Annotated in this window: 47 protein-coding genes and 1 pseudogene (1 of these 48 running past the window's edge); 24 read left to right on the top strand and 24 right to left on the bottom strand. The window is 61.6% G+C overall.

Going from position 1 to position 50,991, the window contains the following annotated elements; genetic code table 11:
- Positions 1 to 107: 107 nt before the first annotated feature.
- Positions 108 to 464 (bottom strand): 6-carboxytetrahydropterin synthase QueD, encoded by a 357-nt coding sequence (queD, locus tag NPS47_RS12820; protein WP_010226613.1) that lies wholly within the window; start codon positions 462 to 464, stop codon positions 108 to 110.
- Positions 465 to 516: 52 nt separating this feature from the next.
- On the bottom strand, positions 517 to 1,596 hold the full coding sequence (locus NPS47_RS12815) for a patatin-like phospholipase family protein (RefSeq protein WP_274295295.1): 1,080 nt from the start codon (positions 1,594 to 1,596) through the stop codon (positions 517 to 519).
- A 159-nt stretch (positions 1,597 to 1,755) separates the two neighbouring features.
- Here NPS47_RS12815 and NPS47_RS12810 point away from each other — a divergent pair, with 159 nt between their 5' ends.
- The 5 genes from NPS47_RS12810 (at position 1,756) to NPS47_RS12790 (ending at position 5,568) form a co-directional block, all read left to right on the top strand.
- Positions 1,756 to 2,064, top strand: coding sequence for a PepSY domain-containing protein (locus tag NPS47_RS12810; protein ID WP_274295294.1), 309 nt, complete (start codon positions 1,756 to 1,758; stop codon positions 2,062 to 2,064).
- Positions 2,064 to 2,378 (top strand): PepSY domain-containing protein, encoded by a 315-nt coding sequence (locus NPS47_RS12805; protein WP_274295293.1) that lies wholly within the window; start codon positions 2,064 to 2,066, stop codon positions 2,376 to 2,378. The genes NPS47_RS12810 and NPS47_RS12805 overlap by 1 nt, the downstream gene beginning before the upstream one ends.
- Entirely contained in the window at positions 2,378 to 3,046 is a 669-nt protein-coding gene (locus NPS47_RS12800) for a response regulator transcription factor (RefSeq protein ID WP_274295292.1), read from the top strand. Before NPS47_RS12805 ends, NPS47_RS12800 begins: the two co-directional genes overlap by 1 nt.
- The gene (locus NPS47_RS12795) at positions 3,043 to 4,359 is read left to right on the top strand and encodes a sensor histidine kinase (protein WP_274295291.1); all 1,317 of its coding nucleotides are present in this window, start codon (positions 3,043 to 3,045) and stop codon (positions 4,357 to 4,359) included. The genes NPS47_RS12800 and NPS47_RS12795 overlap by 4 nt, the downstream gene beginning before the upstream one ends.
- 108 nt (positions 4,360 to 4,467) lie before the next feature.
- Positions 4,468 to 5,568, top strand: coding sequence for a polyamine ABC transporter substrate-binding protein (locus tag NPS47_RS12790; RefSeq protein WP_274295290.1), 1,101 nt, complete (start codon positions 4,468 to 4,470; stop codon positions 5,566 to 5,568).
- Positions 5,569 to 5,621: 53 nt separating this feature from the next.
- Here NPS47_RS12790 and NPS47_RS12785 read toward each other — a convergent pair whose 3' ends face one another.
- The 4 genes from NPS47_RS12785 to NPS47_RS12770 form a co-directional block, all read right to left on the bottom strand.
- The gene (locus NPS47_RS12785; protein WP_274295289.1) at positions 5,622 to 6,539 is read right to left on the bottom strand and encodes an AEC family transporter; all 918 of its coding nucleotides are present in this window, start codon (positions 6,537 to 6,539) and stop codon (positions 5,622 to 5,624) included.
- A gap of 110 nt (positions 6,540 to 6,649) precedes the next feature.
- Positions 6,650 to 7,516 carry a LysR family transcriptional regulator gene (locus tag NPS47_RS12780; protein WP_274295288.1) on the bottom strand — a complete coding sequence of 289 codons (867 nt, stop codon included), beginning with the start codon at positions 7,514 to 7,516 and terminating at the stop codon, positions 6,650 to 6,652.
- 48 nt (positions 7,517 to 7,564) lie between these two features.
- Complete coding sequence (locus NPS47_RS12775; RefSeq protein WP_274295287.1) at positions 7,565 to 8,431, bottom strand: ABC transporter permease; 867 nt, start codon at positions 8,429 to 8,431, stop codon at positions 7,565 to 7,567.
- A complete protein-coding gene (locus NPS47_RS12770; protein WP_274295286.1) occupies positions 8,428 to 9,435 on the bottom strand; it encodes an ABC transporter substrate-binding protein in 1,008 nt (335 codons plus the stop codon). The genes NPS47_RS12775 and NPS47_RS12770 overlap by 4 nt, the downstream gene beginning before the upstream one ends.
- Positions 9,436 to 9,620: 185 nt before the next feature.
- On the opposite strand from NPS47_RS12770, the gene NPS47_RS12765 reads away from it, so the two are divergent.
- Positions 9,621 to 11,564, top strand: a complete 1,944-nt coding sequence (locus NPS47_RS12765) for a S8 family serine peptidase (RefSeq protein WP_274295285.1) — start codon at positions 9,621 to 9,623, stop codon at positions 11,562 to 11,564.
- A gap of 37 nt (positions 11,565 to 11,601) precedes the next feature.
- Here the strand turns inward: NPS47_RS12765 and NPS47_RS12760 are convergent, their stop codons facing one another.
- Positions 11,602 to 13,749, bottom strand: coding sequence for a methyl-accepting chemotaxis protein (locus NPS47_RS12760; protein ID WP_274295284.1), 2,148 nt, complete (start codon positions 13,747 to 13,749; stop codon positions 11,602 to 11,604).
- 258 nt (positions 13,750 to 14,007) lie between these two features.
- Between NPS47_RS12760 and NPS47_RS12755 the strand changes: the two genes are divergently transcribed.
- Positions 14,008 to 15,327, top strand: coding sequence for a Na+/H+ antiporter family protein (locus tag NPS47_RS12755; protein WP_274295283.1), 1,320 nt, complete (start codon positions 14,008 to 14,010; stop codon positions 15,325 to 15,327).
- Positions 15,328 to 15,357: 30 nt separating this feature from the next.
- Here the strand turns inward: NPS47_RS12755 and NPS47_RS12750 are convergent, their stop codons facing one another.
- The 3 genes from NPS47_RS12750 to NPS47_RS12740 all read right to left on the bottom strand — a co-directional run bounded on the left by NPS47_RS12750 (position 15,358) and on the right by NPS47_RS12740 (position 19,975).
- The gene (locus NPS47_RS12750) at positions 15,358 to 16,365 is read right to left on the bottom strand and encodes a FecR family protein (protein ID WP_274295282.1); all 1,008 of its coding nucleotides are present in this window, start codon (positions 16,363 to 16,365) and stop codon (positions 15,358 to 15,360) included.
- A 191-nt stretch (positions 16,366 to 16,556) separates the two neighbouring features.
- A complete protein-coding gene (locus NPS47_RS12745; RefSeq protein WP_274295281.1) occupies positions 16,557 to 18,326 on the bottom strand; it encodes an acyl-CoA dehydrogenase C-terminal domain-containing protein in 1,770 nt (589 codons plus the stop codon).
- Positions 18,327 to 18,352: 26 nt separating this feature from the next.
- On the bottom strand, positions 18,353 to 19,975 hold the full coding sequence (locus NPS47_RS12740; protein WP_274295280.1) for an acyl-CoA synthetase: 1,623 nt from the start codon (positions 19,973 to 19,975) through the stop codon (positions 18,353 to 18,355).
- A gap of 202 nt (positions 19,976 to 20,177) precedes the next feature.
- Here NPS47_RS12740 and NPS47_RS12735 point away from each other — a divergent pair, with 202 nt between their 5' ends.
- Positions 20,178 to 21,962 (top strand): PAS domain S-box protein, encoded by a 1,785-nt coding sequence (locus NPS47_RS12735; RefSeq protein WP_274295279.1) that lies wholly within the window; start codon positions 20,178 to 20,180, stop codon positions 21,960 to 21,962.
- Positions 21,963 to 21,976: 14 nt separating this feature from the next.
- Positions 21,977 to 22,603, top strand: a complete 627-nt coding sequence (locus NPS47_RS12730) for a response regulator transcription factor (protein ID WP_274295278.1) — start codon at positions 21,977 to 21,979, stop codon at positions 22,601 to 22,603.
- A 109-nt stretch (positions 22,604 to 22,712) separates the two neighbouring features.
- Here NPS47_RS12730 and NPS47_RS12725 read toward each other — a convergent pair whose 3' ends face one another.
- On the bottom strand, positions 22,713 to 23,033 hold the full coding sequence (locus NPS47_RS12725) for a DUF883 family protein (RefSeq protein WP_274295277.1): 321 nt from the start codon (positions 23,031 to 23,033) through the stop codon (positions 22,713 to 22,715).
- A gap of 131 nt (positions 23,034 to 23,164) precedes the next feature.
- Here NPS47_RS12725 and NPS47_RS12720 point away from each other — a divergent pair, with 131 nt between their 5' ends.
- From NPS47_RS12720 to NPS47_RS12705, 4 genes and pseudogenes are all read left to right on the top strand, one after another.
- On the top strand, positions 23,165 to 23,419 hold the full coding sequence (locus NPS47_RS12720; protein WP_038612906.1) for a hypothetical protein: 255 nt from the start codon (positions 23,165 to 23,167) through the stop codon (positions 23,417 to 23,419).
- Between the two features lie 114 nt (positions 23,420 to 23,533).
- Positions 23,534 to 24,040, top strand: a pseudogene (locus tag NPS47_RS12715) (RNA polymerase sigma factor); the annotation flags it as partial.
- Between the two features lie 4 nt (positions 24,041 to 24,044).
- Complete coding sequence (locus NPS47_RS12710; protein WP_337993421.1) at positions 24,045 to 24,923, top strand: FecR family protein; 879 nt, start codon at positions 24,045 to 24,047, stop codon at positions 24,921 to 24,923.
- A gap of 192 nt (positions 24,924 to 25,115) precedes the next feature.
- Positions 25,116 to 27,560: a TonB-dependent siderophore receptor gene (locus NPS47_RS12705; protein ID WP_274295275.1), complete on the top strand. Its 2,445-nt coding sequence runs from the start codon at positions 25,116 to 25,118 to the stop codon at positions 27,558 to 27,560.
- A gap of 1 nt (position 27,561) precedes the next feature.
- Here the strand turns inward: NPS47_RS12705 and NPS47_RS12700 are convergent, their stop codons facing one another.
- A complete protein-coding gene (locus NPS47_RS12700; protein WP_274295274.1) occupies positions 27,562 to 28,452 on the bottom strand; it encodes a LysR family transcriptional regulator in 891 nt (296 codons plus the stop codon).
- 101 nt (positions 28,453 to 28,553) lie between these two features.
- Between NPS47_RS12700 and NPS47_RS12695 the strand changes: the two genes are divergently transcribed.
- The 6 genes from NPS47_RS12695 to NPS47_RS12670 all read left to right on the top strand — a co-directional run bounded on the left by NPS47_RS12695 (position 28,554) and on the right by NPS47_RS12670 (position 34,019).
- A complete protein-coding gene (locus NPS47_RS12695) occupies positions 28,554 to 29,633 on the top strand; it encodes an extracellular solute-binding protein (protein ID WP_274295273.1) in 1,080 nt (359 codons plus the stop codon).
- A gap of 24 nt (positions 29,634 to 29,657) precedes the next feature.
- Positions 29,658 to 30,617, top strand: coding sequence for an agmatinase (speB, locus tag NPS47_RS12690; RefSeq protein ID WP_274295300.1), 960 nt, complete (start codon positions 29,658 to 29,660; stop codon positions 30,615 to 30,617).
- A gap of 111 nt (positions 30,618 to 30,728) precedes the next feature.
- A complete protein-coding gene (locus NPS47_RS12685; RefSeq protein ID WP_274295272.1) occupies positions 30,729 to 31,058 on the top strand; it encodes a hypothetical protein in 330 nt (109 codons plus the stop codon).
- A gap of 19 nt (positions 31,059 to 31,077) precedes the next feature.
- A complete protein-coding gene (locus NPS47_RS12680) occupies positions 31,078 to 32,226 on the top strand; it encodes a PQQ-dependent sugar dehydrogenase (RefSeq protein ID WP_274295271.1) in 1,149 nt (382 codons plus the stop codon).
- An 81-nt stretch (positions 32,227 to 32,307) separates the two neighbouring features.
- Complete coding sequence (gene zapE, locus NPS47_RS12675; RefSeq protein WP_274295270.1) at positions 32,308 to 33,426, top strand: cell division protein ZapE; 1,119 nt, start codon at positions 32,308 to 32,310, stop codon at positions 33,424 to 33,426.
- Between the two features lie 11 nt (positions 33,427 to 33,437).
- Positions 33,438 to 34,019: a DinB family protein gene (locus NPS47_RS12670; protein WP_274295269.1), complete on the top strand. Its 582-nt coding sequence runs from the start codon at positions 33,438 to 33,440 to the stop codon at positions 34,017 to 34,019.
- Here the strand turns inward: NPS47_RS12670 and NPS47_RS12665 are convergent.
- Genes NPS47_RS12665 through NPS47_RS12650 form a run of 4 tightly spaced genes read right to left on the bottom strand, consistent with a single transcriptional unit; the run spans position 34,016 to position 37,533 of the window.
- Positions 34,016 to 34,450 carry a YqaA family protein gene (locus NPS47_RS12665; protein WP_274295268.1) on the bottom strand — a complete coding sequence of 145 codons (435 nt, stop codon included), beginning with the start codon at positions 34,448 to 34,450 and terminating at the stop codon, positions 34,016 to 34,018. The genes NPS47_RS12670 and NPS47_RS12665 overlap by 4 nt on opposite strands.
- A 10-nt stretch (positions 34,451 to 34,460) precedes the next feature.
- Positions 34,461 to 34,889 (bottom strand): DUF411 domain-containing protein, encoded by a 429-nt coding sequence (locus NPS47_RS12660; RefSeq protein WP_274295267.1) that lies wholly within the window; start codon positions 34,887 to 34,889, stop codon positions 34,461 to 34,463.
- 15 nt (positions 34,890 to 34,904) lie between these two features.
- Complete coding sequence (locus tag NPS47_RS12655) at positions 34,905 to 35,831, bottom strand: copper resistance protein B (protein ID WP_274295266.1); 927 nt, start codon at positions 35,829 to 35,831, stop codon at positions 34,905 to 34,907.
- Positions 35,824 to 37,533, bottom strand: coding sequence for a copper resistance system multicopper oxidase (locus NPS47_RS12650; RefSeq protein ID WP_274295265.1), 1,710 nt, complete (start codon positions 37,531 to 37,533; stop codon positions 35,824 to 35,826). The genes NPS47_RS12655 and NPS47_RS12650 overlap by 8 nt, the downstream gene beginning before the upstream one ends.
- Before the next feature lie 129 nt (positions 37,534 to 37,662).
- On the opposite strand from NPS47_RS12650, the gene NPS47_RS12645 reads away from it, so the two are divergent.
- The gene (locus NPS47_RS12645) at positions 37,663 to 38,409 is read left to right on the top strand and encodes an SDR family oxidoreductase (protein WP_274295264.1); all 747 of its coding nucleotides are present in this window, start codon (positions 37,663 to 37,665) and stop codon (positions 38,407 to 38,409) included.
- A 24-nt stretch (positions 38,410 to 38,433) separates the two neighbouring features.
- Here NPS47_RS12645 and mapR read toward each other — a convergent pair whose 3' ends face one another.
- Positions 38,434 to 39,843 (bottom strand): GntR family transcriptional regulator MpaR, encoded by a 1,410-nt coding sequence (gene mapR / locus NPS47_RS12640; protein WP_274295263.1) that lies wholly within the window; start codon positions 39,841 to 39,843, stop codon positions 38,434 to 38,436.
- 40 nt (positions 39,844 to 39,883) lie between these two features.
- Entirely contained in the window at positions 39,884 to 41,296 is a 1,413-nt protein-coding gene (gene ccoG, locus NPS47_RS12635; protein ID WP_274295262.1) for a cytochrome c oxidase accessory protein CcoG, read from the bottom strand.
- Positions 41,297 to 41,591: 295 nt separating this feature from the next.
- On the opposite strand from ccoG, the gene NPS47_RS12630 reads away from it, so the two are divergent.
- The gene (locus tag NPS47_RS12630) at positions 41,592 to 42,116 is read left to right on the top strand and encodes an MgtC/SapB family protein (RefSeq protein ID WP_274295299.1); all 525 of its coding nucleotides are present in this window, start codon (positions 41,592 to 41,594) and stop codon (positions 42,114 to 42,116) included.
- A gap of 537 nt (positions 42,117 to 42,653) precedes the next feature.
- On the opposite strand, the gene NPS47_RS12625 is transcribed toward NPS47_RS12630, so the two are convergent.
- The 3 genes from NPS47_RS12625 to NPS47_RS12615 form a co-directional block, all read right to left on the bottom strand.
- Positions 42,654 to 43,553, bottom strand: a complete 900-nt coding sequence (locus NPS47_RS12625) for a hydroxymethylglutaryl-CoA lyase (RefSeq protein WP_274295261.1) — start codon at positions 43,551 to 43,553, stop codon at positions 42,654 to 42,656.
- Between the two features lie 18 nt (positions 43,554 to 43,571).
- Positions 43,572 to 43,973, bottom strand: a complete 402-nt coding sequence (locus NPS47_RS12620) for a MerR family transcriptional regulator (RefSeq protein ID WP_038612868.1) — start codon at positions 43,971 to 43,973, stop codon at positions 43,572 to 43,574.
- Between the two features lie 68 nt (positions 43,974 to 44,041).
- Complete coding sequence (locus NPS47_RS12615) at positions 44,042 to 44,971, bottom strand: LysR family transcriptional regulator (RefSeq protein WP_191832123.1); 930 nt, start codon at positions 44,969 to 44,971, stop codon at positions 44,042 to 44,044.
- A gap of 138 nt (positions 44,972 to 45,109) precedes the next feature.
- On the opposite strand from NPS47_RS12615, the gene NPS47_RS12610 reads away from it, so the two are divergent.
- Complete coding sequence (locus NPS47_RS12610; RefSeq protein WP_274295260.1) at positions 45,110 to 46,339, top strand: acyl-CoA dehydrogenase; 1,230 nt, start codon at positions 45,110 to 45,112, stop codon at positions 46,337 to 46,339.
- A 42-nt stretch (positions 46,340 to 46,381) separates the two neighbouring features.
- Here the strand turns inward: NPS47_RS12610 and NPS47_RS12605 are convergent, their stop codons facing one another.
- The 3 genes from NPS47_RS12605 to xthA all read right to left on the bottom strand — a co-directional run bounded on the left by NPS47_RS12605 (position 46,382) and on the right by xthA (position 49,828).
- Positions 46,382 to 47,389 (bottom strand): TerC family protein, encoded by a 1,008-nt coding sequence (locus NPS47_RS12605; protein WP_274295259.1) that lies wholly within the window; start codon positions 47,387 to 47,389, stop codon positions 46,382 to 46,384.
- Between the two features lie 156 nt (positions 47,390 to 47,545).
- A complete protein-coding gene (locus tag NPS47_RS12600; RefSeq protein ID WP_274295258.1) occupies positions 47,546 to 48,868 on the bottom strand; it encodes a substrate-binding domain-containing protein in 1,323 nt (440 codons plus the stop codon).
- A 147-nt stretch (positions 48,869 to 49,015) separates the two neighbouring features.
- The gene (gene xthA, locus NPS47_RS12595; RefSeq protein ID WP_274295257.1) at positions 49,016 to 49,828 is read right to left on the bottom strand and encodes an exodeoxyribonuclease III; all 813 of its coding nucleotides are present in this window, start codon (positions 49,826 to 49,828) and stop codon (positions 49,016 to 49,018) included.
- A gap of 162 nt (positions 49,829 to 49,990) precedes the next feature.
- On the opposite strand from xthA, the gene NPS47_RS12590 reads away from it, so the two are divergent.
- Complete coding sequence (locus NPS47_RS12590; RefSeq protein WP_274295256.1) at positions 49,991 to 50,650, top strand: GNAT family N-acetyltransferase; 660 nt, start codon at positions 49,991 to 49,993, stop codon at positions 50,648 to 50,650.
- A gap of 57 nt (positions 50,651 to 50,707) precedes the next feature.
- Positions 50,708 to 50,991 carry the 5' end (the start) of an autotransporter assembly complex protein TamA gene (locus NPS47_RS12585; protein ID WP_274295255.1) on the top strand. It continues 1,459 nt past the right edge of the window, so only the first 284 of its 1,743 coding nucleotides appear in the window; its start codon is at positions 50,708 to 50,710; its stop codon lies off the right edge, out of view.

The following is a 50,991-nucleotide window of genomic DNA, read 5'->3' as shown; positions in this document are numbered from 1 at the left end:
GCGCTGTGACGGTAGGAATGCGATCGCGGGGCAAGCCCGCTCCCACTGAGAATGCCAAGCCAAAAAAAACCACCCCGTAGGGTGGTCTTATTGCATCGAATGCCACGTCAGTCGCCGTAGTACTCGCAACCACTGGTGCAGGTCTCATGAATGCGCACCTTGGACAGTTCCGGCAGCAACGGCTTGACCTGGTCCCAGATCCATTTGGCGATCACTTCGCTGGTAGGGTTTTCCAGGCCAGGAATGTCGTTCAGGTAGTTGTGGTCCAGCTGTTCATACAGCGGCTTGAAGATCGCCTTGATCTCGGAAAAGTCGCGAATCCAGCCAGTATGCGGGTCCAGTGGGCCGGTCAGGTGCAGGGCAACCTTGAACGAGTGGCCGTGCAGGCGACCGCACTTGTGCCCTTCAGGAACGTGCGGCAGACGGTGTGCCGACTCGAAGGTGAACTCTTTGAAAATTTCCACGATGTCTCAACTCTGAAAGCCAATGCTGGTAAGCAGTTTACCAGCATGACCGTTACAGCGGTTGCAGTTGCGCGTGCAGCCTGCCGGTTTCTATCAGTTCAAGCAGCTCGTCGCCCAGACGCTGGCTTTCGGACATTGCCTTGTGCCAGTAGCGCTGGCGGCTGCCCGCATCGCCCATGAAACGCTTGAAGTCGCTGCGGTCTGGCAACTTGCCGTAAGGCAGGCTGGCCAGGTACTGAGCGGAAGGCGCCAGCAGCAGGACATTGCGCAACCGTTGAGCATCGCCACGCCGCCAGGGCAGAGCTTTATCGAACCAGCCTGGGATCACCTTATCGGTAAAGTGCGGATAGAGCACGATGTCGTCGCCTTGGTAAGGCAGGTCCAGATGGTAGTCGAGCAGGCCACCATCGCGGTAAGTGCCATGACCAACGCCAGGAATATCGCGTACACCCTCCATTACCATCGGAATCGACCCAGAAGCCAGCAGGGCATGGCGCAGGTTGGCCACATTCAGCGGCAGGCAACGAGATGGAAAGTCGGTCAGGGGCTGCAGCGGCGGGTTGCTGCGAGCATCGTGCAGGATGATCCGTTCGAAGTGCCGGGCCAGTCGGGGACGGCCGATCAGGTTGTCGGCGATTACCGAAGACAGCCCCATACCCAAGCGTGCGGGATGATCATGCGCCAGCAGTCCATGGCTTTTGACCACCATGATATTCAGGCGGTAATCGGGGCTCTCGAGGATCTGCGCATCGCGTCCTTGCAGCAGCTCGTCGAGCATGCGCTGGCAGCTACGGCTGACCTCGGCCTGGGTGACGCCTTTGGCGAAGTCCTGCTCGGTATAAAGTTGTCCGAGGCGTTGTAGAGCTTGGGCCGGATTGGGCAGGCAGGCACTGGCAAAGCGCCAGGAGCCAATGGATGCGCCGATCAACGCCCGTTCACGGGGTGCACTGGGCAACCAGTGGCCAAACAACGCCAAGTCCAGGCCTTGTATGCCGAGAGCCTTGGGGCCGCCCGCAGCGCCCGGTAGCACACCCACATCGGCAGCCTGTAATCCACGCTCGCGGATGCGCTGCAAGGCGCGACTGCCGGCCTTGAGCGTCAGGGCCGGGTACTTGATATGGATTGCACTCATACGGGCCTCACTGTCTGGAGCCGGCAATTATAAAGAACGGCGGTCCAGTTGTGGGGCAGGGGTGCGCTATCATGTCGCCAGTTGTTTTCAGCTTCAATTAAGTTCGGTTGGTTAATCTAGGCCCCGTAGAAACATTATTGATCTCAACGGAGAGACACCATGAAAACTTTGACTGCCCTGTTCGTGACCGCTGCACTTGCCATGGGTGCCAATGTTGCACTGGCCAAAGATATCCCGATGCATGAAGTCACCAAGCTGGTTCAGGACAAAACCATCCTGTCCCTGGATGACTTGAATGCCAAAGCGCTGGCCAAGCATCCAGGTGCCACGATCAAAGAGTCCGAGCTTGAAGATGTCTACGGCCGTCTGGTCTACAAGATCGACTTGCGCGATGCCCAGAACGTCGAATGGGATGTGGATCTGGACGCCAAGACCGGTGAAATCCTCAAGGATGTCCAGGACAAATAATGAGCGTTTGCACGCGAACAGCACAGACCGTTCTCGTTGCGCTGTTGGCACTTTGTTCGCTGGCATCGGCCCGTGACCTTGATCAGGACGAAGCCCTGCAGTTACGACAGCAGGGCGTCATCCTGCCGCTGGAGCAGTTACTCAATGATGCCCTGGGACGCTATCCCGGGGCGAAGTTGCTGGAGGCGGAGCTGGAGCACAAGCACGGCCGCTACGAGTACGAAGTCGAGTTGCTGACCCCCGAAGGCGTAGTGCGCGAGATCAAACTCAATGCATCCAATGGAGCGTTGCTCAAAGACGAGGAAGATGACTGATGCGCCTGTTACTGGTCGAAGACAACGTGCCGCTGGCAGATGAACTGACCCAGGGCCTGCAGCGCCAGGGCTACGCGGTCGACTGGCTGGCCGATGGCCGTGACGCGGTCTATCAGGGCAGCAGCGAACCCTATGACCTGATCATTCTCGACCTCGGCTTGCCCGGACTGTCCGGGCTTGAAGTACTGGCCCAGTGGCGCGCCAGTGGCTTGGCCACGCCTGTGCTGATTCTGACCGCGCGTAGCTCCTGGGCGGAGCGCATCGAGGGACTGAAGGCCGGTGCCGATGACTACCTGAGCAAGCCCTTTCACCCGGAAGAGCTGATGTTGCGGGTGCAGTCGTTGCTGCGTCGCGCCCGTGGCCTGGCCAATCAGCCAACCCTTGAGGCCGCAGGCCTGCAGCTGGATGAAGGACGCCAGTGCGTGACCCGCGATGGCGTCGATATCCAGCTCACCGCTGCAGAGTTTCGCCTGTTGCGCTACTTCATGCTGCACCCGCAACAGATCCTGTCCAAGAGTCACTTGGCTGAACACCTCTATGACGGTGAAACCGAGCGTGACTCCAATGTGCTGGAAGTTCACGTCAATCACCTGCGCCGCAAGCTTGGCCGCAGCGTCATCGAGACGCGCCGCGGCCAGGGTTACCGTTATGCCGGGAGCGCCGAGTGAAGTCGATCCAGGCGCGTTTGAGTCTTGGCTTGGTTGCGGTGCTGGTGCTGGTAGGTCTGGCCCTGGCGCAGCTGAGCCTGTGGTTGTTCGAAGTGGGTTTGCAGCGCTATCTGGAGACAGGTTTGCGCAAGGAAAGCGAAAACCTGCTGATTGCGCTGGTGCGCGGGCAGTCGGGGCTTGAGCTGGATGAGCGGCGGCTTTCCTCGGCCTACCAGCGGCCGTTCTCCGGCTATTACTTCCGCATCGATTTTGAAGGTGGCAGCTGGCGTTCTCGATCGCTATGGGACCTGGACATGCCTGCACCGGCCAGTAGCGGCCTGCATACCGATCTGCAACTCGGCCCGGAGAACCAGCAATTGCTGGTGTTGCGCAGTGATTACCGGCGCTTTGGCCAGTCTATTTCGATCAGTGTCGCCCAGGACTACACCCCGGTGCGCGATCAGTTTCGGCGCATGCAGCAAATCGGGCTGGGCCTGGGCCTGGTCGCCCTGATACTGGTACTGGTGCTGCAACGCATCACCGTCACCCGCTCATTGCGCCCGCTCGAGCGGGTGCGCGGACAGATCGCGCAGCTGCAACAAGGCAAGCGCTCGCAGCTTGACACCCAGGTGCCGAGCGAGCTCGAGCCCCTGGTCGCACAGATCAACCACCTGTTGGCTCACACCGAAGACAGCCTGCGCCGTTCGCGCAACGCCCTGGGTAATCTCGGGCACGCGCTGAAGACGCCGTTGGCAGTGCTGCTGAGCCTGGCGTCCAGCGAACAATTGAAGGACGCACCGCAGGTCCGCGTACAATTGCGCGAGCAACTGCAACAGATCCAGCAGCGTCTGAGTCGTGAGCTCAATCGCGCCCGGCTGGCGGGTGATGCCTTGCCCGGTGCGCAATTCGACTGCGATGCCGAGCTGCCCGGGCTGCTTTCGACCTTGAGCATGATCCATGGCGAAGGCCTGGAACTCAGCCAGTGTGTGCCGCCCGACTTGTTGTTGCCCTGGGACCGAGAGGACCTGCTCGAACTGCTCGGCAACCTGCTGGATAACGCCTGCAAATGGGCTGACAGCGAAGTGCGGTTGACGATCGAAGAGCAGCCCGAGCGCTATCTGCTGGTGATCGACGACGATGGCCCAGGTATTCCCGAAGCTGATCGCCAGCAAGTGCTAGAGCGCGGTACCCGGTTGGATGAACAGGTCGATGGGCATGGCCTGGGCCTGGGTATCGTGCGGGATATCGTCGAGGTATGGGGTGGGCAGATGACCTTGCAGGACAGCCCTCTTGGCGGATTGCGGGTCAGTATCGCGTTGCCGCGCAGGGGTTAACGCTGTCCACGAAAATTGGCCATTACGATCTCTTTTTGGCCAACCACACACTGTGATCCGCGAAAACCCTCAGCAAGAATCAGAAGGCCAAACTCGGGGGAATAATCCATGGCCACACTGAAACGTATGCTTGCGGTCGGCGTTGGGGCACTGACGCTGTTGGCCGGCGCCGTGCATGCTGAAGTACGAGAGTTGAGGGTGTACAACTGGGCGGATTACATCTTGCCATCGGTGCCCAAGGATTTTGCCGCGCAGTCCGGCATCAAAGTCACCTGGGACACCTTCGACACCAACGAATCCCTGGAAGCCAAGTTGCTCACCGGCAACTCGGGGTATGACCTGGTGGTGCCGTCGAACCAGTTCCTCGATACCCAGATCAAAGCCGGTGTCTTTCAGAAACTGGACAAGAGCAAGTTGCCCAACTGGCGCCATCAGGACCCGGTATTGCTCAAGTTGCTCGACAGCAACGACCCGGGCAACCAGTACGGTGTGCCCTATATGTACGGCACGGTGTTGATCGGCTTCAACCCGGCCAAGGTCAAGGCAGCGCTGGGTGAGCAGGCGCCGGTGGACAGCTGGGACCTGGTGTTCAAGCCCGAGAACATGGAGAAGCTCAAATCCTGCGGCGTGGCCATGCTCGACTCACCTTCGGAAATCCTGCCGCTGGCCTTGCACTACTTGGGCCTGGACCCCAACAGCCAGAACCCTGAGGACTATGAAAAAGCCAAGGCCTTGATGTTGAAGGTTCGTCCCTACGTCACCTACTTCAACTCCGCCAAATACATGACCGACATCGCCAACGGTGACATCTGTGTCGCCATTGGCTATTCCGGCAGCTTTTACCAGTTCGGCAACCGCGCCAAGGAGGCGGGCAATGGTGTAGTGGTTGACTGGCGTCTGCCTAAAGAAGGGGCGCCGATCTGGTTCGACACCTTTGCGATTCCGAAAAGCGCAAAGAATGTTGCTGAAGCCCACGCGTTTCTCAACAACCTGATGGAGCCGAAAGTCATCGCCCCGATCAGTGACTTTCTCGGCTACCCAAACGCCAACAAAGATTCGTTGGCGCTGATCAATCCGGAAATTACCGCTAACCCGAACCTGACCCCGACGCAGGAAGCCCTGGCCAAGCTTTACGTGGTGCAACCGTTGCCACAGAAGCTTGAACGTGTGCGGACCCGGGTCTGGACCAGCATCAAGTCGGATAAGTAAGCGTTATGCGGTGGCGGCGCACCGGGGCTGCGCCGCCGTTCCCGCAGGCAGACTCAAGCCAGCGTCAGGCTCAGCATCACCGGTAGCGTCAGCGCCGCGAGCAAGGTCTGCAAGGCAATGATGTTGGCCATCAGCGGTGCATTGCCGCCCATTTGCCGTGCCATCACATAAGACGACGAAGCGGTCGGCAGGGCCTGGAACAGAATGGCCACGACTGCTGCCTGGCCGCTGAGTCCGAGTATTCGACAGACCCCATAGGTCGTCAGTGGCAGTACCACGAACTTGAACAGCGACGCCGCCAGCAGTGGCCGTGGGCCGAGGCCCTGTGCGCTGCTACCCAGCGCGGCACCGACGCACAGCAGACCCAACGGCAAAGCGGCCTGACCGAGGGCTTTCACGGTCGGCTCGATACCCGCTGGCAGCCCTATCCCGGTGACGCGCAGGGCAATACCGATGGCGCAGCCAACGATCAGTGGATTGCGGCAAATTGCCTTGATGACAACGGCGGCCGAACTGCGCGTACCGCTGTAGCGGGCAAAGACCATGACGCACAGCACATTCACCGTGGGGACGATGGCGGCATTGGCCACGGCAGCCAGGGCGATCCCGCCCGTGCCATAAATCCCCGCGGCAAGCGTCGCACCAATGTAGTTGTTGAAGCGTACGCCGCCCTGGAACACCGAAGTGAAACTGGCGCCATCGCTGGCGACAGCGCCCCTGCACAGCACCAGCAAGGTGGCGCCAGCAAGCGTCGAGAGCAACAATACAGCAACCATGTCGAACACCGGCAGACCGGCAAGGTCAGCTGTCGCCAGGCTATGGGTGAACAGCGAAGGAAGTAACACGAAGTAGCTCAGGCGCTCTGCTGCTGGCCAGAAACCCTCACCCAGCAACCCCTGGAATCGCAGCCAGCGGCCCAGTGCAATCAGCAGGGCGATGGGAACAATGGTGGCAAGGATCAAGTTCAGCATCAGGCGATTTCTCTGTCAGTCCGGTCTTCCTGGTGGAAGTCGATATCAGGCTAGCCTGCGGCATTGAAAGAAAAAAACGCTGAATTCTCAATCGACCAATGAGGAAAACTTTACGGTTGACCCAAGGTAGCTTTAAGCACGGCGGTCAGGTGGCGCCGACGGCTGCTGGCATGTTCGAGCAAGCCGACATGGCGCACGCGCTGCGGTTCGCCAAAGGGCAGCAATGTCACGGCGGGCAGGTGCTGCAAGTCTTCGTCAGCCAGGGGCACGATGGCCACGCCCAGGCCCATCGAGGCCATGTGCGTCAGGGCTTGCTGGCTGTCCAGCTCCATCTGCTCACTGACCGGCAACTGCTGCTTGCGCAGTTCCTGTTCGATGATACGCCCGGCCCAGGCGCGTTTATCAAAACGCAGAAATGGCTGGCTGGCGAGTAAATCCCTCAGGTTCGCACCGGCAAAGCCCGGACCGGCGACGGCCCAGAAACGGTTCTGGTAAAGCGGGGTGAAGTCCAGATTGGGCGGGAAGGGCGGTACGGGTTCAGTGGTGATAGCGGCATCCAGTTCACCGTCTTCGACGCGCCGGGCAAGCTCGGCGGACATGCCCGAGAGCACGCTGATATGCAGATGCGGATGCTCGGCCTTGATCCGCACCAGCGCTGCGGGCAGGCGCCCGGCCAGAGCAGTGTGGATGGCGCCGATCTTCAGCCGCCCACGCAACCCCGGGCCGCTGACCAGCGCGTCAGCCATCTCATCATAGGCGGCAAGGATACCCTCGGCGCGCTCGACCGCCAGATGTCCGGCTTCGGTCAGGCTGACCTGACGCCGGCTACGGTCGAACAGGCTGACCTGCAGTTCCTCCTCCAGGCTGCGGATATGCAGGCTGACCGCCGAGGGGGTCAGGCTCAGGACATCGGCAGCACGGGCAAATGTGCCGTGGCGAGCGATGGTAACCAGGGTGCGCAGGGCTTTGAGCGACAAACGCGGGCTCCGATTGTGCAGGAGGATGGGGGCTCATCATGGCGTCGATCAGCGTTGATTGAAAGCACCAGACTTGGTCTGGCCATAGGCCTGGGTAATCCGGTCGATCACCATGGCCAGGGCGACGATCGCCAGTCCGGCTTCCATGCCCTTGCCGACATTCAACGTCTGAATCCCCGCCAGTACATCCTCGCCCAGCCCTCGCGCGCCGATCATCGAGGCGACCACCACCATCGACAGGGCCATCATCACCGACTGGTTGAGCCCGGCCATGATGCTCGGCATGGCCAGTGGCAGCATAACCCGGCGCAGCCGTTGCCAGCGTCCGGCGCCCAGCCCTTGGGCGGCCTGGGTCAGGGACGGATCGATCTGTGACAAGCCCAGTTCGGTCAGGCGGATCAGCGGCGGCAGCGCGTAAATCAAGGTGGCGAAAATCGCCGGGACCTTGCCCAGACCAAACAGCATCAGCACCGGAATCAGGTAGACGAAGCTGGGCAGGGTCTGCATGACATCGAGTACCGGCAACAGCAATTGGCGTGCCCGCGGCCGGCTGGCCAGCAATACACCGATAGGCACACCGATCAGAATGCACAGTCCGGTACTCACCAGCACTAAAGCACAGGTTTGCAGGAGCTTGTCCCACAGACCGATCACCCCGATCAAAAACAGCAAGCCGCTCAGCACCAGCGCCCGGATCACGCTGCGACTGGCATGCCAGGTGAGCAGTGCGACGACCAGCAGTAATAACCACCAGGGTGTTGCACGCAACAGGTTTTCCAGAGCGACCAGCAATTGCAGCAGGCTTTCGGAGACGCCGCGCAATTGATCGCCGTAAGCCAACACCAGCCAGTCGACGAAACGGTTGACGCTGTCAGCGAAGGAGACGTGCAGGGTTTCCGGAAAGCCTCCACTCACAAGCCGACCCCGACACGTTCGGCGACTTCGCTGGGCAGCCAGGCTTTCCAGATGGCCGGATGATCACGCATGAAATTCAGCGCGGCATCCTTGGGGGATTCGCGTTTTTCGCTCATCTGCGCCAGGGCTTTGTTCAAGGTGTCGATGGGGATGTCGACCTTGGCGAAGAACTCGACCAGTTGCGGATACTCGTTGCGAAAAGGTGCGGAGATGCCGATCGACAACTTCGCAGGCAGTGATCGTGAGCCTTGTGGATTGGGGTTGTTGGCGTCTGTCAGGGTCTTCCAGGCCGCTTCGTTGAATGGCGGCTCTTCCAGCCGAACCAGAGAGAAACGGCCCATCAAAGGGGTAGGTGACCAGTAGTAGAACAGCACCGGCTTGCCGCGGCGGATCGCCGAGGTGATTTCGGCATCCAAGGCGGCGCCGGAGCCACTGCGAAAGTTCACGTAGTCGTTGTCCAGGCCATAGGCCTTGAGCTTCTGGCTGTTGACGATCTCGGAGGTCCAGCCACTTGGGCTGTTGAGGAAACGGCCCTTGTCAGGTGTTTCCGCGTCCTTGAAGACGTCCTTGTACTGTTTCAGATCGGTCACCGCGTGCAGTTGCGGGGCCAGGGCCTGGATGCCGCGGGCAGAATCCCCCTTGATCACGTATTCAGGTACATACCAGCCTTCATCGGCGTTCTTCACCGTGTCGCCGATGGCGAACACCTGACCGGCCTGTTCGGCCTTGACCCAGGCCGGGCTGCGACCTGCCCATTCCTCAGCGATCACCTGGATGTCATTGCGCGCCAGGGCCACTTCCATGCTGACGGTACTGCCGGGGAGGGTATCGGTGGGGAAGCCGTAACCTTTCTCGACGATCAGTCGCAGGATCTCGGTGGTCAGGCTGCCGCTTTCCCAGGTGATGTCGCCAAAGTGGATGGGCTTGCGCGGCTCGCTGGCCGCGGCGGTGACCAGGCCCAGAGCGAGCACCAGGCCGGCCAGCAGCGTCGGGATGTTCTTCATAGGGGCCTCGTCGTTGGCGGTCCAGGCGTTCGGGCAAGTGTAGACGACGAGCTGAGGTGCATTGTCCGGGTACACAAGGCGCTGTGGAATGCCTTCACGCTGCACGTGTGACCTGGCTGGGTGTGAGCATGTGCATTGGCAGGCCCGACGAAGGGCACGGGTGCAAAACACGGAAGGCTGAACCTATGAATCTTGATGTGAGCTTTGTTTACTACCGCAATTTCCGTTTCGATGGAAAATTCCACGTGCGCTGTATCGGCAGCGACCTGAGCAAAGTCAAAAGCATCCGCTATGAGCTGGAGAAGGCCGGACCTGAAGGCCCAGTGCAGATCGATGCGAAGTCCGTGCATTCACAGGCCCACAGTGGCGACCTGGTCGATCATGGCTGTCCTGCCACCCTGCGCGCCGAGCCGGCGACCGGCACTTACACGATCAGAACTCGGATCAGGGTAATGGATGACGTGTCGGGTCTGCCTGTCGACTCTTTTCGCTCGCTGCAGATGGACCCATTGATTATCGTCATCAACGAAGGCGAGCTGAGCCGAAGCATTCTCGACACTGTACCGCTGGAGGCAGGGCTCAGCAGACGCAGGCGGTTCGTTAATGCGTCTGCGGGTGAAAGGCGTGGAGTGGTGGACCCGTACCGTGAATCGCTAGAGACGCTCCCCGACGTGGAGCCTGGCAAGTCCTACCCGACCTTGGTGCTCAAGTTCAGCGATGGGGGCCTTGAGCGATTTTTCTCCGAGCTCCAGCCGGACTCAGGTTCCGACCTTGTGCGTCTTTGGCCCAAGCTGAACCAGGTAATCGATCCCCGGCCTTTGCTCGACCCGCAGGAGCGCCAGGAGGACAAACTGGAAGCGTTCAGGGACTACTGCTACCTGGAACAGCCCGCAAGTATGCTCAATGACACCTATGTAGCGTTGATCAAGACCCTGGCGGCGCTGGAATACCTTGAATCCCTTCACTTTGTGCCGCCTGACCGGGAGGAGGGTAACATTCTGATTGCTGGTGCTGCGGCCGTGCTGGCAACGCTGATCACGGGTGCTGCAGTGGTGGCGGGCGACAAGGCTTATGACAACGCACAGCCAACGCCTGACTTCGAGCCGCTGCAAACGTACTTGGACGAACCCGGCCCTCGATACAAGGGCATGAATGTCCGCAAGGCATGGGCGCAGCAGGTGATCGGGAAAGGGGCTCGCGTGCACTTTTCAGATGGTGGGCTGTTCCCGAACCATGAAGACCTGCAAGGCAATCCCAATCTAAAGATCATCACACTACAACCCAATGGTAATCCTAACCATGGAACCCAATCAGTGGGGATCCTGTTGGCTACGCCCAACGGTATCGGCATGACCGGCGTGTGCCACGCAAGCGAATTGTACCTCTACAACAATCATGCTCGGAATCAGGCTTTCCGTGCCCAGGCGCCGAAGGATCTTCTGCGCCATGTCGAACCCGGGGACATCGTTGCCATCAACCGGCAGTCGGCCAATGGCAACGTGTTGGCGACGTTCTTGCCATCAATCCATGAACGGGAGTGGTGGGAGATGACCCAAGCGCTGACCGAACGGGGGGCCGTGGTGCTCTTCGCGGCTGCCAATGGCAGCCATGCGACGGATGCAAGCAAGGACACCACGAAGGGTTATGGCGTCAATCTCTCGCAGTGGCGGTACTTTGATGATCATGGAGACGTCAATGCAATACTGGTGGGTGCCTGTCAGTCGTGGGACGGTAAACCTCATCAGTACTCAAACTTTTCCTACCCCAACCGGATGCTCAATGCCTCGGGGGACAGCGTAGCCACCCTCGGTTATGGCAGTGATCGACTGCAAGACAAATCCGGTAGCGACAGGGACTACACTGCCACCTACGGTGGGACTTCAAGCGCAACTCCCCTGGTCACGGGGGCGCTGAGCCTGATCCAGTCGTACGCCATGGAGCAGCACCACCTCTATTTGAATGCCGACCAGATGCATTTGCTGGTCATGCAGGCAGGCTATCGTGATGCCACGTTACCTCACTCGGAGGTACTGCCGATGGGGGCAAGGCCGAACGTGCACGGTGCATTGGTGCTGCTCGATCAGATCCTGGGCGGTGGCAGGTTCCACTCGCCCAGGGATGAGCTCTGACCCGCGAGCGTGAGGGGCGCTCGCAGGACGTTACGCCTCAGACCCGGAACTGATCCATCAATCCCTGCTGCTGGTTGGCCAGGCTGTTGAGCGACTGGCTGACCCGCGCCGATTCGTTGGCCTGGCCGGACAGCGATTCGGTCACGTCGCGAATGGTCGCGACGTTATTGTTGATTTCCTCGGCTACGGCGCTTTGTTCTTCGGCGGCACTGGCGATCTGCAGGTTCATGTCGCTGATTACCGTGACCGCATCGCCAATCTGCTGCAAGGCGGTGACCGCCTGGCTGACCTGCTCGACGCTGCCTTGTGCCTGGCGATGACTGCTGTCCATGGCACCTACCACTTCGCGCGTACCGGCCTGCAGCTCTTCGATCACCTGACGGGTTTCTTCCACCGACTCCTGAGTGCGTCGGGCGAGATTGCGCACTTCATCGGCAACCACGGCGAAGCCGCGGCCCGCTTCACCGGCACGGGCCGCTTCGATGGCGGCATTGAGGGCCAGCAGGTTGGTCTGTTCGGCGATAGAGCGGATGACTTCCAGCACCGAGCCGATCTTCTCGCTGTTTTCGGCCAGGCCTTCGACCTGAGCCATGGCGGCGCTCATGTCGGCTGCCAGGGTATCGATGCTGGTGGTGGTGCGATCGATAACCGACAGGCCCTGGCGAGTGGCCTGGTCGGCGTCACGGGCTGCCTGGGCGGCCTGGGCGGCACTGCGGGCAACATCCTGGGCGGTAGCGCTCATTTCATGCGAAGCAGTGGCAACCTGGTCGACCTGGCGGTACTGCTGCTCCATGCCGGCGCTGGTCTGGCTGGCAATCGCCGAAGACTGGTCGGCGGTGTCGCGGGCTGCCTGCACCGAGCGCTTGACCTCGGCAATGGTCGGCTGCAGCTTGTCCAGGAAACGGTTGAACCAGCCGGCCAGTTCGCCCAGTTCGTCGCGCTTGTCGTACTGCAGGCGGCGGGTCAGGTCGCCTTCGCCACTGGCGATGTCCTTGAGCATGGCCGCCACACCGAGGATCGGCCGGGTCACACCGCGCGCCATCAGCCAGATCATCAGCAAGCCAACGATGGCCGCCAGTGCGCCCAACCCCAGCTCGATCAGGGTACCGCTGGTATTGCTGCGGTCGAGTTCCTGCTTGAGGGCCTCGGCCGGGCCGGTCAGGGCGCTTTCCGGAACGTCGAGCAGTACGCCCCAGGATTTGCCGCCCGGGATCGGCGCAAAGGAGGCCAGCACTTTCAGGCGCTGCTGGTGATGGATGCTGTGAATGGGCGTGCTGTCGGCCAGCAGGCGGATCACTTCGGCGCCTTTCTCTGGATCGACCTGGTCAAAGCGCCGGGCCAGCTTGCCGGCATCCGGGCTGTAGCCGGCCAACAGGCCCACGGGGCTGAGGATGCTGACCTGGGTCTGGCCCTGGTAGAGGTTGCGGCTGGCTTGCTGGCTCATGGCCTGCAGACTGTTGAGGTTGATGTCGATAGACAAAGTGGCAACCACCTTGTCGGCGACCATCAGCGGGAACACGATGCTTGTCATCAGCACCTGCTGGCCGTTGATCTCATAGAAGTAGGGTTCGATCACGCAGGTCTTGCGGGTGGTGCGTGGGCACACCGACCAGGTGTTGGCCGGCTCGCCGCTGGGGCCGATGCTGGTATCGGCCATGTCTTTTTCCGGCAGGGCCATGGAGGTCAGTTGGCCTGGAGTCGGTTGCGACCAGTACAGGGCAAAGCGGCCTTTTTCGTTACTGCCCAGTTGCTCCTGGTTGACGAACAGTTCGTCTTTGTTGTCCAGCGCATTGGCTTCGAATACCAGTGACAGGCCGAGCAGGTCGGGGTTGGCCTGCAAGGCGGCGCGAACCTGGCGGGTCAGGTCTTCGCGCAGGTCGAAGGCATCGAGAAAGCGCTTTTCGGCCTGTTCGCGCAGGAACAGGACCTGACGGGCGAAACCGGCACCGTACTGATAGGCATCCATGAACTGGCGACGAATGTTCAAGGCCTGGACTTCGCCCTGGGATTCGATGCGTCCCTGGGCTGACTCGGTGAGCATCTGCATGCTGCTGGTCTTGACCAGCTCCGAGCTATGTCCCATGCGATACAACGAAAGGCCCACCAGCAGGGTAACGATGCTGGCCAGGCACAAACCGGCGAGCAGGGTGATTTTCCACTGAATGGAAAGTTGTCTGAACGACATGGCGAAGTCCTTTGATCCAAAAAGATTGAGGCTGCCGACGTTATCGGCGGTTGCGCCGCGTTCTTTATTCAAACGATCAATTTAAATGCGTCGTTTTCGTGCATTCCTACGACACCAATCGGCCAGTGAACTTTGACAAGCGCGAGGCCCTGCTTCAGAGTGTGCGCCCTCCATAAAAATACCGTCGTTCGGCCACTGCTCCGGGGCAGTTTGTCGCCGAATCGGTCGCTTTTTGTCTGGTTTCTAGAGGTCACAGGAATGAATGCAGTAATTGCCGCGGTCGGCATCATGCTGATCTTGAGTCTGTCCCGCGTGCATGTGGTGATCGCCCTGATCGTCGGTGCGCTGGCCGGCGGATTGGTGGGCGGCCTGGGAATTGAAGGCACGCTCAAAGCATTCAACGGTGGGCTCGGCGGCGGTGCCACCGTGGCCTTGTCCTATGCCTTGCTCGGTGCCTTTGCGGTGGCGATTGCCAAGTCCGGCATGGCCCATGCCCTGGCCGACCGCGCCCTGGCGATGGTTGGCAAGCAAGGGCATGCCGATGGTGGCAAGGTCAAATGGCTGCTGATCGGCTTGCTGCTGCTGGTGGCGATTTCCTCGCAGAACATCCTGCCCATCCACATTGCCTTCATTCCCCTGTTGGTGCCGCCGCTGCTCTATGTCCTGACCAAGCTGCAGATCGACCGGCGCTTGGTGGCCTGCGTGATGACCTTTGGTTTGATCACGCCTTACATGTTCCTGCCGGTGGGCTTTGGCAACATCTTCCTCAATGAGATTCTGCTGGCCAACGTCAGTCGTAGCGGGGTGGATGTCAGCGCAGTCAACGTCACCCACGCCATGGCCATCCCGGCGGCGGGCATGCTGTTCGGCCTGCTCCTGGCGGTGTTTTTCAGTTACCGCAAAAAGCGTGTCTACGACCTGGAAAAAATCGAGCAGGTCGAGCAGGTAGCGGTGCGCTACAACCCGCTGACCCTGCTGGTTGCCGGGGTTGCCATCGCGGCGGCGTTCATCATCCAGCTGTGGCTGGACTCGATGATCATCGGCGCCATGGTCGGTTTTCTGATTTTCTCGGTGTCGGGCATCGTGCGCTGGAAGGACACCGATGACCTGTTTACCGAAGGCATGAAGATGATGGCCATGATCGGCTTCATCATGATTGCCGCTTCCGGTTTTGCCGAGGTCATGAAGGCCACCGGTGAGGTCAAGAGCCTGGTCGAGACCTCGGCGCTGTGGATCGACCACAGCAAAGGTGTCGGCGCACTGCTGATGTTGCTGGTGGGGCTGCTGGTGACCATGGGCATCGGCTCATCGTTTTCCACGGTGCCGATTCTTGCCGCGATCTTTGTGCCGCTGTGTGTGCAGTTGGGCTTCGATCCGGTTGCCACAGTGTGCATCGTTGGCACCGCCGGTGCACTGGGTGATGCCGGCTCACCGGCCTCGGATTCGACCCTGGGCCCGACCTCCGGCTTGAACGTAGACGGCCAGCATCACCACATCTGGGACACCGTGGTGCCGACCTTCATTCACTACAACCTGCCACTGCTGGCGTTCGGCTGGCTGGCGGCAATGACGCTATAGTGCGCAGCAGCGCGGGGATGAGTGTAAGGCTCAGCCCCGTGCCGGCGGTGGCGAGATACGGTTGAGGAGCATGCTGCCGTCCTTGTTGCGGGTCAGATAGACCGGCAACACCTTGGGCAGGTTGCTGACCAGACGCTTGATCTGCGTCGTGTCGTAGATGCCACTGATACGAATGCTGCCGGTGTTTTCGTCGGCCAGTCGCAGTGGCTGCTCCAGGTAGCGGTTGATCTGCGGCAGGGCCTGGGCCAGGCTCAGGTTGTCGAGGATCAGTTTGCCGTTGCGCCAGGCCAGACTGGTGTCATGTGCGTAGGTCTGACTCAGGCGTGGTTCGTAGTCACCGGTCTGGTAGCTGGCCTGCATGCCCGGGCCCAGGCGATAGCCGCCATCGCTGTCATTGGCATCGCTGCTGACCAGCACCGAACCTTCGACCAGGGTCACCTTGACCTGATCTTCATACTTCCAGACATTGAACTGGGTACCGGTGACGCGGGTCTGGCCCTGGGCTGCATGCACGACGAAGGGGTGCAGGCTGTCGTGCCGGACCTTGAAGAAGGCTTCGCCTTTGACCAGAGTGACCCGGCGCTGGTCCTTGTAGTTGGTGAAGCGCAGTTCGGTCCCCAGGTTCAGCTCGACCTGGCTACCATCGCTGAGTACCACATGACTGATGGCGTCGCCGCTTTCCAGGTACTGGTAGTGGTTGGGCAGCCAGCCTTGTTCCCAGCCGACCCAGGCACCGAGCGGCAGCGCCACCAGAGCGATGGCGGCGGCCGAGGCATAGTGGCGCCAGGCGCTTTGGCGACGCCGGGGAAGGTGGATGACATTACCAGGGGTGGCGCTGCGTGGCAGATGATCGGCGGTCTGCCAGATATCCAGCATGGCCTGGTATTCCTGAGCATGCAGCGGGTCGGCAGCCAACCATTGCGCAAACGCCTGGCGTTCGGCTGCTGTGCAGTCCTCAGCTTGCAAACGCAGGCACCAATGCGCGGCGGCATCGCTGATGGCATCGTGTTCGTCGGCGCTGTGGCTGGTGTGGTTCATCAAGGCTCCCGGTTTTGCCTATTCTACCCTTGCAGCGTAGGCGGCGAGAACCCGGAATAATGGCGAATGACTATCAGTTGTAAGATTTTTCACCGGGAAAAATCCGCTAAAAGCACTGAATTCACAGCCATACCCCGTCCGATGACGGGGTATGCCGCGCTACCGTGGGCGACTGACGGTAGTGAGCGGGTTCAGAAGTGTTCACCAGCCAGGCTGAACAGCGAGGTGCTGCCTGCCCGGATGCTGGCTTGCAGCGACAAGGTGCGTGGTAACAGGCGAGCGAAGAAGAACGCCGCGGTTGCGCGTTTAGCTGCGTAGAAAGCCGGGTCTTGCGCCATGTTTGCTGCGGCCACGGCATCCATGCGCGCCCACATGTAGGCATAAGCCACATAGCCAAACAGTTGCAGGTATTCGACCGAGGCGGCGCCGACCGCGTTGGCGTCTTCGCGGGCTTGCTCGCACAGCCACTGGCTGAGGCTGAGCAGGTCGTTGGTGGCCTTGAGCAGTGGCTCGCGGTAGGGCGTGTCCTGATCACAGAAACGGCGGATCTGTTCAGTGAACTCGGTCAGTGCCCGGCCACCCTCCGCCACCACCTTGCGACCGAGCAGGTCGAGGGCCTGGATACCGTTGGTGCCTTCATAGATCTGTGCGATGCGCACATCGCGCACCAGCTGTTCCTGACCCCACTCGCGGATGTAGCCGTGACCGCCGAACACCTGCTGGCCGAGCACACAGCTTTCCAGGCCGTTGTCGGTGAAGAACGCTTTGGCCACGGGCGTCAGCAGGGCTACCTGGCGCTGGGCGAGGTCGCGCTCTTCGGTATCTTCAGCGTATTTGGCGAGGTCCAGTTGCTGGCCGACATAGGTGGCGAAGGCACGTCCGCCTTCGGTCAGGGCGCGCATGGTCAGCAGCATGCGGCGCACATCCGGGTGGACAATGATCGGGTCGGCGACCTTGTCGCGCGCCTGCGCTCCGGTGGGTGCCCGGCTTTGCAGGCGGTCCTGGGCATAGCGCGCGGCGTTCTGGTAGGAGGCTTCGGCGCAGCCGATGCCCTGGATGCCAATGGACAGGCGCTCGTAGTTCATCATCGTGAACATGGCCGCCAGTCCGCGGTTCGCCTCGCCAATCAGGTAGCCAGTGGCGCCGTCGAAGTTCATCACGCAGGTAGCCGAGGCCTTGATGCCCATCTTGTGCTCGAGCGAGCCACAGTGCGCCGGATTACGCGGGCCCAGGCTGCCGTCGGCATTGACCAGGAACTTGGGCACCAGAAAGAGCGAGATACCCTTGGGCCCGGCCGGGGCATCGGGCAGTTTGGCCAGGACCAGGTGGATGATGTTTTCAGTCAGGTCCTGTTCGCCGCCGGTAATGAAAATCTTGGTGCCGCTGATGCGGTAACTGCCATCGGCAACGGGTTCCGCCTTGGTGCGGATGATCCCCAGGTCCGTGCCGGCATGTGGCTCGGTCAGGCACATGGTGCCGGCCCACTGGCCGCTGTACAGCGGCGGCAGATAAGTAGCCTTGAGCTCATCACTGGCGTGGGCGTCGAGGGCCAGGCAGCAGCCCGCGCTCAGCGCCGAGTAGAGGCTGAAGCTGCAGTTGGCGGCATAGAGCATCTCTTCAAATTGCACTGCGAGCATTTTCGGCATGCCCAGGCCACCGTGCTCGGGGTTGCCGGCAAGGCCGACCCAGCCGCCTTCGCGGTAGGTCTGCCAGGCCTGGGCAAAGCCATCCGGGGTGCGTACTTGCCCTGCGTCAAACGTCACGCCCTGTTCATCGCCATTGCGGTTGAGCGGGGCGATCAACTGGCCGGTGATTTTCGCCGCTTCTTCGAGGATGGCATCGGCGGTATCGGCGTCCACCCGTTCGGCCAGTGCCGGCAGGCGTGCCCACAGGGCCGGGCCCTGGAACACTTCATGAAGGACAAAGCGCATGTCGCGCAGTGGAGCATTGAATTCAGGCATGCGGATTTCTCGCTGTCAAAGGGGGATCAGAGCGCCTTGGCCCAGTCGCGCAACAGGTACTTCTGGATCTTGCCGGTGGAGGTTTTCGGCAGTTCGCTGAAGACCACGGTCTTGGGCAGCTTGAAGCCCGCCAGGTGCTCACGGCAGAAACTGATGATGTCGGTGTCGCGGGTCTGCTCGAAGCCCACCTTGAGGGTGATGTAGGCACAGGGCGTTTCGCCCCACTTGTCATCCGGGCGGGCAACCACGGCGGCTTCGAGGACGGCCGGGTGCTTGTAGAGGGTGTCTTCGACTTCGATGGTGGAGATGTTCTCGCCGCCGGAAATGATGATGTCCTTGAGCCGGTCCTTGATTTCCACATAGCCGTCGGCATGCCAGACCGCCAGGTCGCCGGTATGAAACCAACCGCCGCGGAAGGCTTCGGCCGTGGCTTCGGGGTTTTTCAGATAGCCCTTCATCACCGTGTTGCCGCGCATGAATATTTCACCCAGGGTGTTGCCATCGCGTTGCACCGGTTCCAGGGTTTGCGGGTCGGCAACCATCAAGCCTTCCAGAGTGGGGTAGCGCACACCCTGACGCGACTTGATCCGCGCCCGTTCAGCCAGCGGCTGCTCGTCCCATTCAGCGTGCCAGGCGCACACGGTCACCGGGCCGTAAACTTCAGTCAGGCCGTAGACGTGGGTGACCTTGATGCCCATTTCTTCCACTGCACCGATGACCTTGGCCGGTGGCGCGGCACCGGCGACCATGGCGTTGACCGGGTGGTCGATGGCCGCTTTGGCCGAGTCAGGCATGTTGATCAGGGCGTTAAGCACGATCGGCGCACCGCACAGGTGGGTCACCTGATGTTCACGGATAAGGGTGAGGATCTTCTGCGGGTCGACGCGGCGCAGGAACACATGAGTGCCCGCCAGCGCCGTGACGGTCCAGGGGTAGCACCAGCCGTTGCAGTGGAACATCGGCAGGGTCCACAGGTAGACCGGATGGTTACCCATGGCCCAGGTCATCTGGTTACCCAGCGCGTTGAGGTAGGCGCCGCGGTGGTGATAGACCACGCCTTTGGGATTGCCGGTGGTGCCGGAGGTGTAGTTCAGCGAGATGGCCTGCCATTCGTCCTCGGGCCATTGCCAGGCGAATTCGGGATCGCCTTCGGCGAGAAAGGCCTCATAGTCCAGGTCACTGACCGCCTGGCCCTCGCCGTATTCCGGATCATCGACATCGACCACCAGCGGCGGGTATTCCATCAGCGCCAGCGCTGCGCTGATGACCTTGTGGAACTCGCGGTCGGTGATCAGCACCTTGGCTTCACCGTGTTCGAGCATGAACGCAATGGCTTCGGCGTCCAGGCGTACGTTGAGGGCGTTGAGCACAGCGCCAATCATCGGCACACCGAAGTGCGCTTCAAGCATGGCCGGAATGTTCGGCAGCATCACCGCTACCGTATCGCCCTGAGCGATCCCGCGGCCAGCCAGGGCACTGGCCAGGCGTCGGGAGCGTTCGTAGGTCTGTTGCCAGTTGCGCCGGATGGCACCATGAATCACCGCCGGGTACTGGCCGTAGACCGCTGCCGTGCGTTCGATGAAACTCAGGGGGCTCAGGGCCTGGTGATTGACAGGGGCGGGCGCCAGGCCCTGGGAGAAGATCGACATGAATGGTTCCTGTGCAGGGGGCGCCCGTATGGCGAACTGCAACCCCCGGTGGCTGATTGTTAGCTCTGATCAGGTGTCGTGAAGGGCAGGCCCTTCAGGTGTCACAATTTTTACGTGAAACGCTATGGTACTTGGAAGATAGACTATAGCAATATAGTAGAAGTACTATAGGCGCTTTAAACACAACTCGTTGAGCACCGCCATGACGTATTTGCTCGCCAGCGACCCACAGCCCAGTCTCATCCTGGATGCATCTGCAGCCGTGCTGGCAGTCAATCCGGCCTTGCAGGCGATGCTCGGGCCCTGGCCGGCGCGTACGGTCGACTACTGGTTGCCGAGTAACGTCCAGGCGCTGGTCAACGCTTGCCTGAACCAGGCGCGCGCCATCAGTGATGTCGAAGCGGCGGTGGCTGACAGGATCCTGCTGTGGACCTTGATTCCCGCCAGCACCGCTCAGGTGCTGGCGCGATGCCGTGACGCCACGGCCGAGCGCCTGGCCGAGCGTGAGGCCAGCCAGGCCCGGCGTCTGTATCGACTGATCACCGAAAACACCACCGACCTGATTTCCCGGCACAGCCCCGACGGCTGTTTTCTCGATTCCTCGCCGGCGTCCTATCGCTTGCTTGGCTATTGGCCCGAGGAACTGCGCGGGGTCGCAGTGCACTCACTGTTTCATCCCCAGGACCGTCAGCAGGCGTTGCTGCAAGCCGCCCAGGCCCTGGAGCAGGACGGTTACCAGACCATGACCTGCCGCGTGCGTCATCGCGACGGTCGCGACCTGTGGTTCGAGATTGCCAGCCGGGCAATTCGCGAAACCTATACCGGGGCGGTGGTGGAGATTGTCAGCGTCTCACGAGACATCAGCGTGCGCATCGAGGCGCAGGAGAACCGCAGGCGCCTGGCCGAAGTGGTGGAGGCCAACACCGACCTGGTGCTGTTCACCGACCGCGACGGCCACCTCAGTTACCTCAATCGTTCGGCGCGACGGGCGCTGGGGTTGCAGGAAGTAGAGGTATTGCCGCGATTACAGGCATTGCTCGATCCAGGCTTGCAGCAACGCCTGGACCGCGAAGGCTGGCAGTGCGCCGAACAGTCGGGGGTCTGGCACGCCGAGACTCGGCTGGTTCCCTGGCAGGGCGCTGCGGCGTTTCCGGTGTCATTGGTGCTGCTGGCCCATCGTGGCACCGGTGGCGAGCGCTACTACTCGCTGGTAGCCCGCGACATGACCGAGCGCGAATTGCGCGAAAATCAGCAGCGCCGCCATCAAGACGAACTGGCCCACAGCGCGCGGTTGATCACGCTCGGCGAACTGGCCTCCGGCATCGCGCATGAAATCAATCAGCCGCTGGCCGCTGTGGTTAATTACGCTGGGGCCAGTCAGCGTTATCTGCAAGCCCTGGATCGTGATCCGCAGGCCGCCCCGCGGGTTGCCCAGGGCTTGCAGCGCATCAGCGAACAGGCGACCCACGCCGCCGAAGTGATCAAACGCTTGCGTGCGTTCTTACGCAAGGAGCCGCGGCGTTTGCAGGCGTTGGCCGTTGCCGATGTCGCGAGTGAAGCGGTTCGCCTGTGCGATTGGGAGGCGGCGCGCGACCAGGTGAGCATCGAGCTGGAGATCGGCGATCCGCTACCTGCGGTCTATGCCGACCGGGTCTTGCTCGAACAGGTACTGCTCAACCTGTTGCGCAATGCAATCGACGCCAACCGCGAGCAGCATCAGGGCCAACCCTCGCGTATCGTGCTCAGCGCCGCGCTGAGCGAAGGGCAAGTACAGATACAGGTCAGCGATCAGGGCCCCGGTGTGTCGGCAGAGCGTCTGGACGGTATTTTTACTCCCTTCAACACCAGCAAGCCGGAAGGCCTGGGGCTTGGCTTGAGCATGAGCCGCAGTATCATCGAGGGCTTTGGCGGTACTTTGCAGGCGTTGCCGGGTGCGGCGGGTGGCTTGACCTTGTGTTGCCGGCTGGCGCCAGTGGCAAGTGTCTGAACAGAGGAAGTGTGATGCAGCAACCGAAAGTCTATGTGGTCGACGATGACCAGGGCATGCTCGATTCCACAGTCTGGCTGCTGGAGTCGGTCGGGATTCAGGCGTTGCCTTTTACCAGTGGCCAGGCGTTTCTGGAGGCCTGTGACGCACACTTGCCCGCCTGTGTGTTGCTCGATGTACGCATGCCCGGGATGGGCGGGCTGAGTGTGCAAGAGGCCTTGCGCGCGCGCGACGTCGACCTGCCGGTGATCTTCCTCAGTGGTCATGCCGACGTCCCGATCGTGGTCCGGGCGTTCAAGGCCGGTGCCTGTGATTTCATTGAAAAGCCCTATAACGACCAGCTGTTGCTGGACGCAGTCCAGGCGGCGCTCGAGCGTTCAGTCCAGGCGCTGGCGGGCAGCTGCGCGCGTGCGGCGGTGCAGACGCGGATTGACAGCCTGACCCCGCGTGAGCGGGATGTGTTCGTGCCACTGGTGCAGGGCTTCAGTAATCGCGAGATCGCCGAGCAGCTTGAGGTCAGTGTGAAGACCGTGGACCTGTATCGGGCACGGGTGATGAAGCGCATGGAGGCCGAGCACCTGCCCGCGTTGGTGGGGATGGCGATTGCTTGTGGGGTAGTGCAGCCATTGAGCTTGCGCTGAAATCGCGTCGCCTCTATCGCCGGCAATGCCGGCTCCCACAGTTGTTGATGCATCACCTGTCTTTGTGGGAGCTGGCCTTGCCAGCGAAGGCTTGAAACACCTGCTGCTACTAAGACCGCCGCCCGAGCAACAGCCCCACCACCAAGCCGAACCCCGCCGAAATCGCGACGGTCTGCCACGGATGACCACCAATGTAGTCCTGAGTGGCATCAACCATCGGCTGCGCCTTGCTGCGCACAGTACCGATCGCTTCACGCGCCTGCTTGAGCTTGAGCCCGACCTGCTCGCGCAGGGTTTCGGCGTCTTCGCCAACCAGCGCGGCGCTGTCGCGCAGCAGTTTTTCCGACTCTTCGATCAAGATCTGCAATTCGCTGAACGCCTGATCCTTGATTTGCTCGGCATCGGCTTGCACCGTGGTTTTCCTGGCCATGGACACTTCCTCGTCGATTGATGGGCATTGAACAATGGATGCCGGTGGGCGCGGAAAGTTGCAGCGGTTTGCCGGGCCCTTGCGGCTACAGTGTAAGATAGCGCCTATTTTCCAGTGGCAGGACACCCCTCATGAGTTTCAATCTGGCCAACAAGAGCTTCGCCGAACGGGCGCAGATCGAGGACGAGAAAGCGCGACTGTTCGAGCTCTGGCAGACCAACCTGGGCAAGGCCAAGGGCGAAGCCGCGCGGCTGATCGCCGAAAAGCCCCGGCGCAAGGGCAAATGGGCCGAATGGGTGCGCTCGGAACTGGACGGCATGTCGCCGCCCGAGTTCGCCAATATGGTCCGTAGTGAAGTCAACAAACTGATGGCGGCGGCCAAGTAAAGCCGAACTGGGCTGGCGCGAAAACACGGGGACGTTGAAACCTGTCGGTCTTTTGAACGATACTGTTTCTCATTAACGTCTGACTTCCGTTGCCAAGGCCCATCGAATCCCTCCATGTTGACGTCTCCCGTGTCCGGGCTGCTGGCCAGTTTCCAGGAACATTACGATGACCTGCTGCAGTTCCTGACCCGGCGCATGAGCGACCGTCAGCGGGCCGCTGATGTGGCCCAGGAAACCTACCTCAAGCTGGTCAAGATCGAGCAGCAGGATGTGCCGGTGTTGCATGCGCGCAGTTTCATCTTCCGCGTGGCCGGCAACCTGGCCATCGATACCCTGCGCCGCGAACAGCGCATGGCCGGCAATCTCGACGACAGCGCAGCCGCAAGCCAGGTGCCGTGCCCGGCACCCGCACCGGAGGCTGCCTTGCTGGCCCGTGAGCGCCTGGCACAATTGGACGAAGCGTTGCTGCAGCTGCCTGCCAACGCTCGTCAGGCATTGTTGCTCAATCGCGTCGAAGGCCTGACCCAGGCGCAAATCGCACAACAGCTGGGCGTTTCCGAGAGCATGGTGGCAAAATACATCGGCCAGGCCCTGCGCCATTGCCGCGACTGGCTCAAACACAACCATGATTGATGCCTTGACCATGCCTGTACCGCAGCCGCTCAGCGATTTATCCGACGATGCCCTCGACTGGCAGGTGTTGTTGCATTCCGGCAACGCCAGTGACGCCGATCGCACGCGTTACCAGCGTTGGCGGCAGTTGAGTCCGGCCCACGCCGAGGCGGCGCAGGAGGCGGAGGCCTTGTGGGGTGATCTGGGCCAGACCCGGGCCGCTGCCGAGTTGACGGTCCCAGCGCCACGCCGTCGTCGCTGGGGTTCGGCCCTGGCCGCTTCGCTGGTGTTGGCGCTGGTCGGCTATGGTGGCTGGCAACAGGCGCCGGCCTTGCTCGCCGACTACCACACCAGCGTCGGTCAGCAGCAGCGCATTACCCTTGCCGACGGCTCGCAGGTACTGCTTAACAGTGGCAGTGCCTTGTCGGTGGACTTCAGCGATGGCCAGCGTCGGTTGATGCTCACGGCGGGCGAGGCGCTGTTCGAGCCGGCCAGCGACCCGCGCCCCTTTGTCGTCGAGGCCGGTGGCGAATCGGTGCAGGGGAGTGGGGCGGTATTTAGTGTGCGTCGTGATGGCAGCCATAACCGCGTGGTCATTGCCGAGGGTGAGGCACAGGTGGGTGAGCGCAGGTTGCAGGCCACTGCGGACGCCGGGGCGCTGACTGCCTGGCAGCGCGGCAAGCTGATCTTCAACGGCAAACCATTGCGCGAGGTGCTGGCCGAGCTTGAGCGCTATCAGCATGGGCGCATTGTGTTGTCCGATCAGCAGCTGGGGGCAATGCAGGTCAGTGGGGTGTTTGACCTGGATGACCCTCAAGGGTTGTTGCGTACGCTTGAGCAGCGTTATGCGCTGAAGGTTACCTATCTGCCTTGGCTGGCTGTGGTGTATTGATCAATGCTATCGCGGGGCAAGCCCGCTCCCACCGGGGGGAACGTGATGCACCTGTGGGAGCGGGCTTGCCCCGCGATAGATCGGAACAGAAAAATAAATTCACGTTGGCACTGCAAGTTCTTCTTCGCCCAATCGTCGTAGTGAGACTGATCAGCAATCCATTCTCATTTACACCTTGCCTGGAAGAACATTGTGAAGGCTACGCTCAAGCCAATCGCCCGCTCCACCGGTAGTTTCAAACACGCTCTGCTGGCGTCCACCGCCGTCGCCGCGCTGCTCGGCCCAGTCTGGGTACACGCGGCCGATAGCGTGAATACCGCGCAATCCAGCACCCAGCAAGACCGTGAAGTGAGCCTGGCGCTGCCAGCCCAGGACCTTGACCAGGCCCTGACCGCCTTCGCCGACCAGGCCGGCCTGCATCTGCTGTATACCACCGCCGACGTCGCCGGCTTGCAAAGCCCGGCCCTCGAGGGCAACTACAGCATCGCCCAGGCCTTGCAGAACCTGCTGGCCGGCAGCGGCATGAGCTGGCAGTTCAGCGATTCGCGCACGGTAATCCTGCGCAAGGCGCAGAACACTCCTGCCAGCGTCAGCCTCAAACCCATTGAAGTCAGCGTCGCTTCCCGTACCAGCACTTCGATCAGTGAAATTCCCGGCACCGTCTGGGTGGTTGATCAGCAGCAGCTCAACGAACAGATCAACAGCGGTGTCAGCCTCAAGGAGGCCATTGGCAAGCTGGTACCCGGCCTGGACCTGGCACCGGAAGGGCGTACCAACTATGGCCAGAACATGCGTGGTCGTAACGTTCTGGTGATGATCGACGGTGTCAGCCAGAACAGTTCCCGTGGCCTGTCGCGGCAGTTCGACAGCATCTCGCCGTTCAACGTCCAGCGTGTCGAAGTACTTTCCGGGGCCAGTGCCATCTACGGCGGCGGCGCCACGGGCGGCATCATCAACATCGTCACCAAGAAGGGTGAAGCCGGGCCAGCGCGTTTCGAGACCCAGGTTGGCGCCAGCAGTGGCTTCAACAACAGCGATGACCTTTCGACGCGCATCGCTCAATCGGTCAGCGGTGGCAACGAGCGGGTCAACGCACGCCTGGGGATTTCCGGCGAGCAGAACGAAGCCTTCTATGACGGCGCCGGCGACCAGATTTTCATCGACAACACCCAGACCGACTTGCAGTACAACCGCACCATTGATGTGCTCGGCAGCCTGGGTCTGCAATTCAACGACGAACAAAGCCTCGACCTGCTGGCCCAGTATTACGATTCGGGCAACCACGGCAGCACCGGGATCTACTTTCCCAATCTGAAGCACAATGCGCCCTCGAACCTGGAGGATGCAGAGCTGCGCAGTGGCTACTCCACCGACCTGGAACCACGCACCAAGCGTCTGTTGCTCAATGCCAATTACCATCACAGCGATGTGCTCGGTCAGGACTTCTACCTGCAGGCGTCGTACCGTAAAGAAGACGACAACTTCTATCCGTTCCCCTACTACAACCCCGGCAAGCCGGCGGGCGTCAAGGGTGTGTACTTCGCTGCGTCGCAGCAGAACTTTGAAGTAAGCAGTCTCAAGGCGCTGTTCGCCAAGCAGTGGGACGCGCTCAAGCTGACCTACGGCGTGGACCTGGACCGCGAGCGCTTCAACGCCGAGCAGACCACCTTCGATGCCCTGACGTCGTCTGAAAGCGGTGGCCTGGACCTGGACAAGGCCAGCAAGGCGCCGCGCTATCCCAGTTACCGGGTCGATGGCCTGTCGTACTACGCCCAGCTGGATTGGCACGCGACCGACAACCTGACCGTCTCCGGTGGTGCCCGGCGCCAGCAGATGGACGTGGATGTCGGCGACTTCAAGAACGTACCCGGCGGTAATAACGACTACCAGGTCAACCTGTTCAACCTTGGCACCATCTATGACTTCAAGAACGGTCATCAGGTCTGGACCAACTACGGCGAAGGTTTCGATCTGCCCGACCCGGCCAAGTATTACGGCAAACCCGGCTTGAGCGTCGAAGACAACCCGCTGGCGGGAATCAAGAGCCGTCAGGTCGAACTGGGCTGGCGCTATGCCGATCTGGACTGGGATGCCCAGGCGTCGGTGTACTACATCTGGTCGGACAAGATCATCACCACCGACATGGCCACCTTGACCATCAACGTCGAAGATCAGAAGAGCCGTGACTTCGGCTTCGAGGGCGCGCTGACCCGTCACTTCGAAAGTGGCTGGGAAGCCGGTAGCACCCTGCATCTGGTGCGTTCGGAGGAGGAGGACAAGGACGGTGACTGGATTAAGCGTGATGCCCGTTATGCCTCGCTGTCCAAATCCACGGCCTTCGTTGGCTGGAAGGGCGATGGGCGCAGTGCGCGCCTGCAAGCCAACCACGCCTTCACCCTCAAGGATGATGCCGATCACGAGATCAGCGGCTACACCACCTTTGACTTGCTGGGCAGCCAGGACACCGGTTTCGGCACCTTCAGTGCCGGCATCCAGAACCTGCTCGACAAACAGTACAGTACGGTCTGGGGCCAGCGCGCGACCCTGTTCTATTCGCCCACCTACGGCCCGGAGTACTTGTATGACTATCAGGGCCGCGGTCGCACCTACACCCTGACCTGGTCGATGGCTTACTGAGTCAGGCGAACGCACTCAGCAGATCAGCGTTGAAGGCTTGCTGGGCATCGCTGGGCACCTGGGCGCGGTGGCGGGCGAGGGCGAAGGGAACCTGGAAGTTGAGTGCCGGGTCGAGCCCGTGCAACAAGCCGCGCTCGACCCACGGTGCGGCGAAGTGGCAGGGCAGGTAGCCGATGTGGCGCCCGGAGAGAATAAACGCCAGGGCGCCCTCGACCTGCTCGGAGCGCGCCGACGCGCGACCGCCGCTGAGCGGGTCAGGGTTTTCCAGAAAACTGTAGGGATGTTCGACCTGGTCGGCTTCCAGCAGTACCTCCAGGCTGACTTGCGCCTGGCTGGCCAGCGGGTGGTGGCTGGCGCAGTACAGGCGCTGGGTTTCTTCGAACAATGGCGTGTAGTCGAAGGCGGACTGTTTACCGGAGAAGTAACCGATGGCCAGGTCCAGACGCTGCTGCAACAGCAGGCGCTCAAGATCGGCCGGCATGGCGCTGACCAGTTCCAGGCGTACCGATTCGTCACGTTGGCGAAAGCGCTCGATGGCTTGCGCCAGACGCAGGGTCACGCTGCTGTCCTGAGCTTCGGAAATGCCCACGCGCACCTCACCGAGTAAACGCCCGGCGACGCCATTGGCCTGATGGCGAAAGGCTTCGATCTGCACCAGCAGTTCCCGTGTCGCCTTGAGCAGCACCTCACCTTTGGCTGTCAGGCCAAAACCGCCTTTGCCGCGACTGCACAGGCGATAGCCAAGGCGCGTCTCCAGGCGCGCCATCTGCTGGCTGATGCTCGGCTGGCTCAGGCCCAGCACGCCCTGGGCGGCACTGAAGCCGCCGGCCTCGACTACAGTGACGAACAGCCGCAGCAGGTGCAGGTCGAGGTCGTGCAGTTGTCCGAGCATCAAACATTGCTCCAGATGAATGTCAGGTTAAGTAACTTGTCATTTTAGCAATGTAACCCGGCGTGCATGCTGGCGGTATCCACTGAATAAAGGTGCCCGACATGCGTAGATACCTGTGGTTGTTCGCTTTGATGCTGGCTTTGCCGATCCAGGCCGAAGAAAAAGTCCTCAACCTCTACAGCTGGGCCGACTATGTGGCGCCAGAGACCTTGCAGCGCTTCGAAAAGGAAACCGGCTACAAGGTGCGCTACGACACCTTCGACACTACCGAAGTGCTGGAAACCAAACTGCTCACCGGTGGCAGCGGCTATGACGTAGTGGTGCCATCCTCCAGCCTGCTGGCACGGGCTTTGGCGGCGGGGGCGCTGCAACCGCTGCAGGCGCAGTCGATGCCCGGCTACAGCAACCTGGACAAGGACCTGCTGGCCAAGCTGGCCGAGGTCGACCCCGGTAACCAGTACGCGGTGCCTTACACCTGGGGCACGCTGGGCCTGGGGTTGAATCTTGAGGCGGTGCGCCAGCGGGTCGGCGATGCGCCGCTGGACAGCCTCGACCTGCTGTTCAAACCCGAGTACGCCAGCAAGCTCAAGGATTGCGGGATCGCCATGTCCGATTCGCCTCAGGAAGTGATCGGCGTGGCCCTGAACTACCTGGGCAAGGATCCCTACAGCCGCAACAAGGACGATCTGGCCGCAGCCCAGGCGCTGCTCAAGCAACTGCAGTCGTCGATCAGCTATGTCGCCAACGGCCGGCAGATCAACGATCTGGCCAATGGCAGCGTCTGCCTGGCGCTGACCTACAACGGCGATGCCGCCATGGCCGCCGAGCAGGCCCGTCAAGCCGGCAAGCCGTACCAGGTGGTGTACCGGATTCCCCGTGAGGGCACGCTGATCTGGCAGGACAACCTGGCCATCCCCAAGGACGCGCCGCACCCGGAAGCGGCCCGTGCATTCATTGCCTTCATGCTGCGCCCCGATTCGGTCGCACCGCTGACCAATACGCTGTTCTTCGCCAACGCCAACCAGGCGGCCACGGCGCTGGTGGATGAGGCGGTGCGCAACGACCCGGATATTTACCCCTCGGACGCAGTGCGCGCGCGGTTGTTTGCCGACCGTAGCATGGCCCTGGCCGACATGCGCCAACGCACCCGCCTGTGGACCGCATTCCGTACCCGCCAATAACAACCCGAAAACAGGAACCCGATGATCGATCTCGCCCCCGATAATGACCAGGCAATGACCCGTGACAGCCTGTATGGCACGGTCGCCGAAAACACCTTTGCCGGGATCACCAGCTTCTCCCGCCGGCGTTACACCCGCGATCTGCGCGGCGTTGATGTAGTGGTCAGCGGCGTGCCGTTCGACACCGCCACCAGCAACCGCCCCGGTGCACGCTTCGGTCCGCGCGCCATTCGCAGTGCTTCCGTGCAGCAGGCCTGGGCCCGTCACTGGCCATGGGAATTCGATCCGTTCGATCACCTGGCGGTGATTGACTACGGCGACTGTAACTTCGACTACGGCAGTCCACGGACGATACCGGACAGCATCCAGGCCCATGCCGAACAGATCCTTGAAGCCGGTTGCGCCATGCTCACCCTCGGCGGCGATCACTTCATCAGCTATCCGCTGCTCAAGGCCCATGCACGCAAACATGGCCCGCTGTCGCTGATCCACTTCGACGCCCACAGCGACACCTGGCCGTGCGAGGAGGGCGGTGGGCGCGTCGACCACGGCACCATGTTCTGGCATGCCGCGCGCGAAGGTCTGGTGGATCCATCGCGTTCGGTGCAGATCGGTTTGCGCACCACCAATGACGACACCCAGGGCTTTGCCGTACTCGATGCGCGTCAGGTGCACCAGCGTGGTTGCCAGGCGATCATCGAAGCCATTCGTCAACGGGTCGGCGACCATCCGGTGTACCTGACTTTCGATATCGACTGCCTCGACCCGGCTTACGCACCAGGTACCGGCACCCCTGTATGCGGCGGGCTGACCACGGTGCAGGCGCTGGAGATCATCGGTGGCCTGCGCGGTATCAACCTGGTGGGCATGGACCTGGTGGAAGTCGCGCCGGCCTATGATCACGCCGATATCACCGCCCTGGCCGGCTCGACCCTGGCCATGGAAATGCTCTGCCTGTATGCCGCCCGGCACAAGGTCGACTGAGCCGGACACAAAATGAATCACCTGTAGGAGAAATTGCGGTTTCCTCGCGAACCGGACGCGCCTTAGGCTATCCAATGCTTGGGCGCGTCGTTTCGCGCAGGAGGTGTCGTCGTGAACAGATCTGTGTTGAGTCTGGCAAGCTTGTCCCTGGGGCTGCTGTTCAGCCTGCCGTTACCGGCCGCGCAGGCTGACGGGCCGTTGCGGTTGGCCGCCTCGCCGAACAACCCCTACAACAGCCCGGTCATGCGCGCCAACCCCAACAGCCGTCAGGGCAGCGTGCAGGCCACGCCACCTGTGCGGGGGCCTTCGACCCAACCCATCCCGCGCCAGCCAACCCTGGAAAACCGCGGCATCGGCAATGGCGAAAACATGCGCCGCGAGCAGTCCACCCCGCACCTGGAACCCGTCCGGCCGCCTCGCGAGTCGACTCGTACGCCTTGATCCCTGGAAGGAAACGCTGATGTCCGTACGCACCTGGATTCCCACTTTGTTGACGGCGATGCTGTTGCCGCTGCTCGCCCATGCCGCGCCTGAGCGCACCTTCAAGAGCGAAGAGGGCAGCGTCAAGGTCAGCACCCTGGCCAAAGGCCTGGACCACCCCTGGGCGTTGGCCTTTTTGCCTGAAGGCAAAGGCATACTGGTAACCGAACGCCCGGGTAATCTGCGTATCGTCAGTACCGAGGGCAAGGTCGGTGCGCCGCTGGGTGGCGTGCCCGAGGTGTGGGCCCAGGGGCAGGGTGGATTGCTCGATGTCGTCCTGTCGCCGACCTTCAAGCAGGACCGCATGGTGTACCTGAGTTTTGCCCAGGGCGGTGGCGAGGACGGTAAAGCCGGTACCGCCGTGGGCCGTGGGCGCTTGTCTGCCGACATGGCCAAGCTTGAAGACTTCAACGTGATTTTCCGCCAGCAGCCCAAGCTGTCGACGGGTCTGCACTTTGGTTCACGTCTGGTGTTCGATCGTGACGGCTACCTGTTCATTGCCCTGGGCGAGAACAATCAGCGCCCGACGGCCCAGGACCTGGACAAGCTACAGGGCAAAGTGGTGCGCATCCTGCCGGACGGCACGGTGCCCAAGGACAACCCTTTTGTCGGCCAGGACAATGTCCGCCCCGAGATCTGGTCGTTTGGCCACCGCAATCAGCAGGGCGCGGCGCTCAACCCGTGGACCGGCGAACTGTGGACCAATGAACATGGCCCGCGCGGCGGTGACGAAATCAACCTGCCCAAACCTGGCAAGAACTACGGTTGGCCGATCGCCACCCACGGCATCAACTATTCATTGCTGCCGATTCCCGAGGCCAAAGCTGAGCACGTCGATGGCATGGTCGATCCACACCATGTCTGGGAAAAGTCGCCGGCCATCAGTGGCATGGCCTTTTACGACAATCCGCGTTTCAAACCCTGGGAACACAGTGTGTTTATCGGTGCCTTGGCAAGCCAGGAGTTGATTCGCCTGCAGCTCAATGGCGACAAGGTTGTCCACGAAGAGCGCCTGCTGGGCGAGCTCAATGCGCGGATCCGTGATGTGCGGGTGGGGCCGGATGGTTATCTGTATTTGCTGACGGATGAGAGTGATGGGAAGTTGTTGAAGGTGGGGTTGGATCTGTAGGTCTGTGTGGTTTGCATCGCCGGCAAGGCCGGCTCCCACAATAGCGCGTAGAATGACGCTTTTTTGTGTTGGACGCCGCGCATGTCCTGTTTCACCGAGCAGTCCCCCTTGACCCTCTACCAGCAAGCTATCGACGCTCAAGGCTTTGTCAGCGACCCGGCTCAGCTACAGGCTGCCAGCGCTTTGCAACGCTGTTTCGAAGCCCTGCAGCGCGGCGAAACACCGCAGGGGGTCTATCTCTGGGGCCCGGTGGGGCGTGGCAAGACCTGGTTGATGGACCAGTTCCACCAGTGTTTGCAGGTGCCGGCCCGGCGTCAGCATTTCCACCACTTCATGCGCTGGGTGCATCAACGTCTGTTCCAGCTCAATGGCACCGCCGACCCCTTGCAGGCCCTGGCCCGGTCCCTGGCCGATGAGATTGGCGTGCTGTGTTTCGACGAGTTGTTCGTCAACGATATCGGCGACGCAATCATTCTCGGGCGTCTGTTCCAGGTGCTGTTCGAGGCCGGAGTGGTGATTGTCGCCACCTCCAACCAGCCGCCCGACCAGTTGTACTGCGATGGTTTCAATCGTGAACGCTTTCTGCCGGCAATCACCGCCATCGAGCAACACATGCAGGTACAGGCTGTGCTCGGTGAGCAGGACCACCGCCTGCATCCAGGCGCCGCGCAACAGCGTTACTGGGTGCGCGAGCCCGGCCAGCCCCAAGCCCTGGACGGGGTGTTTGCCCAGCTGCGTGGCGAACAGCCGTGCAGCGACCAGCCCTTGCCGGTGGGCTCGCGGCAGATACAGGTAGTGCAGCGTAGCGACTCCGTTATCTGGTGCCGCTACACCGATCTGTGCGAGCAACCCTTGGCCGCCATGGATTTCATGGCGCTGTGCGACAGTTTCAGCGCTATTCTGCTGGGCGATGTACCCGCCCTGGGCGCTCGCCAGCGGCCAGCGAAGATTGCCCGCGGCACCGAAGATGCGGCCAGCCGCGTACTCGCCGGCGACCGGGAGTTGCCGCAGTTATCGGTGCATGATGACAGCGTGCGGCGCTTCATCGCGTTGGTCGATGAATGTTACGACCGTCGGGTCGCGCTGTACCTGGAAGCCGAGGTCCCCCTCGAAGCGCTCTACACTCAAGGGTATCTGGAATTCCCGTTCCGGCGCACCCTCAGCCGTTTGCGGGAGATGCAACTGCAACGCTTCTGTTGAAGGAGTCGATCATGCAGCCGCTGTCGCACCATTTGCTGACCATGGCCTACCACAACGGGTGGGCCAACCACAGGCTCTACAAGGCCTGCCTGCAGCTGAGCGAGGACGAGTTCGTGGCGCCGCGCTGCAGCTTTTTCGGCTCGATCAAGGCCACCCTCAATCACATCCTCACGGTGGACTGGTTCTACCTCAACGCCTTGGAGTCAGAACAGCGTGGCGAGGCGCCGGAGGCCGACAGCGAGCGTTTCTTCGCGCCTGAAGAGCCGTTTTCCAACTGTGAAGCGCTCAGAGAAGAACAGGCTCAGGCCGATCACCGGCTGATTGCCTACTGCAGCCAGCTGCAAGATGACCAGTTGCAGCGCTACGTGAGCATCGTGCGCCCGGACTGGGTCCAGCGAGAACAACGATTACGCTTGTTGTCCCACCTGTTCGAGCATCAGATTCATCACCGTGGACAGGTACACGCCATGCTCAGTGACACCTCGGTGAAACCGCCACAGCTGGACGAATTTTTCTGCGAAGACGAAGCAAACCTGCGCGCCCAGGACTTTGCCGAGCTGGGCTGGAGCGAAGCGCTGGTCTGGGGGCGCTAGCGCCCCAGCCAGCCCAGGGTCAACAAGGCCAGCACGGCGTAGCGCCCAGCCTTGGCAATCGTCACCAGCACCACGAAGCGCCAGAAGGGTTCGCGCATGATCCCGGCGATCAGGGTCAACGGGTCGCCGATCACCGGCATCCAGCTCAGTAGCAGTGACCACTGGCCGTAGCGCTGGTAGCGTTGCTGCGCCTTGTCCAGTTGTGCCTGCTTGAAGGGAAACCAGCGTCGGTCACGCAAATGTTCGATGCCACGGCCCAGCAGCCAGTTGACGATCGAGCCCAGTACATTACCGGCGGTGGCGATCAGTAGCAGGCTGAACAAAGCCTGAGGCTCGCGCAGCAGCAAACCCACCAGCACGGCTTCCGATTGCAGCGGCAACAGGGTTGCCGCGCCAAAGGCGCTGAGAAACAGCGCCCACTCGCTCAACATTCAGCGCAGATCAGTAGTTGGCGACCACTTCGTCGCGACCGTCCCGGGTCAGGCCGATCACCTGGTAGGCATCCTTGTGGTCACCCATTTCCATGCCCGGCGAGCCCGTCGGCATGCCCGGTACCGCCAGGCCGCGCAGGTCGGAGCGCTTGGCCAGCAGTTTGACCTGCTCGGCCGGCACATGGCCCTCGACGAACTTGCCGTCAATCACCCCGGTGTGGCACGAGGCCAGACGCGGTGCCACGCCCAGGCGCTGCTTGACCGCGCTCATGTTCGGCTCGACATGATCGTTGACGGTGAAACCGCTATCACGCAGGTGACTGATCCATTCCTTGCAGCAGCCGCAGTTGGGGTCGCGGTAGACATCGATAGTCTGCCCGGCCTGGGCCAGGGTGCTCAGGGCCAACAGGCCGAAGGCGACGATTTTTTTGCTCAACATGGTGCTTCTCCAATACTAGAAACGCAGGCGCACACCGGCGACCAGGCGGGTCTGGCCGATATCGCCATTATCGTCACGGATCTGTTCGGCGGCATTGCCGTAGCTCCGGTTGAAACTGACGCCCAGATAAGGGGCAAAGCCGCGGGTGATCTCGTAGCGCAGGCGCATACCGATTTCACTGTCCGCCAGGCCACTGCCCTGGTCGCGGCTGGCATCGTTACGGCCATAGAAGTTGGCTTCCAGGGACGGTTCGAGAATCCAGCGGTTGGTCAGCAGGATAGCGTAACTGCTCTCCAGGCGCAGCGCGGTCTGTTGCCGCTCTCCCACATAAGCAGTGGCCTCCAGTTCCAGGCCGTAGAGTGGCATGCCCTGGATGCCGAAGGCCGCCCAGGTCTGGCCACTGGCCGGCTTGAAGTCCTGGCGCAGACCGCCAACCAGCTCCCACCAGGGGCTGATGGCATGGCCCCAGAGCGCCTGCAGCTCGGCCTTGTGGGTCACACCTTGTTCACGCTCTCCTTCGGTACGCAGCCAGAGGCGGTCGATATCGCCGCCGATCCAGGCGTTGGCGTTCCAGTTCAGGGCGCTGCTGCTTTCGAAGTTCTGGTACTCGAGCTGCTCGACGATTACTGCCCAGTTGACCTGGCGATCATGCACCTGGTGACCGGGCAGGGGCGGGAAGGCGGCGCGACGGTCGGCGTCGGTGATCGGCCGCAAGGGTGTGCGCGGTGCGCTCAGCGCCTGGCCTTGCCCCATGGCGCTGTGGTCCATGCCGGAATGGTCCATGGGTGGTTGGCTCATGCTGCCGTGGTTCATGCTGCCATGGTTCATGGCACCGTGGTTCATCGCGCCATGATCCATGCCTTGGGCCCGGACTTCTTCACTGGCCAGTAAGGCGAGCAGCGCCAGACTGCCCAGCAGGGGACGGTTGAGTACTTCATTCATCGACGCGTACCTCGCGGAACATACCCATCTCCATGTGGTAAAGCAGGTGGCAGTGGTAGGCCCAGCGCCCCAGCGCGTCGGCGCTGACCCGGTAGCTGCGGCGACTGCCGGGCGGAATGTCGAGGGTGTGCTTGCGCACCTGGAAGCGCCCGTGTTCGTCCTCCAGGTCGCTCCACAGGCCGTGCAAGTGAATCGGGTGGGCCATCATGGTGTCGTTGACCAGAGTGATGCGCAGGCGCTCGCCATAGCGCAGGCGCAGGGGCTCGGCGTCGGAAAACTTGATGCCGTTGAATGACCAGGCGAAGCGCTCCATGTGGCCGGTCAGGTGCAGCTCGATCTCGCGCGATGGCTCGCGGCCGTCCGGGTCGGCAAAGGTGCTTTTCAGGTCGGCGTAGGTCAGTACCCGCCGACCGTTGTTGCGCAGGCCAATGCCCGGGTCGGCAAGGTTGGCTTTGGGGCTCATGGTCTGCATGTCGACCAGCGGATTGCCGGTTTCGCTGGCCGGGTGGCTCTGCATGCCGCTCATGCTGGCGTGGTCCATGCCGCCCATCTGGCTGTGATCCATGCCGGCCATGGCGTCCATGCCACCGTGACCCATGTCGGCCATGGTCAGGATCGGCCGCGGGTCGGGGGTCGGCACCGGCGCACTGAGCCCGGCACTGCGCGCCAGGGTGCCGCGAGCGTAACCGGTGCGGTCCATGCTCTGGGCATACAGGGTATAGGCAGGCAGGTCGCCCACCGTCACCAGCACGTCGTAGGTTTCGGCCACGGCGATGCGCAGTTCGTCGACACTGACCGGCTGCACCGGCATGCCATCGGCGGCGATCACCGTCAGCTTCAACCCCGGAATACGGAAGTCGAAATAGCTCATCGCCGAGCCGTTGATCAGGCGCAGGCGCACGGTTTCACCCGGCTGGAACAGGCAGGTGAAGTTGCCGTCCGGTGGCTGACCATTGAGCAGGTAGGTGTAGGTGGCTGCGCTGATATCGGCAAGGTCGGTCGGGCTCATGCGCATCTCGGCCCAGGCCTTGCGCTCGGCCACGGTCTTCGACCAGCCGTGCAGGGCCACGTCATCGATGAAATCGCCGACCGTACGCTTGTGGTAGTTGAAGGCGTCGGACTGTTTTTTCAGGGTCGCCATCAGCGCGTCGGGTGACTGGTCACTCCAGTCGCTGAGCAACAGCACATAGTCGCGCTGGTAGCGATGCGGTTCGGGTTCTTTGGGCTCGATGACGATGGCGCCGTATACCCCGGCCTGTTCCTGCAGGCCGGAATGGCTGTGGTACCAGTAGGTGCCGCTCTGCTGCAGGGTGAACTGATAGAGGTAATCGCCACCGGGCTCGATACCGGCAAAGCTCAGGCCCGGGACACCGTCCATGTTGGCCGGCAGGATGATGCCGTGCCAGTGCAGCGAGGTCGGCTCGTCCAGGCGATTGCGTACGCGCAGGGTCACAGTGTCGCCTTCGCGCCAGCGCAGCACCGGGCCTGGCAGGCTGTTGTTGATGGTCAGCGCCGTGCGCGGGCGACCGGTGATGTTGACCGGGGTCTGGCCGATGAACAGTTCGAAATCACGGCCGCTCAGTTCATTGCCAAAGGGCGAGCCGGCAGCGAAGGCGGGCAGGCGCCAGAGGCCGAGGCCGGCCAGGGTGCTGGCGGCGGCAAAGCCTTTGACGAAGGTGCGTCGGGTCGGGTTTGCAAGCATGGGGGTTGCCAATCCATAAGCGAGGGTGGCACGACCATAGCGAGCGACGACTGTCAGAAATCTGAGCGGCAGATTACAGATTTGTCAGGCACACTGAGCGCTATAGGCCATTGGGGGCAAGGAGTATCCATGGATAAAGTCATCCTGATCACCGGCGCCAGTCGTGGTATTGGCGCCGCGACCGCACGCCTGGCGGCCCGTGAAGGGTATCGGATCTGCATCAACTACCTGAGTGACGACGAGGCGGCCCAGCGGGTACTGGCCGACGTCCGCGAACTGGGCGCCGAGGCCATCGCAGTCAAAGCCGATGTCAGTGTCGAGGACGAGATCATTCACCTGTTTCAGCGCGTCGATGCCGAACTGGGGCCGCTGAGCGCGCTGGTCAACAATGCCGGGACCATCGGCCAGAAGAGTCAGCTTGAGCATATGTCGGAGTTCCGCCTGCTCAAGTTGATGAAGACCAACGTGGTCGGGCCGATGCTCTGCAGCAAGCATGCCGTGCAGCGGATGTCGAAACGCCAGGGCGGGCAGGGCGGGAGCATCGTCAACGTGTCGTCGGTGGCCGCGCGGCTGGGGTCGCCGAACGAGTATGTCGACTACGCGGCGTCCAAAGGGGCGTTGGACACCTTCACCCTGGGCCTGGCCAAAGAAGTCGCCGGAGACGGCATCCGGGTCAATGCCGTGCGCCCGGGCTACATATTCACTGACTTCCACGCGCTCAGCGGCGACCCGGAGCGGGTCAGCAAGCTTGAGCCGGGTATCCCCATGGGCCGTGGCGGTCAGGCCGAAGAGGTGGCTGAGGCGATTATCTGGTTGCTGTCCGACAAGGCGTCGTATTCCACAGGCAGCTTCATCGACCTGGGCGGCGGGCGCTGAGCCTGCCTCCACACTGGCGTGCGCTCAGAACGAGCGCACGATTCTGCCCAGGGTCTCCATGGCTTTTTCCGATTGCTCGGTCCACGGGCTGCCGTAGTTCAGGCGGATGCAGTTGCGAAAGCGCTGGGTCGGCGAAAAGATCGGCCCGGGCGCGATGCTGATGCCCTGGGCCAGGGCCATCTGGAACAGCTTGAGCGAGTCCATCTGCTCCGGCAGCTCCAGCCACAGGAAGTACCCCCCCGAGGGGTGACTGACCCGGGTCTGCGCCGGGAAGTGCCGGGCAATGGCGGCCAGCATGGCGCTCTGCTGCTCTTCCAGGGCATAGCGCAGCCTGCGCAGGTGCCGATCGTAGCCGCCGTGCTGCAGGTAGTCGGCGATTGCCGCCTGGGCCGGCATCGAGGCGCACAGCGAAGTCATCAGTTTCAGCCGTTCGATTTTTTGCGCATAGCGCCCGGCGGCCACCCAGCCGATCCGGTAGCCCGGCGCCAGGCTCTTGGAGAAAGAGCCGCAGTGCATCACCAGGCCATCGGTATCGAAGGCTTTGGCCGGTTTTGGCGCCTGCTGGGCGTAATACAGCTCGGCATAGACGTCGTCTTCGATCAACGGCACCTGATGCTGGCGCAGCAGTTCGACCAGTTGCTGCTTTTTCTCCTCCGGCATGCTCGCGCCCACCGGATTCTGGAAATTGGTCATGCACCAGACGGCCTTGACCGGGTGTTTGGCCAGGGTCTGCGCCAGCACCCCAAGGTCGATGCCCTCGCGCGGGTGCACGGGGATCTCCACCGCCTTCAGTTTCAGCCGTTCAAGGATCTGCAGGCAGGCGTAAAAGGCAGGTGCCTCGATCGCCACCAGGTCGCCCGGCTCGGTGACTGCCTGCAGGCACAGGTTCAGCGCCTCCAGTGCGCCGTTGGTGATCAGCAGCTCCTCCATCGGCAACATCAGCCCGCCGACCATGTAGCGCAGGGCAATCTGCCGACGCAGTTGCGGGTTGCCCGGCGACAGGTCGGTGACCACCATGCGCGGGTCCATCTCGCGGCTGGCGCTGGCCATGGAGCGGGCCAGGCGCGGCAGCGGGAACAGGTGGGGGCTGGGGAAGGCCGAACCGAAGGCGACGGTTTGCGGGTCCTTGATCGAGTCGAGAATCGAGAACACCAGCTCGCTGACATCCACTTCGGTGGACTCACTCGCCTGCTCGATGATCTGCGGCTCGCTGAACTGCCGCGGCGCATGGGCGTTGACGAAATAGCCCGAGCGCGGCCGCGCGCGGATCAGCCCGCGGCGTTCCAGCAGGTAGTAGGCCTGGAATACCGTGGAAGGGCTGACCCCGTGGGTCTGGCTGGCGTAGCGCACCGACGGCACGCGCTGGCCGGGGCCCAGGACCCCGGAGCGAATCAGTTCGGCAATGTCGTCGGCGAATTTTTCGTAGCGTTTCATCATGGCTCAGGACGTTTCGACTGCTGCGAAGTGTATGTGATCAGCGGTTCAAAGGCGCGACAAAACGGCTGTGGGCAACACTGGAAATACCCGGTTGGTCGCTGTCGCTGATTTCGAAACCAATTTCCTGGGAGCTGCTTTGCGGCCGTTCGGCAAGCATCGCCACCGATACCGGCATCTCGCTCATCTCGCCCGCATCCAGGGTGAACTCGGTCTTGCCGTGCAACTCGAAGCCCTCGGCGTCCACCAGGCGCAAGCGGTAGTGCTGCGCTTGCTGGGTCTTGTTGATGACCTTGAGGGTGTAGATGTTTTCGATCTGGCCCAGGTTGTTCTCGCGGAACAGGCCACGGTCCTTGATTACGTCCATCGACACCATCGGCCGTTGCTGCAGGGCGATGACCAAGGCACCGATCATCACCACCAGCGCGGTGACGTAACCGAGCAGGCGAGGGCGCAGCCAGTTGGTCTTGCCGCCTTGCAGGTTGTGTTCGGACTTGTAGCCAACCAGGCCGCGGGCATAGCCCATCTTGTCCATGATCGAGTCACAGGCGTCGATGCAGGCGGCGCAGCCGATGCATTCCATCTGCAGGCCGTCACGGATGTCGATACCGGTCGGGCAGACCTGCACACACATCTGGCAGTCGATGCAATCGCCCAGGCCTTTGGCCTTGTAGTCGCTGTCTTTCTTGCGTGGGCCGCGGGACTCGCCGCGTGCCGGGTCGTAGGCGATGGCCAGGGTGTCCTTGTCGAACATCACGCTCTGGAAACGCGCATACGGACACATGTGCATGCACACCGCTTCCCGCAACCAGCCGGCATTGATGTAGGTGGCGCCGGTGAAGAACAGGATCCAGAACAGGCTGACGCCGCCCAGCTGCAAGGTGAACAGCTCTTCGGCCAGCGGTCGGATCGGGGTGAAATAGCCGACGAAGGTCAGACCGGTGAGCACGCTGATGGCCAGCCACAGCGTATGTTTGGCCGAGCGCCGGGCCAGCTTGTTCACCCCCCAGGGGGCGGCATCGAGCTTGATGCGTTGGTTGCGATCGCCTTCGGTGACCTTCTCGCACCACATGAATATCCACGTCCAGGAGCTTTGCGGGCAGGTGTAACCGCACCAGACCCGCCCGGCAAACACGGTGATGGCAAACAGGCCGAAGGCGCAGATGATCAGCAGTGCCGACAAGAGAATGAAATCTTGTGGCCAGAAGGTTGCACCGAAAATATGGAACTTGCTGTCGGCAAGATCCCATAGCACGGCCTGGCGACCGTTCCAGTTCAGCCAGACGGTGCCGAAGAACAGCAAAAACAGAAAGCCCGCGCCACCCAGGCGCAGGTTACGAAACAAGCCGGTGAAGCTGCGGGTGTGGATCTGTCTGTCGCTGCTGGCGGTCTTCTTCTTGGTGGTGGAAGGCTCGGCAATTTCAACGATCTGGACGGGAATTCTATCGCTCATGGTTCGTCGCTCATCAGGCCTCGATCAGGCCAGAGCACTATGGCGCCTCATCTGTTTGCATAACAGGCTCAGATATTTCGATAAAAACCGTATCAGATTTTCCGTCAGATCTGCGAAGGCCTTAGATTATCGAGGCCTCAACGGCAGTTTTGAGAGCGCCTGCGACCATCCACCGCACCTGCTACAGTCAGAGCGTCGGCTTCTGAGGCTGGCACCAACCGATCAGCGGCCAGTGCTGCACTTGTGGCCAGGCGGATGGTCCATGGAGAAACAGCCCCTGATGCGGAGCACGCCGATGGACGCCTGGTGGCATCAAGTCTGGTTGACCCTGGTGGCCGAGTTCGCTGACATCAATGATGCCAAGCAGCTGACCCAGGTGACGGTGCGGATGCTGATGGCCGCGTTGCTCGGTGGCATACTGGGCTTCGAGCGCGAACTCAAGGGCAAAGCCGCCGGTGTGCGTACGCACATGCTGGTGGCCATGGGCGCCGCACTGTTCGTGCTGGTGCCGCGCATGGCCGGGGCCGACGATGCGGCCTTGAGCCGGGTGGTACAGGGGATCGTCGCGGGCATCGGCTTTCTCGGCGCCGGGACCATTCTCAAAGGTCATCATCAACAACTCGACCACGTCAAAGGCCTGACAACGGCAGCAGGGTTGTGGATGACAGCGGCCATCGGCGTCGCAGCCGGCGTGGGGCGCGAAGCCACGGCGGTGATCAGCACCCTGTTGGCGCTTTTGGTGTTGGGTGTGATGCCCTGGGTGGTGAACCGGTTCGAAAAAGACGATGAGGATGAAAACGGGGAGGGCAGGAAGCACTGAGGGGAGCCGAAGCTCCCCTCAAAGATTGTTGCGTGCTCTTTTTTTGTTATTGGAGGGCGGCCTGTTGTTGTTTTTGGCGACCGTTGCCTCTTGCATCTGGCGATCCCCATTCGGGATCAAGAGCAAACGTATTTTTTTGAGCGCCGATCTACTCTCATCATTTCTGATCCAACCGTGACCTTCGCTACCTTGGGGTAGTTTTATTGTTTTCTGTCAGGTTGCGGGGACGAACCCCGGAAAAGCACATCTTCTCCAAAAAAATCTGTTAGCTGCGTCTCTGCCGTGTTGTTCTTGTTATGTCAGAGTCGTTACGTCTTATTTTTATTGGGTGTGTCACAGTTTTTATTGTTCTTGTACCAAAGATATAGCAGGTGCCGTGCCAACTTTTTAAAACTCAATAAAATCAATGATTTAAGTTTTTTGGCAGGAAAATGAGGCGGGGGAATCTGTCGAATTGTTTCCGTGTTACCCGGTTTTTTTCTGAAAAGTGCGGGAGCGGTAACACCCCGGTCGCCACCAGGCTGTTACCGCTTGGGATTACTGCGCGTTACGTGCGCGTGCTACCCGGGAACCGCTGGTACGGCCAAGCACCTTGCTGATACGCAGGCCCGCGTCGATCAAGCGGTCCAGGTCGATACCGGTCTCGATACCCAGGCCTTGAAGCATGTACAGCACGTCTTCGCTGGCCACGTTACCGCTGGCGCCCTTGGCGTAGGGGCAGCCACCCAGGCCTGCGACCGAGCTGTCGAAAATGTTGATGCCTTCAAGCAGGCTGGCATAGACGTTGGCCAAGGCCTGGCCGTAGGTGTCATGGAAGTGCCCGGCCAGCTGGGCGCGTGGCACGTGCGCGGCGACCACCTCGAACAGGCGGCGGGTGGCGCCCGGGGTGCCGGTGCCGATCGTGTCACCCAGCGACACTTCATAACAGCCCATTTCAAACAACTCACGGGCCACCGGCGCTACCTGCTCGGCAGTCACCGCGCCTTCATACGGGCAGCCCAGCACGCACGACACATAACCACGTACCCGCACGTCGTTTGCCCGGGCTGCTTCCATGATTGGCACGAAACGCTGCAGGCTTTCGTTGATCGAGCAGTTGATGTTGCGCTGGGAAAAGGCCTCGGACGCTGCGGCGAACACCGCTACTTCCTTCACCCCGGCTGCCAGGGCATCTTCGAAACCGCGCAGGTTCGGCGCCAGGGCGGCATAGGTGACACCCGACTGTTGCTTGATGTTGGCAAACACCTCGGCGGAGCCGGCCATTTGCGGCACCCACTTGGGCGAGACGAAGCTGCCCACTTCTATATAGGACAGGCCCGCTGCCGTCAGGTCATCGACCAGCCGGACCTTGTCTGCCACGCTGATGGGCTGGGCTTCATTCTGCAGGCCGTCGCGCGGGCCGACTTCAACCAGGCGGACTGTTTCAGGCAATGACATGGCGCGGTTCCTCAGGGCTCAATGGCTGTTTTTCTGATTGTTCAAGGTGGCGGCCAGCGCTTGTTCACAGCGCTCTTCGGCGGTGTCCAGCTCCAGCTGCATTTGCTGGATATCGAGCAGTTGCTGTTCGAGCTGGGCGCGGCGTTCGGCGATTTTCGCCAGCATGCTGTGCAACTGTTTCAGGTTGCCGCTGGTCGGGTCGTAGAGCTCGATCAGTTCGCGGCACTCTGCCAGCGAGAAGCCGATGCGCTTGCCGCGCAGGATCAGTTTCAGACTGACCTTGTCGCGGGCCGAATAGATGCGCTCAAGGCCCCGACGTTCGGGGCTGAGCAAGCCCTGTTCCTCATAGAAGCGGATGGCACGGGTGGTGATGTCCAGCTCGCGGGACAGGTCGGAGATGCTGTAGGTCTGGCTGCTCATGGTCAGGCTCGGGAAAAGGGCATGAGCTAACCTAATGGCAGGTTGACGTATACGTCAAGCACTGCGGATCAAGCCTGTGCCTGCGCCCGCTCATCCTGCGCCACCACTGCCTGGCACAACTCAATGATCTGCTCGCGCATCCAGCGGTTGGCCGGATCCTGGTCGGTGCTTTCATGCCAATAAAGGTGGGTTTCCAGCGGTGGCACATCGTTGACCGGCAGGCTCAGGTAGTTGAGCTGGTGACGGCGGGCGAAGCGCTCCGGCACGGTCATGACCATGTCGGTCTGTTGCAGCACTTGCGAGGCCATCAGGTAATGCTGCGAACGCAGGGCGATCTTGCGCTGTACGCCCATCTTGCCCAGGGCCAGGTCGACATAGCCCAGGCCGTTGCGGCGGCTGGAAATATGGATGTGGGTCATCGCCAGGTAATCGTCGAGGCTGAGTTTGTCTTTGGCCATCGGATGGCCCTGACGCAAGGCGCAGACGTACTGATCCTGCATGAGCTTGACGTGGCGCACCTGCGGGTCGGTGTTGAGCGGGGCATCGACGGCAAAATCCAGGCGCCCGGCAGCCAGCTCCTTGGTGGTCTCACGACGCTTGCAGAGAAAACTCTCGATGATTACCGCTGGCGCTAAACGGCGCAGGCGCTGAAACAATGGCGGCAGGATCACCGCCTCGGTGAGGTCGGTCATGCTGATGCGAAAGGTCTTGTTTGCCTGCAGGGGATTGAAGATACGGCTTTCCTGCACCGACACGCGCAACAACGACAGGGCATTGCGCACCGGACCGATGATGTTCTGTGCCATGGGTGTAGGCACCATGCCTTGCGCAGTACGGACGAACAGCGGGTCGTTGAAGGTCTCGCGTAGCCTCGACAAGGCATTGGACACTGCAGGCTGGGTAATGCCGACGATCTGCCCGGCGCGGGTCAGGTTGGCTTCGGTGTAGATGGCATCGAAGACGATGAACAGATTCAGATCGACCTTGCTCAGGTTCATGGGCGCTGCTCTTGTTGGTGTTATGGGTCAATCATATATTGGTTATGAATGTTTATACACGCCGAGAATAGACTAGGTGGATTTTGCTCGCTGATCTAGGCTCTTCATCAGATCCTCTTTCCACTGAAGGTACTGCCCATGGATTTCGCCTATTCACCCAAGGTCCAGGCGTTGCGCGAACGTGTCACGGCGTTCATGGATGCTTATGTCTATCCCGCCGAGGCGGTGTTCGAACGCCAGGTTGCCGAGGGCGATCGCTGGCAGCCGACCGCAATCATGGAAGAGCTCAAGGCCAAGGCCAAGGCTGAAGGGCTGTGGAACCTGTTTCTGCCCGAGTCGGAGCTGGGCGCAGGCTTGAGCAACCTGGAATATGCGCCCCTGGCTGAAATCATGGGCCGATCGCTGCTGGGCCCCGAGCCGTTCAACTGCTCGGCCCCGGACACCGGCAACATGGAAGTGCTGGTGCGCTATGGCAGCGAGGAGCAGAAGCGTCAGTGGCTGGAACCGCTGCTGCGGGGTGATATCCGTTCCGCCTTTGCCATGACTGAGCCGGATGTGGCGTCTTCCGATGCCACCAACATGGCCGCCCGCGCCGTGCGCGAGGGTGACGAGTGGGTGATCAATGGCCGCAAATGGTGGACCTCCGGCGCTTGTGATCCGCGTTGCAAGATCATGATCTTCATGGGCTTGAGCAACCCGGACGGCCCGCGTCACCAGCAGCATTCAATGATCCTGGTACCCACCGATACTCCCGGGGTGAAGATCGTCCGGCCGCTGCCGGTGTTCGGTTACGACGATGCTCCCCATGGTCATGCCGAAGTGCTGTTCGAGAATGTGCGGGTGCCTTACCAGAACGTGCTGCTGGGTGAGGGGCGTGGTTTCGAGATTGCCCAGGGGCGTCTTGGCCCTGGACGCATTCACCATTGCATGCGCTCGATCGGCATGGCCGAGCGGGCGCTTGAGCTGATGTGCAAGCGTTCGGTGGAGCGCACCGCATTTGGCCGCCCGCTGGCGCGCCTGGGCGGTAACGTCGACAAGATCGCCGATTCGCGCATGGAAATCGACATGGCCCGGTTGCTGACGCTGAAGGCCGCCTACATGATGGACACGGTGGGCAATAAAGTCGCTCGCAGCGAGATCGCCCAGATCAAGGTGGTGGCGCCGAACGTAGCCTTGAAGGTCATCGACCGGGCGATCCAGATCCATGGCGGTGCCGGGGTTAGCGGTGACTTCCCGCTGGCTTACATGTACGCCATGCAACGCACCCTGCGTCTGGCCGATGGCCCGGATGAAGTGCACCGGGCGGCGATCGGCAAGTACGAAATCGGTAAGTACGTTCCCAAGGAAATGCTGCGCAGCGGGCATTGATCCGCAGGCGCTGACAGTCAGGCCCGCCGATGCGGGCCTGACTCATTTGTGGTTGCCGGAATTTGCAGGATGGTGCGGCTGCTCGCGGGTCTTGAACAGTGACAACACTATGCCGCCACTCAACAGGCCCACGGTCACCCCCAGCGACAGCAAGGCCGGCACCGCGCCAATCAGGCCGTGATAGAAAATCTTGCTACCGATGAAGATCAGCACCAGAGCCAGGGCGTACTTGAGATAGACAAAGCGATGCATCAGTGCCGCCAGGGCAAAGTACAGGGCGCGCAGGCCAAGGATGGCGAAGATGTTCGAGGTGTAGACGATGAACGGGTCCTGGGTGATGGCGAAGATGGCCGGCACGCTGTCGACGGCAAACACCAGGTCGGCCAGCTCGATCAGCACCAGTGCCAGGAACAGCGGGGTGGCGTACAGCACGGCCTTGCTCTGCCCGGCCGCCTTGAGGCGCACGAAAAAACGCGGGCCATGCAGGTCATCGGTGACGCGCAAATGGCCGCGCACCAACTTGAGCACCGGGTTGTTGGCCAGGTCCGGGTGGGCTTCCTCGCGGGAGAACAGCATCTTTATGCCGGTAACCAGCAGGAAGGCACCGAACACATAGAGGATCCAGGCGAACTCCTGAACCAGGGCACTGCCGACGCCGATCATGATCGCGCGCAACACCACCACGCCGAGGATGCCCCAGAACAGTACGCGGTGCTGGTAGAGGCGGGGGATGGCGAAGTAGCTGAAGATCATCGCCATGACGAAGACGTTGTCCATCGACAGCGACTGTTCGACCAGAAAGCCGGTGTAGAACTCCAGGGCACGTTGCGCGCCCAGCTCCCACCACACCCACCCGCCAAACAACATGCCGACGCTGAAATAGCTGGCGTACAGCAGCAGGCTTTCGCGCATCTCGATTTCGTGAGCCTTGCGATGCAGTACGCCTAGGTCCAGTACCAGCAAGGTCAGGACAATGCCAATGAATGCCAGCCAGAACCAGGTGCTGGTGCCGAGAATGTCGTTTTCGAGAAATGCTTGTAGAGCCGCCATGCGCCCCTCCTTGATTGTCGACGTTGCCAAAAAGCAACAGTGACTCCGACATGGCGGCTTGGCAGCCGTCAGAGGGGCCCGGCGTCACTCATCAAAGCCTAGCTGCGGGGAACGCTGACGCCCAATCGGGGCTGTTACAAATAATTGCGCGGGGCATCAGTAGACCCAGACTTCAACCCGTCGGTTACGGATACGCCCCTCTTCGGCGGTATTGGTCGCCACCGGCAGTTCGTCGCCCAGGCCGATGATCTCGCGCAGAGTTACTCCTTCCCTGGCCAGCTCCCGGCGCACGGCCATGGCGCGCAGGCGAGAAAGTAGGGCGGCGCGCTCGGGATCGTCCTTGGCATCTCCAAATCCGACCAGCACGGCATTTTGTTCCAGTTTGTTGTGCTGGCGCAGGAACTCGACCACCCGCTGCACATCACGCAATGCCTTGTTGTCCAGGCTGGCATTGCCCTCCTGGAAGCGGAAGTTCACCGACAGGCGCTGGGCGTTGCGGGCCAGCATCCGATAGGGCAACGGCATGTTGTCGGCGAGCGGCACTTTGACCGCCACTACTTGCTGCCCGACAAACCCGCTGCCGGTGACAATGGCCTGCCCTTTGCGGCTCTGGGCAAACTCCACCAGCGCCCGGGCCCACGGTGTGGCCTGGGTTGGCGGCAGGTAGAAGTACAAGCGTCGGGACAGCGGATAATCTTCGCTGGCTACCAGTGTCGGGCTTGGCAGCATGGGGCGGGAGGCGCCATCGGCAATCGCCAGCACCTTGGCGCCATGTACTGACGCCAGGCTGCTGAAACCAATGGCCTGGCGGTCAGTCAGGACGCTAGAGGCCAATTGCTCACTGGATTCGAAGCGCCGGGCCGAGCTGGCCAGCGTCTGCCCGGCGGCATCGAGCACCAGCGCCTTGAAAGTTTCGAAGGTGCCTGAGCGGTCGTCTCGGGCATACAGGTGAATCGGCCCGTTGCCCAGACCCAGTTGCTCCCAGGTGGTGATCCGTCCGGAAAAAATTTGCGCCAGTTGCCTGGTGCTCAATTGCGGCAGTGGATTGTCGGGGTGGACGATCACGGCGACGCCATCCAGGCCGATGACCTGTTCGGCGGCGGCGCTGTTGAGGTCGCCGAGTGCTTGAAGTTCGCGTAGCTCATTGAGCTTGATCGGACGTGAGGCCGCAGCCAGATCGGCCTGTCCAGCCTTGAGTGCGGCAAAGCCGGTGCTGCTGCCGTGGGCGGCGATGTCGATGCGCAGGGGGTGGCCCTGGGCATCCTGGGCGCTGATCTGGATTTCGTTGGCAGTAGCGGTCGTTGCGATGGCGATATGGCTGGCGCCTTGAGCTTCCAGCAAGCCCTTGACCAACGCTGGCGCCAGCGCCGCACCGATGGTGTTCGAGCCCTGGATACGTAGTTGAGCCGCGGTGTCAGGGGTTGCCTGGGCAAGGAGCGGAAGCAGGCACAGCAGAATAAGGCTGAGGTGGCGGAACATGCCGGCAGGCACTCTTCGGGCAAAGGATGTGCCGCAGATTAAGACGGTTGGATGACCGTAAGATGACAGGAACAATCGCGGGGCAAGCCCGCTCCCACAGCGTATGCAAAACCGGTGGGAGCGGGCTTGCCCCGCGAAAATCAGGTGTTACGCCAGTTCTAGCCAGATCGGCGCATGGTCCGAAGGCTTTTCCATGGCGCGCAGGTCGTAGTCGACCCCGGCTGCCTTGATTCGCGGCAGCAAGCCCTGGGAAGCCATGATCAGGTCGATGCGCAGGCCACGCTTGGGCTCGTCTTCGAAGCCGCGGCTGCGGTAGTCGAACCAGCTGAAACGGTCGGCCACCTCAGGGTGCAGGTGGCGGAAGCTGTCGACCAGGCCCCAGTTCTTCAGGCGAGCCATCCACTCGCGCTCTTCGGGAAGAAAACTGCACTTACCGGTCTTGAGCCAGCGCTTGGCATTGTCGGCGCCGATGCCAATGTCACAGTCTTCGGGCGAGATGTTCACATCGCCCATGACCAGCAGCGGCTGATCGTTCTTGAACTGTTCTTCCAGCAATGCCTGCAGGTCGCTGTAAAAGCGCTGTTTGGCCGGGAATTTGGTCGGGTGGTCGCGGCTTTCGCCCTGGGGGAAGTAGCCGTTCATGATAGTGATCGGTGTGCCATCGGCATCGGCGAAGGTGCCCCAGATAAAGCGGCGCTGGGCGTCTTCTTCGTCGCTGGCAAAGCCTTTGTGCAGCGTCAGTGGCGCCTGGCGCGAGAGAAGGGCGACGCCGTAGTGGCCTTTCTGGCCATGGAAATGCACGTGATAACCCAGGGCCTGGACCTCGGCCAACGGAAACTGATCGTCGCTGACTTTGGTTTCCTGCAGGCCGATGACATCTGGCTGATGCTTTTCGATCAACGCCGCCAACTGATGGGGCCGGGCGCGCAGGCCATTGATGTTGAACGAGACGATCTTCATGGGAAACACAATCCTGATAAAACCAAGGATCCTAGCCGACATCGACGGCTGCGGCCAGCGTGGCGCACCACTGCATAGGCTGCTAACGTGGTGCTCGGGGTGAACGTCGGCGCAACGTACGCCTCGAAGGCAATGAATGCCCATTTGTGGAGGTGTGTCTGTATGACCGAATCGACTGCCGTCCCGGCTCAGGTCCGCCTGCTTGATGGCGGCTACAGCCGTGAAGCGCGTTCATTGTTGTATCACGCCTATCGGCATGAGCCGACGTTTGGCTTCTTGTTCGAAGCTCAGCGTCCTGGCTATGACCAGCGCATTCGCGCCACGGTGCGTGAACGGGTCAGGCAACATTTTCTTCAGGAACTGCCGGCATTGGGGCTGCTGGTCGACGATCGGTTGATCGGTATTGCGCTGATCGCACCGCCGCAGCGTCGTCTGGGTATCACCGAAAGCTGGGCCTGGCGTATGCGCATGGTGTTGAGTACGGGTTTTCGTTGTACCCGCCGCTACCTCGATTATCAGGCAGCGCTGATGGCCTGTCTGCCGGGCGATGCCGTGCACGTGTTGCCGCTGCTGGGGATTCATCCGCAGTTCCAGGGCAAGCACTACGGTGAGCAATTGTTGCAAGCTGTGCATGACTGGTGTGCCGAGGACGAACATTCCCACGGTGTGGTACTGGATACCGGAAATGAACACTATCTGGCCTTTTATCAGCGCCAGGGCTACCAGGAAATCGGCGAAATTGCTGTAGGACCTGTTCGCGAACATGTGTTCTTTCATCCCAACCCCCAGTCATCTCAACGTGCATCGGCCGTGCCTGCATAGCAGGCGGGAGAGCCTCGGACTCCATGCTGGCGCCAAGCTCTGGTAGCATCCGCGCCTATGACGTATTCAGGACGATTCACCTGCGGTTTGATTCTATGGATGGCCAGCGTTGCCGCGTATGCGCAGAGCGAGCTGGTTGTGAAGGTCAAACCTGCCAATAACGAACTCAAGGCCAATGTCGAGGGCTATATCGGCAGCCTTGGTAAACGCGATGAAGAAGCGCTGCTGCGCTTCAGCCGTGGTGCAGTCGAGCAGGCGCGCAAGGCGGCCCAGGCACTGGGCTACTATCAGGCGCAGATCGACAGTGAGGTCAAGGCACCGGCCAAGGCCGACAAAGGCCC

It is taken from the genome of Pseudomonas putida (assembly GCF_028682475.1).
GTDB lineage: Bacteria > Pseudomonadota > Gammaproteobacteria > Pseudomonadales > Pseudomonadaceae > Aquipseudomonas > Aquipseudomonas putida_AG.
This window is presented reverse-complemented; position numbering and strand designations above follow the sequence as displayed.

Excerpts from the sequence above, each read along its gene's own strand:
- NPS47_RS12600 (WP_274295258.1), bottom strand. The coding sequence starts at position 48,868 with ATGTTCCGCCACCTCAGCCTTATTCTGCTGTGCCTGCTTCCGCTCCTT.
- xthA (WP_274295257.1), bottom strand. The coding sequence starts at position 49,828 with ATGAAGATCGTCTCGTTCAACATCAATGGCCTGCGCGCCCGGCCCCAT.
- NPS47_RS12755 (WP_274295283.1), top strand. The coding sequence starts at position 14,008 with ATGAATGCAGTAATTGCCGCGGTCGGCATCATGCTGATCTTGAGTCTG.
- NPS47_RS12695 (WP_274295273.1), top strand. The coding sequence starts at position 28,554 with ATGCGTAGATACCTGTGGTTGTTCGCTTTGATGCTGGCTTTGCCGATC.
- NPS47_RS12680 (WP_274295271.1), top strand. The coding sequence starts at position 31,078 with ATGTCCGTACGCACCTGGATTCCCACTTTGTTGACGGCGATGCTGTTG.
- NPS47_RS12615 (WP_191832123.1), bottom strand. The coding sequence starts at position 44,971 with ATGAACCTGAGCAAGGTCGATCTGAATCTGTTCATCGTCTTCGATGCC.
- NPS47_RS12710 (WP_337993421.1), top strand. The coding sequence starts at position 24,045 with ATGATTGATGCCTTGACCATGCCTGTACCGCAGCCGCTCAGCGATTTA.
- NPS47_RS12720 (WP_038612906.1), top strand. The coding sequence starts at position 23,165 with ATGAGTTTCAATCTGGCCAACAAGAGCTTCGCCGAACGGGCGCAGATC.
- NPS47_RS12590 (WP_274295256.1), top strand. The coding sequence starts at position 49,991 with ATGACCGAATCGACTGCCGTCCCGGCTCAGGTCCGCCTGCTTGATGGC.
- NPS47_RS12620 (WP_038612868.1), bottom strand. The coding sequence starts at position 43,973 with ATGAGCAGCCAGACCTACAGCATCTCCGACCTGTCCCGCGAGCTGGAC.
- NPS47_RS12800 (WP_274295292.1), top strand. The coding sequence starts at position 2,378 with ATGCGCCTGTTACTGGTCGAAGACAACGTGCCGCTGGCAGATGAACTG.
- NPS47_RS12750 (WP_274295282.1), bottom strand. The coding sequence starts at position 16,365 with ATGAACCACACCAGCCACAGCGCCGACGAACACGATGCCATCAGCGAT.
- NPS47_RS12610 (WP_274295260.1), top strand. The coding sequence starts at position 45,110 with ATGGATTTCGCCTATTCACCCAAGGTCCAGGCGTTGCGCGAACGTGTC.
- NPS47_RS12605 (WP_274295259.1), bottom strand. The coding sequence starts at position 47,389 with ATGGCGGCTCTACAAGCATTTCTCGAAAACGACATTCTCGGCACCAGC.
- NPS47_RS12785 (WP_274295289.1), bottom strand. The coding sequence starts at position 6,539 with ATGCTGAACTTGATCCTTGCCACCATTGTTCCCATCGCCCTGCTGATT.
- NPS47_RS12660 (WP_274295267.1), bottom strand. The coding sequence starts at position 34,889 with ATGTTGAGCAAAAAAATCGTCGCCTTCGGCCTGTTGGCCCTGAGCACC.
- NPS47_RS12735 (WP_274295279.1), top strand. The coding sequence starts at position 20,178 with ATGACGTATTTGCTCGCCAGCGACCCACAGCCCAGTCTCATCCTGGAT.
- NPS47_RS12790 (WP_274295290.1), top strand. The coding sequence starts at position 4,468 with ATGGCCACACTGAAACGTATGCTTGCGGTCGGCGTTGGGGCACTGACG.
- NPS47_RS12805 (WP_274295293.1), top strand. The coding sequence starts at position 2,064 with ATGAGCGTTTGCACGCGAACAGCACAGACCGTTCTCGTTGCGCTGTTG.
- NPS47_RS12665 (WP_274295268.1), bottom strand. The coding sequence starts at position 34,450 with ATGTTGAGCGAGTGGGCGCTGTTTCTCAGCGCCTTTGGCGCGGCAACC.
- NPS47_RS12645 (WP_274295264.1), top strand. The coding sequence starts at position 37,663 with ATGGATAAAGTCATCCTGATCACCGGCGCCAGTCGTGGTATTGGCGCC.
- mapR (WP_274295263.1), bottom strand. The coding sequence starts at position 39,843 with ATGAAACGCTACGAAAAATTCGCCGACGACATTGCCGAACTGATTCGC.
- zapE (WP_274295270.1), top strand. The coding sequence starts at position 32,308 with ATGTCCTGTTTCACCGAGCAGTCCCCCTTGACCCTCTACCAGCAAGCT.
- NPS47_RS12650 (WP_274295265.1), bottom strand. The coding sequence starts at position 37,533 with ATGCTTGCAAACCCGACCCGACGCACCTTCGTCAAAGGCTTTGCCGCC.
- NPS47_RS12815 (WP_274295295.1), bottom strand. The coding sequence starts at position 1,596 with ATGAGTGCAATCCATATCAAGTACCCGGCCCTGACGCTCAAGGCCGGC.
- NPS47_RS12655 (WP_274295266.1), bottom strand. The coding sequence starts at position 35,831 with ATGAATGAAGTACTCAACCGTCCCCTGCTGGGCAGTCTGGCGCTGCTC.
- NPS47_RS12630 (WP_274295299.1), top strand. The coding sequence starts at position 41,592 with ATGGACGCCTGGTGGCATCAAGTCTGGTTGACCCTGGTGGCCGAGTTC.
- NPS47_RS12670 (WP_274295269.1), top strand. The coding sequence starts at position 33,438 with ATGCAGCCGCTGTCGCACCATTTGCTGACCATGGCCTACCACAACGGG.
- NPS47_RS12765 (WP_274295285.1), top strand. The coding sequence starts at position 9,621 with ATGAATCTTGATGTGAGCTTTGTTTACTACCGCAATTTCCGTTTCGAT.
- NPS47_RS12810 (WP_274295294.1), top strand. The coding sequence starts at position 1,756 with ATGAAAACTTTGACTGCCCTGTTCGTGACCGCTGCACTTGCCATGGGT.
- ccoG (WP_274295262.1), bottom strand. The coding sequence starts at position 41,296 with ATGAGCGATAGAATTCCCGTCCAGATCGTTGAAATTGCCGAGCCTTCC.
- NPS47_RS12760 (WP_274295284.1), bottom strand. The coding sequence starts at position 13,749 with ATGTCGTTCAGACAACTTTCCATTCAGTGGAAAATCACCCTGCTCGCC.
- NPS47_RS12625 (WP_274295261.1), bottom strand. The coding sequence starts at position 43,553 with ATGTCATTGCCTGAAACAGTCCGCCTGGTTGAAGTCGGCCCGCGCGAC.
- NPS47_RS12730 (WP_274295278.1), top strand. The coding sequence starts at position 21,977 with ATGCAGCAACCGAAAGTCTATGTGGTCGACGATGACCAGGGCATGCTC.
- NPS47_RS12725 (WP_274295277.1), bottom strand. The coding sequence starts at position 23,033 with ATGGCCAGGAAAACCACGGTGCAAGCCGATGCCGAGCAAATCAAGGAT.
- NPS47_RS12700 (WP_274295274.1), bottom strand. The coding sequence starts at position 28,452 with ATGCTCGGACAACTGCACGACCTCGACCTGCACCTGCTGCGGCTGTTC.
- NPS47_RS12740 (WP_274295280.1), bottom strand. The coding sequence starts at position 19,975 with ATGTCGATCTTCTCCCAGGGCCTGGCGCCCGCCCCTGTCAATCACCAG.
- NPS47_RS12770 (WP_274295286.1), bottom strand. The coding sequence starts at position 9,435 with ATGAAGAACATCCCGACGCTGCTGGCCGGCCTGGTGCTCGCTCTGGGC.
- NPS47_RS12745 (WP_274295281.1), bottom strand. The coding sequence starts at position 18,326 with ATGCCTGAATTCAATGCTCCACTGCGCGACATGCGCTTTGTCCTTCAT.